This window comes from Halomonas sp. A3H3 (assembly GCF_000982975.1).
GTDB lineage: Bacteria > Pseudomonadota > Gammaproteobacteria > Pseudomonadales > Halomonadaceae > Vreelandella > Vreelandella titanicae.
On sequence record NZ_HG423343.1, the window covers coordinates 3,419,616 to 3,476,079 of the forward strand.

The following is a 56,464-nucleotide window of genomic DNA, read 5'->3' on the forward strand; positions in this document are numbered from 1 at the left end:
GCGAGGGCTAGGCCTAGACGGGCACCGCGCCTGGAAATCGGCGGGGAACGGTCGAGGCCCCTGGTGGAATGCCGGGGCTTCGCACATGAATCAGGCCCTGCCGAGGAAATGGTTTTATGACCAGGGACTGATCTCGGTACTGGATACGGTAAGATGGCTTAAACGTTCTGCATGAACCGCCGTGGTACGGAACCGTATGCCCGGTGGTGTGAGAGGACAGGGGAGGCGACTCCCCTTCCTACTCGATTCTGTATAATTAAGGCAATCCTTATGCTTTCCTCACACCTCACACCTCACACCTCACACCTCACACCTAATATTCCATTTTGATCTTTAAATGTTTCTAAAAATAACTTTTTAGAATATGCGATTGGCTTCACAATACCGCCATGCTTATTTGTTAAGGATGTCGTGGTTATGTCGCTGGATGCTTGGATAGCGGTCGGGGTGGTGCTCACCATCTTCCCGTTGATGGCCTTTTCACGCCTGGGGCCGGACATTATCTTGTTGGGCGCGGTTATTGTGCTAATGACGCTGGGGGTGATTGATCCCCAGCAGGCGCTAGGGGGCTTCTCCAATAGCGGCCTGTTTACCGTGGCGTTTATGTATGTGCTGGTGGCCAGCATTCGTGAAACCGGCGGCATCGACCTGATCATTCGCTATGTGCTCAAACGGCCCAAGAGCGAGCGGGGCGCGCTGGTTCGCCTGTTGCTGCCGGTGGCTTCGCTTAGCGGCTTTGTCAATAATACCCCCGTCGTTGCTACCTATATTCCCGCGGTCCTGAGCTGGAGCCGTCGGCTACGTTTGTCTCCCCAGCGGTTGCTGATGCCGCTCAGCTTCGCATCTATCCTCGGCGGCACCATCACGCTCTTTGGTACCAGCACGAACTTGGTGGTGCACGGGCTATTGCTGGAGCGTTACCCAAAACTCGGTATGGGCCTGTTGGATTTGGCCTGGGTCGGTGTTCCCGTCGCCGTCGTAGGGCTTGGCTATCTTATTTTGCTCGGGCCGCGGTTGTTGCCTGCCAGGGAAGGGCTGGCCAATGCGTTTGCCAACCCACGCGAATTCACTATCGAAATGGAAGTCGACCCGTCAGGCGTGTTGGTGGATCGCACTGTCGAAGAGGCGGGACTACGCCACCTGCAGGAGTTGTTTCTGGTTGAGATTGAGCGCGCAGGCAACGTGGTTAGTGTTGTTGGGCCTGGCGAGCAGCTAAAAGGTGGCGATCGGCTGGTGTTTGCAGGTACCTCTGATGCGGCGGTGGAGTTGCAGCAAATTCGCGGCTTAATCCCTTCCCGTGATGGTACTTCCAGTTTGGAGAAAGAGTTTAAAGAGCGTCGATTGGTCGAAGCGGTGGTCTCAAATCAGTGCCAGTTTATTGGCCAGCGTATTCGCGATGGTCACTTTAGAACCCTTTATGGGGCAGCAGTGCTGGCGATCTGCCGTGGCGGTGAACGGGTTAAGGGTAATCTTGGCCAAGTGCGGCTGCAGCCTGCCGATGTGCTGCTGCTGGAGGCGCGGCCGCCTTTTATTGAGCGGCACCGCCAGTCGCGGGATTTTTTGCTGATTAGTGAGTTGAATGGCGCGGCGCGGCCGATCCATGAGAAAGCGCCGCTAGCGTGGGGAGTGCTGTTAGGCGCCGTGCTGCTCGCCGCCTTCGGGGTGCTGAGTATGCTCAACGCTGCCATGTTGGGGGCGGCATTGGCGCTACTCACGGGCTGCTGTTCGGTGGGCGCCGCCAAGCGTGGCTTGGATACCCAGGTGTTGCTCACCATTGCCGCGTCGTTTGGGGTGGGGGCCGCGCTGCAAAGCTCTGGTGCTGCCGAGGTAATGGCCGGCGGAGTGCTCACCTTAGTGGCCGGGAACCCTTTGCTACTGTTAGTAGGCACTTACTGCGTGGTGGCGCTACTCACCGAGCTGGTGACCAACAATGCAGCGGCAGTGATTATTTTTCCGGTGGTGATGAGCGCAGCCGAAAGCTTGGGCGCGAGCCCGATGCCCTATGTGGTGGCGGTAATGTTTGCCGCCTCAGCGAGCTTTCTAACCCCCATCGGCTACCAAACCAACCTGATGGTATATGGCCCGGGTGGTTACCGGGTGAGTGATTTTCTACGGTTGGGCGGTGGATTAAATATACTGACGGGTGCCATAGCGCTCGTTTTGATTCCCCTCGTGTGGCCCTTTTAAGCGTGGCGTGACCTTTTTAAGCATGCCATGGCTCGCTGTTAACGCGGGTTTGCGCTAGGGTGGCCCTTTTTGAATAAGGAATACGATGTCATGACTGCTCCTGGCGAACTGATTATTGAGCCGAAAGATGGTCAACCCGCCGATGCCTGTGTGTTTATTATTCACGGCTTAGGCGCGGATGGGCACGATTTTGAACCCTTGGTGCCCGCGTTAGCGCTGCCTAAAGATTCCCACGTACGCTTTATCATGCCCCATGCGCCACGGCTGCCGGTGACGATTAATGGCGGTATGGTGATGCCCGCTTGGTACGATATTTTGGCCATGGATTTGGGGCGTCGGGTCGATGAGATCCAGCTCAAGAAATCTGCTGAGCGAATCCAAACACTGATTCAAGAGCAGATCGACCAGGGTATCGATAGCCAACGTATTATTGTGGCGGGCTTTTCGCAGGGTGGTGCTGTTGCCTACCACGCCGCGCTGACTTTCCCAGCGCCGCTAGGGGGCTTATTGGCCATGTCGACCTACTTCGCGACCGCGGACAATATCGACCTGGCGGAAGCCAATCGTCAAATCCCTATAGAAGTGCAGCACGGTAACTTTGACCCCATTGTGCCTGAAAGCCTGGGTCGTAGCGGAGCCGACCGCTTGAAAGAGATGGGTTACGCGGTCAACTACCGTCAATACCCCATGGCCCATGCGCTCTGCCCCCAGCAAGTGAATGATATCGGCAAGTGGCTGAGTTCTCGCCTACACTAAGCGCCTATTCGTGACCGATGCAAGGATGTAGCGAAAACGAATGACAGCCTCCTTAGATGCAATAGAATCTTTTGACGCAATAGAAGTGCTGCTGGCGCTGTTCCTCACGGCATCAGCGCTAGTATGCCTGTTTGACCGCCACCTGGTGCGCGCCTGCTACTTTTTTGTGGCTTTTACGGCCGCAATGACTGCGGCCTGGTGGCAGCTCGGTGCCCCCTGGCTGGCGGCTGTCGAGCTGGTGCTAGGGGTAGGGTTAACCGGGCCCTGCTTTTTTTATGCCCTGGGCCATGTCTTACCCGGCGCTTCCTCACCTTTAGAGCGCGATAAATTCAGCGAGCCTTGGTCGCGGGTGGCGATGCGGGTGTTGTTGGCACTGGCTTGGTTTGTCATGGTCGGCGCCGCGATTCGCTATGTCGTCGCCGATATGGCGTATGCACCTTCAGAGCATCCGCTGCTTGTTGCTGGAGTAGTGATTGCCGCTACCGCCTTAGGGGCGTTTGCGCTACACCGTCATCTGCTGCGTCGGCTGCTGGCGTTTAATCTGCTCGGCTCGGCGGTATTTATACTACTGGCTGGCGTGGCAGGCACCTCGGCGACTGCTCAGGCGTTAATTAGTGTAGGGCTGCTAGTCGCCTGGCTGGGGTCAATGCTGGGTGCGCTGTTGATTCGGCAGCTTTTGCATATCGAAGGGGTCGAGGCTTTGGGGCGTGACGGTCGAACTGAAGAGGGCGCCACATGATTTGGCGCTTTGGCCTTTTCGATAGCACCTTTGAACCCCTTCTCCCTACCCACTGGGCGCTGTTAGTTGCGCTTGGCTTACCCCTGCTGCTGGGCATGCTGGCGGCACTATTCCCCCCTAAGCGGGCATGGCCCGTGGTGCTGGCGAGTGTTCCGGTGTTGGCTTCTGGGCTAATGCTGCTATCTGCTTACGATCAAGCGGGACTACTGCGCTGGCATTGGGACATAGCAGGCGTTCAGCTGTCGCTGCGCTTAAACGGGCTGAGCGCGCTGTTGCTATTAATGACTCAGATGATTGGCGTTGCGGCAGCGATCTATACGCCAGGGTATCTGCGCTTAAGCGAAACCGGGCCGTTGGCACGCTGGCTGTGGCCGCTGATGGGCGTAGTGCTGAGTGCGCTTTCGTTAATTTGGTTGGCCACTGACCTGTTGACCCTCTATGCCGGGCTGGAGCTGTTGGGCCTTGCGGCGGTCGGCATGCTGATGCTATCGGGCAAGGTAGCCGCGTTGGTGGCGGGAATGCGCTATTTGCTCTTGGCCCTGATGGGCTCGTTAACCTATTTACTCGGGGTCGCGCTGATTTTGGGCCACTGGGGGCGGTTGGATTTGCAGGGCTTGGCTGAGGTCGTCGAGCCTGGGCCGGTGGCGTGGTTTGCCGCCGCATTGATAGGCGCCGGGCTGGCCTTGAAAGCCGCGCTGTTTCCACTGCATGCCTGGCTGACTCCTGTCCACGAGAATGCCTGGACACCGGTGAGCGCGCTGCATGCGGCGCTGGTGATCAAGGCGTCGCTGTTTATATTGCTGCAGCTGTGGAGCATTCTGCTCCCCGATACGTTCTACGCCCCGCGTGTTATCGCTTGGTTAGGCATGCTGGCGATTGTATGGGGCGGGTTACTGGCGTGGCGTACCGATTCACTTAAAACCCTGGTCGCTTCTTCTACCGTAGGTCAGCTGGGTTACCTGATGGTGGCTTTTCCGCTACTACTGGGGCCGGATATTGCCCCGCTACCCCGCGCTTTGGCTTGGGAAGGGTTCTGGCTGCAGCTAATGGGCCATGCCTTTGCTAAAGCAGCCATGTTCATGGCTGCAGGTAACCTGATATTGGCCACCGGGGAGAGCACGCTCAAAGGCCTGGCCGGTACCAGCCGCCGTTTGCCGCTTTCACTATTAGTGTTTGGTATTGCCTCCATTACTTTGATGGGGCTGCCGCCCAGCTCTGGGTTTACCGCCAAGTGGCTGCTGCTACAAGCGATGGTGCTATCCCAGCAGTGGTGGGCGGTGGCCGCGCTATTAACTGGTACGCTATTAACCGCGGCCTATATATTTCGCCTGTTTCGCTACTGTTTTGATGAGACGGCCCCCCGCCATCGCTATCAACCCCTTGCGCCGGGCATGGATCTGATCGCCCTAACGCTTGCTCTAATTGCGTTCGCTCTAGGGCTATTGGCGCATTTCCCGCTGGAATTGATGCATGGAGGTAGCCCATGAATGCCGCCTGGTTACCGCTAACTGCTCTGGCCACTTCGCTATTGGTAGTGGTGATTATCTTTGCGTTGCCGGAAGATGCCCGCCGGCTGCGCACGACGATCAACCTTATGGCAGCGGTGGTTAAGATTATTCTGGTTATTCTTATGGTCAGGCGGGTCGCCGCGGGACATGAGGATATTTTTAGCTTTCAAGTGATCGGTGGCGTTGATTTTGTGCTGCGCAGCGATGCGCTGGGGGTGATGTTCGCCGGACTATCGTCACTACTGTGGTTATGCACCACCATCTACGCCATTGGCTACTTGGAAGGTTCAGCTAATCGGAAGCGCTTTTTTGGCTTTTTTAGCCTCTGCGTTGCGAGCACGATCGGTATTGCGCTGGCTGATAACCTGTTTACCTTCCTGATTTTCTACGAAATGTTGACGCTCTCCACCTACCCCTTGGTGGTTCACAACGGTACCCGGCAAGCACTCGATGCGGGACGTGTCTATTTGCGCTACACCTTAAGCGCCGGTGTGGTACTGCTGCTTGGCACCGTGTTGCTATATAGCCTAACCGGAGATCAGTCATTCTCCTCAGAAGAGGGGTTGGGCGACTATTTAAACGATCATCGCGGTTTGCTAACGCTAATATTCGCTCTGCTAGTGGGTGGGCTGGCGGTAAAAACGGCCATGGTACCGCTGCATGGGTGGCTACCCAGGGCGATGGTTGCCCCCGCGCCGGTGAGTGCGCTGCTACACGCGGTAGCAGTGGTGAAGGCGGGGGCTTTCGGGATTCTGCGGGTCGTTTACGACCTGTTTGGCATTGAACTTAGCGTGGAGCTCGGCGTTATTACCCTGCTAGCGGTAGCTGCCTCATTTACGATTATTTATGGTTCATTAAGAGCCATTGCCCAAGAGGAGCTCAAGCCCCGCCTAGCGTTCTCCACCGTCAGTCAGGTCTCCTATGTCATTCTCGGTATAGGCCTGTTTGGCCCTTTCGGCACCGTCGGTGCTTTAGCGCACTTGCTGCATCAGGGCCTAATGAAAGTCACGCTATTCTTCTGTGCGGGCAACTATGCCGAAGAGCTGGGGATTCATCGTATTGATGAAATGGACGGCGCCGGTAAACGTATGCCGTTGACCAGCATCGCGTTTACTATCGGCGCGTTTGGCATGATTGGCCTTCCGCCCGTGGCGGGGTTTATTACCAAGTGGTACCTCGGCGTTGGCGCGATTCAGGCCGAGATGTATTGGGTTGTCGCCGTGCTAGTGGCGAGCAGTACCCTCAATGCTATGTACTTTTTGCCCATTGTGCACCGCTTATGGTTCCGTTCAGGGCCTGCCCATGGCAAAGGCAGTTGGCCCAAAGAGCAGCGTCTAGGCCGTTTTGAAACTCATAGTTGGCTGCTGTTACCGATGGTGTTTACCGCCTTGGTGAGTTTGGGGGCCGGGCTGTTTGCCGGGCTCCCCTTTAGCCCCTTGGATTGGGCGGCTCGGGTAGCCAACGGGGAGTATCTGCCATGATGACCATGCTGCTTGCCCTGGCGCTACTTTGGCCGCTGGTCGTCATTGGCTGGACGCTATGGAGCGCCTACCGCGCTCCGGCTGCTTATCAGAGCTATTTTTCAGCACTATGGCTAAGCGCCGCTTGGCCAGCGCTGCTGCTAGCCTACGGCGGTGAAGCGCAGTGGACGATGGATGCCTGGATGCTGGGCGGTGAATGGGCGCTTAACTCGTTAAGCCGCCCCTGGCTTGCGTTTACCGCGCTGCTCTGGGGGGTGGCAGCCATCCACGCGAGGGGCTATTTTGCGACGGAACAGGCGAAGGCCCAGGAGGGGGATCAGGATACTCAGCGACGCCTGTTGCGCTTAGCGCTGCTTTGGCCGCTGACACTGCTGGGCAACGTACTACTGATTATTGCCCAGGATATCGCCAGTTTTTATCTAGGCTTTGCGCTGATGACCTTCGCCGCCTACGCACTGGTAGTGCATAGCGGTACCGCAGAGGCGCGGCTGGGGGCCAAGGTCTATTTGATGTTAGCCGTGGTGGGTGAAGGGCTTATTATAGGCGGCTTTCTATGGGCAGCCGGTGAAGCTGACACATTAACGTTGCAAGGCCTGCGTGAAGGCATTTTAGTCGCAGAGCAAGGCGCATGGATGGCCGCCTTGTTGTGCTTGGGCTTTGGCGTGAAAGCAGGGGCTATTGGCTTACACGTATGGCTACCGTTAGCTCACCCGGTGGCACCGGCCCCTGCCAGCGCGGTGCTTAGCGGAGCGATGATTAAAGCAGGGCTGCTGGGCTGGATTAGTGTGCTGCCGTTAGGTGATGAGCAGATTTCAGCTTCCTTAGCCCAGTTTGGCAACATCATGTTAATGGCAGGGCTGGCGGCAGCGTTTGGCGCCGCGCTGTATGGCGTTTTTCAGCGTCATCCTAAAGCTGTTTTAGCCTACTCCAGTATCAGCCAGATGGGCATGATGACTGCTTTGGTGGCCATGGGATTAGTCGCGCCAGAGGTGTGGCCGTTGCTGTGGCCAGGCTTGGTGCTGTTTGCTGCCCACCACGCGCTGGCCAAAGGCTCACTGTTTATGGGCACCAGTATCAGTGAGCATCTACCCCGGTGGCCGCTGCCGTTGGTCTGGGGTTTGCTGGCACTGCCGGGTATCTCGCTGGCGGGTGCCATTGGGGCGGGCATGATCAGCAAGTGGGGGGTGAAGAGTCCACTCTACGAAATGCACCATGAATCGTTAATCAAACTGCTCAGCTGGGCGGCTGTTGGCACGGCGGCTCTGGTAAGCGTTGCTTTATGGCGTCAGTGGCAGCAGCACCATAAAGGAGGCAGTAACCGAGAGCAGTGGGGCGCCTGGTTAGTTGCCATAGCGGCAGCGCTGTTAACGCCATTTTGGCTTCCCCTCCCTGCGGGGAGTATCGAGATGCCGCCGCTTAAAGAGTGGTTGGGGATTATGTGGCCATTCCCGGTGGGGGTACTTTTCGCTGCGGTGGGCTGGCTATTAACACGCCCGCTTAAGGGTAAATCCCTCCCCGCGGGAGATCTATGGTGGCTCTATGCGGGGATGGTCGGCGCTGCATTGGTGCCAATACGGCGGCTTGGGCACTACTGCGCCAAGCTTAAAGCGACGAGTGTGGCAAGCGCACAAAAAACTGAAGAGATATTAATGGGCCATTTAACTCGCCTGTTGTCGACGGAGTCCTGGTTGCGTCACCATGTCAGTGGGCTGATGATGTTGCTTGCCGTGCTGCTTGCGGCGCTAATGATGTGGGAAGGTCAGCGATGAGACGACTGTGTGGACTGTACTTGTCAGGAGCCTGCTATGGGTAAGCTCCCTCGCGGTCGCCGCGAGCAGGTACCTGGTGATATACCCCAACGGGGGTGGCACGATATTGCCTGGCGGGTAGTGCGCGCCGCGCGCCGTAACCGCCTTACTATGCTGGCCGCCGGTGTGGCTTTCTACGCCTTACTGGCGCTGTTCCCCACCATTGCGGCGGTCATTTCACTCTGGGGATTACTGTTTGACCCTTATGAAGCTGGCCAGCAGCTGTACGAAATCAGTCGTTTTATGCCACCGGATGCTGCCGAATTAATCGATAAGCAGGCCCAGCAGGTAGTTGAGAGTGCGGAGTCAGGTAGCTTTCTGGGTGCTCTAGCCGGGTTGCTGATTGCCATGTTTATCGCTTCCAAAGGGGTGGCGGTATTAGTCATAGGACTGAACGTGGTGTACGGCGAAAGCGAAAAACGCAGCCTGTTACACCGCAGTACGGTATTGGTATCACTGACCTTTGGCTTGATTTTTATGACCCTGGTGTCGCTGGCTTTCATTGCCATCGTGCCGGTGGTCGTCAACGCCCTGGCGATTGACCCACCGCTGAATAAGATCCTGCAGTGGCTGCGCTGGCCCGCATTATTGTTCATGATGAGTATGCTGATTGCGCTGCTGTACCGCTACGCGCCTTATCGGCGTTCGGCCCAGTGGAGTTGGTTAAGTTATGGGACGCTGCTGGCAACGGGGATGTGGCTGTTAGGTTCCGGTGGGCTTTCGCTCTACGTGCGCTATTTCTCTACCTTTAGCGAGCTTTATGGCTCACTGGGGGCAGTGGTGGCGCTAATGCTATGGTTTTGGCTCTCTGCCTTTGTGGTGCTGTTTGGTGCGGAAGTCAACTGTGAGATGGAGCGGCAAACCTTCACTGACACCACCATTGGCGAGGCGCGCCCGTTAGGTGAACGCGAGGCGTTTGCCGCGGATACCATTGGTGCCCCCCGGCCGTGGAAGGACATTGAGGAGAGTAACGATACCTGAGGGTGTGGAGAAGCACCTCCCACCAGCGGTGGGAGGCAGTTGGTTTTAAAAAAAGCAGGTTTAAAGAAGAAAGCTTAAAGCAGTTCTTCCGCCGCCAGGGCCAGGCGCGAGCGTTCAACACTTTTCAGCGTAATATGCCCGGCATGGGGCCAATCACGGAAGCGCTCCACCACTGCGGCCATGCCGCAGGTGTTGGCGGTAAGGTAGGGGGTGTCAATCTGCCCGACATTGCCCAGGCAGACGATTTTGGTATTGCGCCCCGCCCGTGTTACTAGCGATTTAAGCTGTTTGGGGGTGAAGTTTTGCGCCTCATCAATGATTAAAAAGGTGTCGTTTAGGGTACGACCGCGCATAAAGCTCGGCGAGCGGATTTGTACCCGTGAACCAATCAACTGCCGCGTGGCGCCGTTATCCCAACTGGTTTCTCCCTCCTCGTTGCGCAGCAGGTTATCCATATTGTCGTGGAAGGCACCCATCCACGGTGACATCTTCTCCTCCTCGGTGCCGGGTAGAAAGCCAATGTCTTCCCCCATGGGGATCGGCGCGCGGGTAAACACAATACGCTCAAACAGCTTGGCATCCAGGGTTTGCTGAAAGGCGGCGGCCAGGGTCATAAAAGTTTTACCCGTACCGGCATTACCCGCAATGGTAACCAGATCAATATCGGGATCCATGAGTAGATTTAATGTGAAGTTTTGCCGACTGTCGTGGGCGTGAACGCCCCAAACGCCCGCGTGGTGGCGATAGTTCGTCAGCAATTGCAGGCGCGCCGAAGAGGGCCCCAGTTCACGAACGATTGCTTCGAACTCCGCTCCGTTTTCGCTATCCGAGACCAGCATGCCCACGTGCCAGTGGCGGGGCATAGTGCCGGTGAGTTGGTAGAAAGTGTGGTGATCGAGTCGTTCCACTGTGACATCAACATTCAACGCTTCCCACAGTGAAGCGCCATGCTGGCCAGCGGAGGCGTAGACCTGGGCGCCCTCAATCATGGCGTCGCTGTCGGAGAAGGCGCGATCGTTGAGGTAATCCTCAACGGGCACTTTCAGCGCGGCGGCTTTAACGCGGAGGTTGATATCTTTGGTAATCAGGATGACCGAGGCGTCGGGGCGTTCTTCGCGAAGGCGGCAGGTCTCTGCCAGTATGCGGTTATCGGGGCTATCGTCGAGGGCGTCAAAGAGCTTTAAATCGTTGTAGCATAAAAAGTGCAGGCGTCCTGTGTCGCCGCTGATACGGGGAATCGGGATACCGCGTTGGATCTCATCAAAGGTGACTTGGCTGGTAAGGTCGGAGAGCGTACGGCTGATTTGGCGAGCCGTGCGGGCAATTTCACGTACACCATTTTTGTGCTTATCAAGTTCCTCCAGGACGGTCATGGGGATAACAACGTCGTGCTCATCGAAGTGGTAGAGCGCGGTGGGGTCATGAATGAGGACATTGGTGTCCAACACATACAGCCGAGTGGCTTTCTTATCGAGTCGTACCATCGTTGGAATCACTCCTTGGTTGACGGCAACATCGACACTGGCAGGTGCGTATTACGCCCAGATGACACTTGCCAGTGTTCCTCACGTGGCGTGTCCTGGCGGCTCCTTATTTAGCTCTTTGTAATAGCGTGGAAGGCTTTGGTGTTTTTTTCCATAAAAAGATTTCAACGATATGTCAGCAAGTCCTGAGTGTTAGCCTGGTATTCGCCCAGGGCTCAGTTCTGGGAAGCTAAGAAGTGCGCCACTTTGTTTAACAAGGCGGTGGCCACCACGCCGCGGTTATCGCTCTCCACATAGCGGTAATAGTGGCTGTCTAGCACTAGATCGTGATTTAGCGTGCAGAGCGTGCCTGCCTCTAGGGCGCCTTTAACCAGCGGGTAAGGCAGCAGCGCCCAGCCGGTCGCGTTGATGACGGCATCGCGGATCACCTCAAACATGGTTAAACCCAGATAATTACCTGAAAACAGCGCCTCGCTGATCAGCTTGTCATCCTGTACGTAGGTCAAACACACTTGGGTGTACTGGGCCAAGTCGTCGCGGTTAACGCTAGGGAGGCGACTTAAAGGGTGATGGGGCGCTGCCACTAAACGCATGCTGACGGGAGCAAGGTTGGCCGCGTTGGTATCAATGCCTTCAGCGGTATACAGACCGAAGGCAATATCCACCGTTTGGCGCTGCACAAACTGGGTGTGTTCCTGGGGTGGCACTAGGTACACTGAAATCGCGGTTAGCGGAAACTGCTGTTTTAAATCATGCATTACCTGACGCCAAAACACCTCGGGCAGGGCGTCATCACGGGCGATGCCGAGTTGGCTTTCAACGCCCTGCAAATGCTGGTGGCAGTGTTTTTTGATTCGGCTTGCGCTGGTCAGCAGGCGGTAGCAGTCAGGAAGCACGCTATCGCCCACGGCGGTGAGCGTTAGGCTATTGCCCGAACGCTCAAATAGCGCCACACCCAGGCTATCCTCAAGCGCATTGACGGCGGCACTCAGTGTGCTCCGTTTAAGGCCGGTATGTCTTGCTGCTGCGGCAAAGGAGCCATGCTCGGTGACATCAATAAAGGCCTGTACCTGTTCTGCACGCATAGTCGCCTCGTTTAACGCCTTGAGCGCCAGTTAACTTGGCGCTGAGCGATTCGTGATTGTCATAACTCTTCTCTATTATGGCGCATAATTCGCTTAAAGTGATGGAGTTATCCGCGTGACCCCCTTTGTTGCCGAGCGCCGTGCGCTAAGATTTTCAGCCATTTCAGCCAGCCTATTTGCGTTTACCGGGCTTACGCTAGGGCTAACCAGCAGTTCTATAACGATTCTTTTTGACAGCGGCTACTCGCTGCTGAGCCTTGTGCTGGCATCGTTGTCTCTGTTTGCACTTCAGCAGGCGCGTAAACCTGCGGATGAACACTACCCCTTTGGGCGGCTGACGGTAGAGCCGCTTGCAGTGCTGCTCAAAGGCGTAGTGATCGCGATGGTGTGTATCGTGTCATTGGTCTCCGCGCTATGGAGCCTGCTCGATGGTGGGCGGTTGGTCACGCTGGATTTGGCGCTGATGTTTGGCGTGGTCAACGTCACGGGTTGTTTATTAACTTGGTGGTGGCTGGCGCGCTACGCCGGTGTAGCGCGCTCTTCGCTGTTGACCGCCGAGCTACGTCAGTGGCAGATGGATACCTGGCTAAGTGCCGCTGTCATGTTGGGGTTTGGGCTTACCTGGCTGTTAACCCAGTCGCCATGGGCCAGCTACGCGCGCTTTGCCGACCCGGTGATGGTGCTGATCATTGCAGGCTACTTCTTGCCCATGCCGGTTCGCATGGTGAAGGGAGCACTGCGTGAGCTGATGTTTGGCGGTTCATGCAGCAGCGTGCGACGTGATGTGGTGGAGGATATAGCTGACTTTGATGTCACTGCCGACGATGTGCGTCTGGCCCAGGTGGGCAGCTTTTTAATGGTCGATATCCAGCTCGACAAGCAGCAGTTCGACGACGCTCAAGAGATAGTGGAGAGTGTAGAGAAGCGCTGTAAACGGCTAAACCTGCGCCCTATTACCAGTCTTACCTTAGTCGCTGGCTGAGAAGGGTGAAAAAAGATTGACGTTCTGTTACAGGCAGTGCTATTTAGCGCTACCGACAATAGGTGTCGGCTTAATAGTGCTACGTTGAGGGTTGTAAAAACATGCCACTGCGCCGCTGTTTACCCGTACTGCTACTGACCGCACTGGTCGCTGGCTGTGCAAGTTCTACCATTGCGCCAAGTTATACCACCGACAATCCTGATGTTATGCGGATTGGCGGTGAGCGCCCGGCTAATCGCGATGCGAGCGTTGAAAGCGCTGGATCGTTCTGCCTGGAAACCGCCGAACGCTGGAATGAGCATGGCCGTACGCCGGATGGCCAAACGCTATGGGCAAAAGACACCCTGCGTAAAGTGGTGCCTTGCAAGCAGTAGTCGTTAGCAAAACCAAAACCGCCAGCTTCGATAAGCTGGCGGTTTTATATCAAAGAGGATAGTTAATCCTGTTTCTTTTCCGGTTTGCCTTTGCGCTGTGTACTCGCGAAATCTTCTAGCTCCTCCTCGCTCATGGAGTCATACATCTCTTTAGACGAACCATAAAGTTCACTGGGCTTGGTTTCTCCGCGCTTAGCGGATAGTGCCGCGCCCGCCGCTTTCTGTTGCGCCTTGGAGGTTGCTGGCATTGTTGAACTCCTTTCATTTAGCTTCCGTTTACCTACTGCACTATTGAGCATTGCATCTTTAAGCATAGTCACTGGTGCTCAGCTTTCCATTCATAGCGTACTAGGCTTTGTACGAAAACTGACTGCGCTCGACAATACTGCGTTAAAAGTCGCCTCGTGCGCGAGTCCGATCGAAATGCTCATTTACACTCCGTAAACTCCGCTTTCTCGTTGATTTTTGCCTTGTCTAGTCTTCGCTCGCCGACTTTTCGTACAAACCCTAACATTCATGCCCAGCCACCGGTTGACTTCCATTTGCCTGTCGCGCTATTAACCTATCGGGCGAAGTGTGCCATTCAGTAAAATCATCGTATCAACGCTATTAATGAAGAGAACGCCATGACACCGGCTATCAATAGTGCAAAACACGCAGGCATTGCCTTTCAAATCCATGAGTACGATCACGACGCCACCGCGCACTCCTATGGATTGGAGGCGGCGGAAAAACTGGGCGTCGCGGTGGAGCAGGTTTTTAAAACCTTAGTGGTCAAGCTGGATGGCAAACAGCTGGCGGTAGGCATTGTGCCGGTGAATGGCCAACTAGGGTTAAAGCAGATCGCTAAAGCCGCCGGCGCAAAGAAAGCGACCATGGCGGAACCGTCGGAAGTAGAGCGCACAACCGGTTATGTGCTGGGCGGTGTTAGCCCGCTGGGTCAGAAAAAGCGCTTGGCCACTTTTATTGATCACTCTGCCGAAAGCTTTGCCAGTATCTATGTAAGCGCCGGGCGTCGTGGACTTGAAATCGAGCTGGCCCCGGGGGATTTAGCCACGCTGAGTCAGGCTACCTTTGTGCCCCTGGCAACCTGATGTCACTGTGATGGCGGCGCAGCCCCGGGCACTTTCTGGTATGGTGCGGTAATATTTGCGCGTGTAGTTTGTCTTTTAGGCTGCGTGTGCTGTTTTCCGATGGCCATCTACCTGTGGCCCAAGCAAGGTAATATCGTGTCTGACTCCTCTTTCTCCTCGTTAGCGTTGCCAAAAGCTCTGCTGAGCAACCTTGCGTCCCTTGGCTATCACGAAATGTCGCCGGTGCAGGCGGAAAGCCTGCCGCCGATGCTGGCCGGGCGCGATGTGCTGGCGCAGGCGAAAACTGGCTCAGGCAAAACGGCGGCGTTTGGTTTGGCACTGCTGGCTAAATTGAAAGTAGACAGCTTTGCGGTGCAAGGCCTGGTGCTGTGCCCCACCCGGGAGCTCGCTGACCAGGTGGCTGAAGAGCTGCGCCGTTTAGCCCGCGGCATGGCCAATGTAAAAATACTGACTCTCTGCGGCGGTGCACCCTTTGGCCCGCAGCTCGGCTCTTTAGAGCACGGCGCGCACATTGTCGTAGGCACACCAGGGCGTATTGACGAGCACTTGCGCAAAGGCTCGCTCACTCTGGAATCCCTCGCGATGCTGGTGTTAGATGAAGCGGATCGCATGCTGGATATGGGCTTCCAGGCAACCATTGATGACATCATTGCCGAGACCCCAACTGACCGTCAAACGCTGCTGTTCAGCGCGACCTTCCCTGACGAGCAGACATCGGGCGGTCTAACCGAGATGACCCGTGGCGTCATGCGTGAACCGGTGATGGTGAAAATCGCCGAGGTGCACGACGCCACGACGATTCAACAGCACTTTTACAGTGTCGCCAATGAAGAGGCGCGATTTGACGCCCTGCGCCAACTGCTGCTGGTCTATCGGCCCGCGACCAGCGTGGTATTCTGCAACACTAAACGCGAAACCCAGGCAGTGGCTGAGCAACTGACCGATGCTGGTTTTAGCGCCGTGGCGCTCAATGGCGATTTAGAGCAGAAGGATCGTGATCGCATTCTGATTCTGTTCTCTAACCAGAGCGCGTCTATTCTGGTGGCCACGGACGTTGCCGCCCGCGGCCTTGATATTGCCCAGCTGGACGCCGTGTTTAACTACCAAATTGCCCGCGAGCTTGATGTTCACGTGCACCGGGTAGGTCGCACCGGTCGTGCCGGGGCCAGTGGCATTGCCTGTACGCTGGTAACCCCTAAAGAGAGTTACCGGCTGGAGCGACTGGAAGGGTTGCTGGAGCAGGCGATTAAAACTGAGCCCTTGCCTAAACCGAAGCACTCGGTGCCGTTCGAGCCGCTAATGGCGACATTGCAGTTAGCCGGTGGCAAAAAAGACAAGCTGCGCCCCGGCGATATTCTTGGCGCACTGACCAGTGAAGGCGGCTTGCGCGGCGATCAAGTGGGTAAAATTAAAGTGCTCGCCCGCAGCGCCTATGTGGCCGTTGAGCGCGATGTGATTCAGCAGGCTCAGGCCAAACTCGAGCGTGATAAATTAAAAGGGCGGGCTTTCCGTGTTCGCCGTATCCGTTATTGAACGCGTACCAAAGAGGAGCCGACGCAGCTAACCATGAAAATCCCTAAGCGATTACAACCCCTGGTCGATGATGGAATGATCGACGAGGTGTTGGTGCAGTTAATGAGTGGCAAGGAAGCGCAGGTCTACGTGGTGCGCTGCGGTGAAGAAGTGCGCTGTGCCAAGGTATTTAAGGAGGCCAAACAGCGTAGCTTTAAACAGGCCGTTCAATATCAAGAGGGGCGTAAAGAGCGCAATAGCCGCCGTTCACGGGCGATGGCTAAAAAAACCCGTTACGGTCAGAAAGAGCAGGAGCAGGCGTGGCTGAATGCCGAAGTCGACGCGCTCTACCGTCTTGCCTCGGCGGGTGTGCGGGTACCTGAGCCTCATGGCTTTGTGGACGGCGTACTGTTGATGGAGATGATCAGCGACGCCGAAGGCAACGTCGCGCCGCGCTTGGACGAAGTCACGCTTACCCCAGAGCAGGCCGAGACCTACTACGCCAAGGTTATTCAAGACGTGGTTAATATGCTGTGCGCGGGCCTGATTCACGGCGATTTGTCGGAATTTAACGTGCTGGTCGATGCCTCTGGCCCGGTGATTATCGATCTGCCCCAGGCCGTTGACGCTGCCGGTAATAACAGCGCGGCCGCGATGCTGTATCGCGATGTGGATAACATGCGCAATTACTTCGGCCAGTTCGCGCCAGAGCTTCTGAATACCGAATATGGCAGAGAGATGTGGGCGCTGTATGAAACCGGTGAACTGCATCCGGATAGCAAGCTCACCGGCCACTTCGATGCCGATACCCATATTGCTAACGTCGATGAGTTGATGGAAGTCATCGACGATGCCAAAGAGGAAGAGGCGGAACGCCAGGCGCGTATGCGCGACGATGATGACGACGGCGAGATTCCGCAGCCTTACTGAACAGCCTCAATAAAGCTGGCTCCTCTCGTTTTACAGCAAAGTGAGGAGCCAGGTTCGAGCTTTTGCCTGCTTTTAAGATTTAACCCAGTAGTTCATTCGCTTGCTTGGCCACATTGTCGACGGTAAAGCCGAAGTGCTTGAACAGATCCCCCGCCGGGGCGGATTCGCCGTAGGTGGTCATGCCGATCACGCGGCCGTCAAGACCCACATACTTGTACCAGTAGTCGGCATGGGCGGCTTCGATGGCGATACGCTTGGTGACCGCCTTAGGCAGTACGCTCTCACGGTACTCGGCGTCCTGGCCGTTAAAGCGATAGGCCGAAGGCATGGAGACCACGCGTACCGCTTTGCCCTGCTGCTCGAGCTTGGCGGCGGCGTCCATGGCCAGGCCGACTTCAGAACCGGTGGCAATCAGAATCAACTCCGGCTTTTTGGGCGTGCCTTCGCTATCTTTCAGAACCGGGTCTTTAAGAACATAAGCCCCGTTTTGAATCGCTGCCAACTGCGCCTTCGTGCGCTGCTGGTGAGGCAGGTTCTGGCGTGACAGTACGAGCGCCGTGGGGCCGGAGTGACGCTTAATCGCCGCATCCCAGGCGGCGGCGGTTTCCACCGCATCACAGGGGCGCCAGGTGTTTAGATTCGGCGTGGTGCGCAGGCTGGTGAGCTGCTCAATGGGCTGGTGAGTCGGGCCATCTTCACCCAGGCCGATGGAGTCGTGGGTAAACACGTAAATCACCTGCTGGCCCATCAGCGACGCCATGCGAATCGAGTTACGCATGTACTCCATAAAGATCAGGAAGGTTGCACCGTAAGGTACCAGACCGCCGTGCAGGGCGATGCCGTTCATGACCGCCCCCATGCCAAACTCACGGACACCGTAGTGCAGGTAGTTGCCGCTGGCGTCTTCCGGGGTGATCGCTTTGGCGCCTTTCCAGAAGGTCAGGTTAGACGGCGCCAGGTCGGCACTGCCGCCCAGCATTTCCGGCATTTGCGGGCCGATCACATTGAGTGCTTCAAACGAGGCTTTGCGTGACGCAATGGTCTCGCCGCGCTCTTGGGCCTGCTCGATCAAGGCTTCGGTGGGCAGTTCCGCGGGCAACTGACGTTTCATCCGGCGGGTGAACTCCCGCGCTTCTGTGGGGAAGGCTTCCGCGTAGCGGGCAAACCGCGCGTCCCACGCCTGCTGAGCCGCTTTGCCCGCTGCACGGGCATCCCAGGCGGAGTAGATCGGCTCGGGAATATGGAAGGGCGCATGGGGCCAGTCGAGCTGAGTGCGCGCCAGAGCCACTTCGTCATCGCCTAAGGGGGCGCCGTGGGCGTCTTCCTTGCCCTGCTTGTTGGGGGCACCAAAGCCAATGATGGTCTTGCAGATAATCAGGCTCGGCTTATCGTCGTGGCTCTTGGCCAGCTCAATAGCGGCTTTAACCTCTTCAGGCTTGTGGCCATCCACATTGGGCACCACGTGCCAGCCGTAAGCTTCAAAACGCTTGGCGGTATCGTCGGTGAACCAGCCTTCCACTTCGCCATCGATAGAGATGCCGTTGTCGTCATAAAGGGCGATCAATTTACCCAACTGCTGGGTACCGGCCAGCGAGGCCGCTTCGTGGGAGATACCTTCCATTAAGCAGCCGTCACCCAGGAAACACCAGGTGTGGTGATCGACGATGGTGTGACCGGGACGGTTAAACTGCGCCGCCAGGTTTTTTTCCGCGATGGCAAAACCCACGGCGTTAGCAAAGCCCTGACCCAGCGGGCCAGTGGTGGTCTCAATGCCCGGCGCGTAGCCGAATTCCGGGTGTCCGGCAGTAGGCGAGTGCAACTGGCGGAAATTCTGCAGCTGTTCCAGGCTCAGCTCGTAGCCGCTGAGGTGGAGCAGCGAGTAAAGCAGCATGGAGCCGTGGCCATTGGAGAGCACAAAGCGGTCACGATCGGCCCACTTGGGGTCTTCGGGGTTGTGCTTGAGGTAGTCATTCCATAGCACCTCGGCGATATCAGCCATACCCATGGGGGCGCCCGGGTGGCCGGATTTGGCCTTCTGAACGGCATCCATGGACAGGGCGCGAATGGCATTGGCCAGCTCAAAACGGTTATTCATAGCAGTGATACCTTAGTTGTTATATTGAGTAGCGTGTCGTTAGGCGCGAGCAGTCAAGCGTTGAGCAATCAGCGACTCTAATGTTTGTTGGTCGCTGGCGAAGCGTCGGATCCCGTCAGCCAGCATCTCGTTGGCCATTGCATCTTGGTTATGCTGCCAACGAAAGCCAGCTTCTGATAGCGGTGTGAATGCTTTACGAGTGACGGTTTTCTGCTGGATTTTTGAGGCCACCTCTCCTTCCATGCTATCAAGCTGTTCTAGCAGTGCGGGAGAGATGGTTAGGCGATGGCAGCCCGCCAACGCTAATACTTGATCGGTGGTACGAAAACTTGCCCCCATGACGACAGTGTCATAATGACCAGCGGCAGCCCTCTCGCAAATCCCCTTTACAAATAGCACGCCAGGGTCTTCTTCTGGTGTGAACTGTTCACCTGTTGTCTTTTGGTACCAATCGCTAACGCGGCCAACGAAGGGCGATATCAGGTACACCCCTGCATCAAAGCAGGCCTGGGCCTGGGCATCGCTGAACAAGAGCGTTAAGTTGCAGTTGATGCCTTCACGCTCTAATTGCTGAGCCGCACGGATCCCTTCCCAGGTAGACGCGAGCTTGATCAGCACACGGCTGCGGTTAATACCCATTTTTTCGTAGCGCTCAATCAGTTCGTAGGCCTTGTGAATACTGGCTTGGGTATTAAAAGAGAGGTGTGCGGACACTTCTGTCGATATTCGTCCAGGTACCACATTGGCAATTTGCCCGCCAATCGCAACCGAAAGTTGGTCAACTATTCGGCTCAGGTCGCTCTCATCACGACATAATTCAGCAAGCACCTTGTCGATCAACTCTTGATAACGAGGCAGTTCGAAGGCCTTGAGAATCAATGAGGGGTTAGTGGTAGCGTCCTGCGGTTGATAGCGCTTTATGGCATCCAAGTCGCCCGTGTCGGCCACGACCAGTGAGTGTTCGCGTAATCCATCCAGAAGCGACATTGCCTACTCTCCTTAAAAATGAACATGCTGTGTTCAAATGATTGTCCATTTAGACCGATTTAGTCAAATCAGCGTGCCACTGAAATCGATTTTAAGGTCATTGAACAAAAGTATAGTGCTTGGTAGATAATGCTTTATATCCATATAATTCTTTTATTATCAATATATTATTGATTGTTTCTTGGTTTTTATCCTGAATCCTCCAAAAAAATACAACTAGATCTTATGATCGGTGTGTTTACAAATGCTCGGTTAGTGATAGATTGAATAGCGTCAGTAGACGGCTGGCAACTGCGTGGTGGTTTTCATCGTTGTTAGTCGTCCGCGTTTCTATTTCCTAGAAAGGGAGAGCATGAATGTCTAGTGCGACGTCTTCTCTCAGAGTCGCCATTGGCGGTGATGAGGCCGCTTACGACTTGAAAGAGATTCTCATTGGTTATATCCGAGAGTTAGGCTACGAGGTTGAAGATTTTGGCACTTTTAATGCCCAGCCGGTGCTGTACCCCGATGTTGCCTTTGAGGTGGCTACGGCGATTAAGGAGGGGCGCTTCGATCGTGCAGTACTGGTATGCGGCACGGGAATCGGAGTGGCTATTTCTGCCAATAAGGTGCCCGGTATCCGCGCTGCGCAGGCGCACGATACTTACTCAGCAGCAAAGGCGCGCACCAGTAATAATGCACAGATTGTCACGCTGGGATCCAGAGTGATTGGGCCAGAGTTGGCTAAATCAATAGTGGCAACCTTTTTGGGCAGCAACTTTTCGGGTGGAAATTCCGAATTAAAAATAGCAAAGATTGACGAATATGAGTCTCGATTGAATACTCCGTAACCGTGGTATCGCTCATATTCGTCGACGCTGATTAATAACAACAGCATGCAAGCTGTGATCACGCAGTTTGGCCTCACTCCAGAGGATATAATAATGACACGCCTATTTAATGATCCAAATGATTTCCCTGAAGAAGCTCGTTTAGGTTTAGTAGCTGCTCATCGCGATAAGCTGATGGCTGTGCCGGGAGGTGTCGTACGCAGTACGCGCAGCCAGCCAGATAGTGTTGCGGTCGTGGTTGGCGGTGGTAGTGGCCATTACCCCACCTTTGCGGGGTTGGTCGGGCAAGGGTTGGCCCATGGGGCGGTCATGGGAAATCTGTTTTGCTCGCCTTCTGCACAGCAAGTTTATTCCGTCGCCAAAGCCGCCAACAACGGCGGTGGTGTGCTGCTCTCTTTTGGGAATTATGCGGGGGACGTGCTGCATTTTGGTGAGGCGCGCGAGCGTTTGATTGCGGACGGTATTCCCTGTGAAATCGTGCTGGTCACTGATGATGTCGCCAGTGCACCCTTGGCGGAGCTTGATAAGCGCCGGGGCATCGCAGGTGATCTAACCGTTTTCAAGGCCGCCGCCGCTGCAGCAGAAAAGGGATTATCACTGGAAGAAGTAGTTCAAGTGGCGAAAGAGGCAAATCGCTGCACGCGCTCTTTTGGAGTGGCGTTTGAGGGATGCACGTTACCGGGTGCAGCCGATTCGCTCTTTCATGTGCCCGAAGGCAGGATGGCCATAGGGCTGGGGATTCACGGCGAGCCGGGTATTAGTGAGACGGATATTCCTTCCGCAGATGGCTTGGCAGAAATCCTCGTTGCCCGATTATTGGAAGAAGTTCCTGACGGTATCAGACTCCAAGGAGCGCGGGTGGCACCGATACTCAATGGCCTGGGTACTATTAAGTATGAAGAGCTGTTCGTTATTTATCGCAAGGTTGACGAGTTGCTGCAGGAAGCTGGATTAAGCATTGTGGAGCCTGATGTGGGCGAGCTGGTGACCAGTCTTGATATGGCCGGGGTTTCGCTGACGTTGTTCTGGCTTGATAAAGACATGGAGCCGCTGTGGACCGCCGCTGCGGATGCGCCGGGCTATCGAAAAGGCAGCGTGACGCCAGCGCAGGCGCTGGATCCTGCCGAGGTAGAGGTGGTTACGCAAGATGAGATTCCCGAGGCTAGCGATGCCTCGCGAAAATTAGCGTGCGGCGTCGTTGAATCGCTCGAAGTGCTCGCAAATACGGTCAATGAAAACTGCGAGATGCTGGGCCAGATTGATGCTGTGGCTGGGGATGGTGATCACGGTATTGGTATGCAGCGGGGCAGCAGGGCTGCGCTTGAAGCGGCCAAAGAGGCTCTTGATGGCGGCGCGGGCGCGGAGACAGTGCTGCAGTGGGCTGGGCAGCGCTGGTCAGACGAAGCGGGCGGTACCTCTGGTGCTATCTGGCGGGTAATCTTAAAAGCGATGGGGGAGTCGCTTGGTAATGAGAAGCCGTTATCAGGACAGCGTCTTGCTGCTGGCGTGGTCAATGCCCGTCAGCAAGTAATGGCATTTGGTAAAGCTGAATTGGGCGATAAGACCCTTGTCGACGTGCTGGTGCCTTTTGCCGATGCCCTGTCGTGGGAGGCTGAGAAAGGCCAGGGAGCTTTGGCTTGCTGGGAATCCGCTGCACGCATAGCGAGTGAGGCTGCTGAGGCTACCAGGCAATTAATTCCCCGTGTTGGCCGCGCACGCCCATTGGCTGAAAAAAGCGTGGGTACGCCTGATGCCGGCTCTGTTTCATTGGCGCTGATTATTCAGGCGCTGATTCCTGTGTTGAAAAAGTGTCAAGCAAGCTGACATGATACATGCCCTTCAATAACCCCTGGATGCCGAGGATGAATGGTCAAGACGCTGCAGATATAGACTTAATGACAGAGATTTCAACGCTCTACTATGTGCAGGGGGAGACGCAGGAAGCGATCGCAAATAGGCTCGGGCATTCGCGTGTGCGAATAGGGCGGCTGCTCAAGCGTGCCCAGGCAGAAGGAATTGTCGATGTCCGAGTGCGCCTGCATCCCGCCGTTAGTGTTGAGATTGAGCAGGAGCTCAAACGGCGCTTTGGCCTGAAGCGAGCGTTGATTGCTCTGGATAATGCCGACCCGGATGTGCAGCGCTCGTCAGTCGCTAGTCTAGTGGCAGACCATCTGTCGCGTAGTTTGACCGATGGCCAGATCGTAGCCGTTGGCATGGGTCGTAACGTGGCCGCCGTGGCGGATAACGTTTTCCTGGCGGAGTCGTTGAAGGTTTCATTTGTGTGCGCAATTGGTGGCTCGCTGCGCGCAGGCGAGCATATGAATCCCGATCATATTTGTCGACGTTTGGCGAGTAGGTTTGGCGGTGATAGTGAGACGCTTTATGCCCCTGCGCTGGTACAGAGCGGTGAACTTAGGGATGCATTGTATGAAAACTCTACCGTGCGCCAGACGCTAGACCGGGCTCGCCGTGCGGATACCGCTTTGATTGGCGTGGGTGACGTAAGTGAAGACAGTAATATGGTGCGTATGGGGTGGTTTTCGGCCCAGGAAATTGCAGAAGCACGGCTCTCTGGAACCGTGGGCGATATGATGGGCTATGACTTTATCGATATCCATGGGAAGCCTTCCGCAACGCAGATGCAGGGGCGTGTGGTGGGACTTAATATACAGGATCTCACGCGTATTCCAGACGTTATTGCTATCGCCAGTGAAAATACTAAAGCGGTTGGGATACTGGGGGCGCTGCGTACCGGGGTTATCGATACCTTGGCGACTAGTGTCACTAACGCGCACACCATTCTGCGTCTCGATGAAGCGACTACCGGGTAAGTGCGCTCTTGATTTGTATTCAAAACCTAAGGTTTCTCGGCATCTTACGCTTAGGTCGGCCCAACTTTCTCTGTTGCATTTATTGGCTTTTCTTGGGCATGTGGGCACTCTTTGGCATGCTTGGTTTCCCCCTTGTCCCTCGCTCCGATGTCAGTGATATTTGGCGGGCGCTTGTACATTTGTACGATGCTGGAACATATAGCATGGCTTTAAGTGATGCTTTCGCATGGCCGTAATAATAAATAGTTTCCATTTTTAAAATTTAAATATAAAAAACAAACAATTATGTTATTGGTCTAAAGTATAAGATTAGAAAATTCCATTATGGATTGACTCAGCTATGCTTAAAGCAGTTAATTCATATGTACACAACAAGATCTTTTGTAAAGCGTGCGCCGCTAGCCAAGCAATACAAGATATATTAGGAGTGAGTAATGCATAACACCGATAACAACAATCACACCGAACTGCCTCTGACCATGCAAGCCGTCGTAGCCTACGCGCCTGGTGATTATCGTCTTGAAGAGGTGGGCGTGCCGAAGGTGGGAGAGGGTGAAGTCCTGATAAAGGTTGAAGCGTGCGGAATCTGCGCAGGCGATCTCAAAGCCTATGAAGGCGCCCCCAGTTTTTGGGGAGACGAAACCCAGCCCGCTTATATCAAAGCACCGATGATTCCAGGCCATGAGTTTATTGGTCATGTGATGGCTTTAGGAGAGGGCGTTAAAAACCTTGAGGTCGGTGATCGCGTTATTTCCGAGCAAATCGTGCCTTGCTGGGAGTGCCGTTTCTGTAACCGTGGGCAGTACTGGATGTGCGAAAAGCACGATGTGTATGGATTTCAGCACAACGTAAATGGCGGTATGGCTGAATATATGGTCTTTCCTAAAGAAGCCATTAATCACAAGTTGCCAGATGAGATTCCAATGGAGAAAGCGGTTCTTATTGAACCCTATGCTTGTTCGTTACATGCCGTTAAGCGTGCGCAGATTGAACTGGGAGATGTGGTTGTCCTCTCCGGGGCAGGCACCTTAGGGCTAGGAATGATCGGTGCGATCAAAAAGTCCGGGCCTTCCAAGCTGGTCGTACTGGATCTCAATAACAAGCGCTTAGAACTTGCTAAACAGTTTGGTGCTGACATTGTCCTGAATCCCGCTGAAGTTGATGTTATTGACTACGTTAAAGGCATAACGGAAGGCTATGGTTGCGATATCTATATTGAGGCGAGCGGTGCGGTACAGTCGGTAGAGCAAGGTCTTTATATGATCCGTAAATTGGGTCGCTTTGTCGAATTTAGTGTATTCAAAGAGCCAGTGACTGTTGATTGGAGCATTATTAGCGATCGTAAAGAGCTGGATGTGCTGGGTGCGCATCTAGGCCCTTATTGTTACCCACCTGTCATTGAAGGCATTGGTAATGGTGATTTCCCAACGAATCATGTGGTGACCCATAAGCTGCCGTTAGCCGAATTCCATCAAGGGCTAGATCTAATGCGCAATGACCCTAACGCATTAAAGGTTGTGCTTATACCTGACGGGAAGTAGGTAGTGGAAGTTTCTTATTTATAACTTTTTTATAACTACAATGATAACCGGAGTGATTATGTCGGCGACATTAAATTCGGTGCCCGGTGATAAGCGTATAAAGGTCTATGTGGCAGCTGCTTTTGCGTTAGTGCTGTTTGCACTCATGGCGCTCGATACTAAAGTCATTAGTCTTACTGAACTTGAGAGCGCGGTGGGGTTTTCACCACAGCAATTTGCTCAGGAAACATTTCCAGAGATCCAAGCGTATGTCGAGAATAACGCTGTAAATGCATCGGTATTGGCGCCAGAGGTTCTCCAGGATGCCGGAGCGGCAGGTGAGAAATACGGCGTCGCTGCCGGCATTGGCCATATTGTGCCGGTCTCTTTATCCGGAGTTGCTGTAGAAAGCCGGGGGGGCGTTTACACCCTAGAGGTTGCCGATGTGCCTTCAGATATCGTCATTCGTGTGCAAACAGGCCCAGCCATTAATGGCACTACGCTGAGAGATACAACCGGCAATATTCAATTTGGCGACTTTACCAATCAGATTGAGTACCAAGATGTCGGCGCAGCGCTCAATGATGAAATGAAGCGTCAAGTGCTTGCGGATATTTCCGGGCAAGAGTTAACCGGAAAAACGTTAGAAGTAGTCGGCTCCTTTACCATGATAAATCCCAAAAACTGGCTAATTACTCCTGTGAGTATAGTGACCATTGAGTGAGGGGCGGCTATGAATATCGATAGATCAACAGCGGAAGTGGCTCCACCCGAGGTGATTCTTTCTGCACGCAATATCGAAAAGCGTTTCGGTGCCGTGCAAGCCCTCAAAGAAGTGAACTTCGATATATATCGAGGACAGGTGACAACGCTGTTTGGCGAAAATGGAGCTGGTAAATCTACGCTGATGAAAATTTTGTCTGGTGTCATTGCTCAGACGGCTGGGGAGATTGTATTGGAAGGAGAGAGCGTCAGCTTTTCGTCGCCGTCGGATGCTGAAGCGCTGGGGATTACCATTATTCATCAGGAGTTAAGCTTGGCCCCTAACCTGAATGTGCGCGACAACATTTTTATGGGGCGTGAGCTGACTAAAGGAAGAGGCAGCGTCGACTATAAAGAGGAGGCGCGTCAGGCTGAATTGTTAATGGAGGAGCTGGATGAACCGATCCACCCTCTTACCCTGGTCGAAGATCTACGGGTTGGGCAGCAACAAATCGTTGAAATCGCGAGAGCGCTGTCCAAGAACTCTCGCATTTTGATTATGGATGAACCGACTTCCGCATTGAGTGCCACGGAAGTCGAGACGTTATTTAAAGTCGTCCAGGATCTCAAAAACAAGGGTGTCTCGATTGTTTATATTTCTCACCATTTGGAAGAGGCGCTACAGATTACCGATCATGCCGTTGTTCTCCGCGATGGGGTCATGACTGCTTACGCTCCACGTAGTGATATCGACCTGCAGTGGATCGTCAGGCATATGGTAGGAGAGAGTTTCGATCTTGGCTCACCGCCCACAGGGTATGAGCAGGGCTCCACCGCGCTCTCTATCCAGAACCTTTACATAAGCGACGATAAAGTGGCAGGTCGCTATGTTGTTGAGGATCTTTCTCTTGATGTGCGCGCAGGCGAGATTGTCTGCATTTATGGGCTAATGGGCGCTGGCAGAACTGAGTTATTGGAGTGTGTGGCAGGGCGAACCCGGCAGTCCAAGGGAGATATCTTGCTCAACTCAACTGACGTATCCCATTACAACATTGCACAGCGAATCGAGAGAGGGTTGGTGTTAGTGCCTGAGGATCGCCAGCGTGATGGGTTAGTACCCACCCTGTCAGTCGGTAGAAATCTGTCGTTAGCCAGTATCCATGCGTTTACTCGCAAGGGGCTTACTTCTTCCAGCTTGGAGGCAGAAATGATTAATTCAGCTATCGATAAGGTGCACATTAAAACAGACGGCGGGGAGGCTTCCATTGGTTCATTGTCTGGCGGTAACCAGCAAAAAGTGGTGATCGGTAAGATGTTGGCTACCCATCCAGACGTCATCATACTTGATGAGCCAAGCCGTGGTATCGACGTGGGCGCCAAGGCCGAAGTGTTCAAGTTATTGAGCCAAGGGGCTCGGCGGGGGTTGGCGGTTGTCTTTACAACATCTGAAGTAAGCGAGTGCTTGAGTATTCCACACAGAGTGCTGGTGATGAGCAAAGGACGGATCTCCGCTGAATTCAAACCGGGTGTAACGAAAGATGAAATTATGGCTGCTTCGGGCGAATCAGTTGCTGCATGATTATTCAATCGGATAGGTAATGACTATGTCTCATCACAACAATAACGCGTTACAAGATGAAAAAGGCAGTATCGATATCGTCAAGATTTTGCTGGAAGGTAGGGCTTTTTTTGCATTAATCGTGATCATTATTGTCTTTTCCATGCTCTCGCCTGTTTATTTTTCAACGGGTAATTTTTTAACCATGTCTTCGCATGTGGCTGTTTTTGGCTTGCTAGGCATCGGCATGCTGTTTGTCATTCTGACTGGCGGTATCGATTTATCGGTTGGCTCTACGTTGGCACTTTGCGGAGTGTTCGCGGGTATGTTGTTAGAAGGGGTGGAGATTGAAGCGTTTAATTTGGCTTTCTATCCTTCAGTGTGGGTCGTCGTGGTACTTACTTGCTTACTGGGCGGCCTCGTGGGGGCTATCAATGGCGTATTAGTTGCCTACTTCAAAGTGCCTGCTTTCGTGGCCACACTGGGCATGTTGTATGTCGCGCGCGGAGCCGCACTGCTGCTAACCGATGGATTAACGTTCAATAGTTTAAGTGGTGACCCTACATTAGGTAATACTGGGTTTGAATGGCTTGGGTTTAATAAACTATTCGGTATTCCTGTAGGTGTTTTGATTCTCTTTTGTGCTGCGGTTATTTGCATGTTGGCGCTCAGTCGTACGCCGTTTGGCCGGTGGATTTACTCTACCGGTGGCAATGCGCGTGCTGCAGAGCTATCTGGGGTGCCCGTCAATCGCGTTAAGCTCTCCGTCTACATTATTTCCGGCGTGTGCGCAGCCCTGGCTGGGATTGTACTTGCCTCACAGTTGACCTCTGCTGGGCCAACGGCAGGTACTACCTATGAGCTGACAGCGATTGCTGCTGTTGTTATCGGTGGCGCCTCACTGATGGGGGGACGTGGCACGGTTCGAAATACTTTATTGGGCGCATTTGTAATTGGCTTTCTCGCCGACGGTCTGGTCATCATCGGTGTGTCTGCTTATTGGCAAATGGTCTTCACGGGTAGCGTGATTGTCTTTGCTGTCATGTTAAATAATGTCCAATACAGTGCTAAACACAAGTCCTCTCAACAAGCCGAGAAAACGACAGAAAGTAAGCGTGAAGGTTCTAGAGCAAGTGCTACTTAACGTAGCATTGCTTAGAAGTGTGGCCTGCTCAGGTCTACCGATTCAAAGACCAACAATCATAACTATGAGGTAATAATCATGCTTCCAAAAAGTAAAAAAGTGCTTTTTACAGCTCTCGCCAGTGTCTCGATGCTCTTTAGTAGCTCTATAGTTGCTCAGGACAAGGGACTGATCTCAATTATTGTCAATGATATGTCAAACCCCTATTGGCAAACGGAAGGAACAATTGCTGAGCGTACAGCAGAAGAATTGGGCTATGATGCAAATGTAAGTTCCCATGTGGGTGACACCAACACTGAAAGCAATCAGGTCGATACGGCAATTACCAATGGGGCTAAAGCAATCATTCTCGACCCTGCTAATGCGGACGGTTCCATTGGCGCTGTGCGAAGAGCAATCGAGGCGGGAATTCCGGTATTTATTATTAACGCTGAGATTAACCAGCAGGGATTGGCCAAAGCGCAACTGGTTTCCAATAATGCGCAAGGAGCCGCGTTAGGAGCGCAACAGTGGGCAATGCAACTAGATGGCGAGGGATCCTATATAGAGTTAAAGGGACCCCCTTCTGATAATAATGCTGCGACAAGATCCAATGGCTATGAGACGGTGCTTAGCCAATACCCCGATCTTAGCCTTGCTGCGTCTGACATCGCTAACTGGGATCGGACGGAAGGGCGCAATAAAATGCAGAGTATGCTCCGTTCTCATCCTGATATTCGAGGCGTCATTAGTGGTAACGACGAAATGGCTTTAGGCGCCATTGTGGCTCTAAAGCAGGAGGGGCGGCTAGACGATGTAATAGTAGGTGGTTTTGACGGTTCACCAGATGCTGTTGATGCGGTTCGCTCGGGTGAACTGGCCTATACCGTTCTACAGCCGGTGGCCGTATTTGCAGAACATGCAGTAAAAATTGCTGATCATTACATTAATACCGGAGAAACAGGGTTGGATAGTGAAAAACAGCTTTATGACTGTTTCCTTATTACTCAAGATAATGTAGATAGCTATACCTCCCCCTTTGTGTTGGAATAATAGGTTTTAGAAGAGTAAGCGTTAGAAGAGTAGGTGTTAGAGGAACTTGCCTAGAGGCCAGTCAGCTTTAAAGCTGGCTGGCTTTTTGAATAAGAGGGGGTGTCAATGATCTTTAATTTTGGTTCCATCAATATCGATTATACTTACCGTGTACCCTATTTTGTCCGCCCTGGCGAAACCTTGGAAAGCGGTGATTATAATATTGGGTTAGGTGGAAAAGGCGTCAATCAGTCACTGGCAATAGCGCGCGCCAAAGGAAGGGTGAGTCACTGGGGGCGAGTTTCATCGCTAGATGCCTGGGTGACCAGTGAGCTTGAGTCTGCGGGTGTTGGTGTGAAAGATGTCGAATTGACCCCAGAGCCAAGTGGGCATGCCATTATTCAAATTGACGCACTGGGTGAAAACGCTATTCTTTTGTTCTCTGGCGCCAATCATGGTTTTACGCAGGAGAAAATGACGGCTCTTATTGCGCAAACCGCTCCTGGCGACACAATACTTATTCAGAACGAATGTAACGGGCTTGATCAGCTTATTCCATTAGCAGTGAGCCACGGCTGCAAGGTGATATTTAACCCAGCACCAATGACCTCGAAGGTATCATCACTCCCTCTAGACCAATGTGAACTGCTTTTTTTTAACCGTACAGAGGCCGCCGCTTTATTAGAGATGCCGGTAGAGTCGAGCGCCGCAGATTTGCTAAGGCGTTGTAAAGAATCGCTTGGCGATGTCGAGGTGGTTCTTACCCTAGGTAGCGAGGGGGCTTGGTATCAGCGCAGCAGTGAGACTCTTTTTCAATCGGCTTTAAAGGTAAAGGCCATCGATACAACGGCCGCAGGCGATACCTTTGTGGGTTACTTCCTTGCCGCTAGGCAAGCTGGCCTAAAGCCTTCACAGTGTTTGCAAAGGGCAACAGCGGCGGCTGCCCTGGCGGTTCAAAAACGCGGCGCTGCCAGTAGTATTCCAATGGCGGAAGAGGTTGATAGATTGATGTGTCAACAAGAAGCGCTATAGAGTGCGGCAGCGATTTGTTTTCAGCATTATCTTGGTCACTTTCACTTTATCTTAGCGTCTTCAGAAGGCCGGTGGCAGTGACGCCCCGGCCACTAAGAACCATATCCGAATCAGGACCCTCCGAAATCAGCGGATTGCTCACGCCATAGTGCCGCCTCGTGGCGTAGGGTGCTGGCGAGCAGTGCGATGTCGTTGGGGCCGGCCACGAAGCGGTAGCCACTATTGGTCAGAGTGGTGACATCGCGACCGGGCCCGGTGATGGTGCCCATCCAGCGCCCGCTATTGGCGATGCGGCGCTCAAGATCCTCAATCAGACTGCGTACCTCGGGTGCCTCGAGACGTTCGAGCAAGCCCATTGAGCCCGCCAGGTCGTTGGGGCCGATGAACAGCATGTCTATACCATCAACCTCGGCGATCGCCTCGACGTTATCTGCCCCTTCAGTATGCTCGATTTGGGTGATCAACAGCAGGTCATCGTTGGCTTGACTGGCGTAATCACTGAAAGCGCCGTAGCCTGAGGCGCGTACGATAGGAGCCGCATAGCCACGCTGTCCATGAGGAGGGTAGCGGCAGGCATCGACGATAGCTTGAGCCTGTGCAGCGCTATTGACCATCGGCACCATGATCGAGCGTACCCCCATATCCAGGATCTTCTTCAGGTAGGTGGGGTCGTTGGCGGGAATGCGTAAAACCGCTTCACCACCTGCTGCTTCGATGGCGCGAACTAGATGCGCGGTATGCTCAAGGCTGGAGACACCGTGCTCGTTGTCGATCAGAATGGTTTTCCAACCTGCCCAAACGGCAATTTCGGCTAGTTCGGGGCTGGCGCTTTCCAACCACAGGGCGCTAATGGCTCGACCCTGCTTAAGGGCGAGTTTGGTACGGTTGCGATGGTTCATGGATAGGTTTCCGTTTCCGAAGAGGGGCTAGGGTGGCGACGACGCTGAACACTCTCATAGATACCGCGAGTCAGCAGCAACGCCCAGAGCAGCAGGGTGAGTGTGCCTAGCGCCGCCGCCCAGGGGCGATCGAAGAAGGCCAGCAAGTCGCCTTGGGCCTTCATCATCGATGTCATGAAGTTTTCCTCGACGATTGTGCCGAGAACGATACCCAGTATGGCGGGCGCCAGAGGAAAGCCATTGGCCTCCATGGCGTAACCCAGAACACCCAGCGCCAATACTGTCCAGATGGCAATGATCGAGTTGGTAATGGCGTAAGCTCCCACCAACGAGAACAGTAGTACACAGGGCATGAGTACCCGACGCGGGATACGTATCACCTGACTGGAAGCCATGATCACCAACAGGCCAGCAGGGATCATCGCGAGATTGCTTAGTGCGAAGGCGCCGTAAAGGGTATGTACCAGTTCCGGTGACTCGGTAAATATCTGCGGCCCAGGTGACATCCCGTTGAGTAGCAGGATGCCGATGGCAATAGCCGTGACGCTATCGCCGGGGATACCGAACACCAATGCTGGCGTCCAGGCGCCACCGATAGCAGCATTGTTGGCGGAGCCACCATCGGTTACGCCCTCAATGTACCCCGTACCGTAGCGTTCGGGATGGCGCGAGAAGCGCCGTGAAATCGCATAACAGATCCAAGCGGCGATATCTGCCCCGGCGCCGGGCAGCGCGCCGATCAGGGTGCCAAGTACGCTGGAGCGGGCGATGTTGCGCTTGAAGCGGCGCAGTACGAGCGCTGCCTCATGCAGCGCTTTGGAAAATGACTCTTGTGCTGCATTGGCAGGTTGGTCGCGATGTCCTATCTGTGCACTGCGCAGAATCTCGCTGAGCGCAAACAGGCCGATGATGGCGGGAATAAAGCTAATGCCATCGAACAGTTCGTAATTGCCGAAGGTGAAGCGTGGATGGCCGACGGCGACATCGATGCCGATAGTGGCGATAAATAGGCCGAGGAAGAGGCTGGAAAAGCTCTTGGCGACGCTACCGTTACTAGTTAGTACCGCGCAACTCAGTCCTAGGCAGGCCAGCCAGAAGGTTTCGAAGCTGGAAAACTGCACTGCGACACGGGCCAACTGAGGGGCAATGAGCGCTAGAAGGGCGACACCCACCAGGCCTCCAATGCAGGCGGCGAACAATGACACCATCAGCGTCGAGCGGGAGCGTCCTGCGCGTGACAGGCGGTAAGCGTCCTCGACGTAGGCCGCGGAGGCGGGCGTGCCGGGGATACGCATCAAGGTGCCGGGCACGTCGCCAGCGAAAATCGCTGTGGTAGTTGTGGCGACAATGGCGCTGATGGCGATCAACGGATCCATGAAGTAGGTAAAGGGCACCAGAAGGGCCACCGCCATGGTAGCGGTTAGGCCCGGCATGGCGCCGATAAAAGTGCCGTAGAGCGTGCAGGCGAGGATGACCGCTAAGGACGTTGGGCTGAACAGGGCGGCGAGAGTAGAGGCGCTCATACAATCACCATGCCATTGGCGTCAGCAGGCCCCAGGGGAGCGGGACGCGCAGCAGTGAATAGAACAGCAGATGCACGCCGATCACCAGAGGGAGTGCTAGCAGCACTGCGCCCCCAGCACGCATCCCGAAGATCAGGGCTGTGGCGGAGACTGCCATGAAGGAAGCAATATGAAAGCCCAGGAGATCGAGCAATAGGCCATAGCCGAGTATCACGATCAGCAGGGCCATGGGGCGTGCTGCCATCCTCCAGCCTGTTTGCCGAGGTGGCATTGTCGAAGTGCTCGGCGCCTTCCGTCGTCCCCGCGACCCAAAGCCGATTAGCGCTCCGCAAACTATCAGGCCAATCGCCGCGATAGAGGGAAACAGGCCGGGGCCGTACTCCAGCCCGGCCAGGGACGGGAAGGTTGAGGCGCGCCAGAGCACCAGTGCGCCGAAGAGAACCAGTAGGCTCCCCGACAATCGATCATTGCACATGAACACCTCCTGCTTATCAATCGGCCTCGCTTATTTGGCGAGGCCGATCGCTTCGACCACTTCGCCCAATTGACGATCAGCCTCAGCGAGGAGTTGAGCGGTCTCGTGACGATTTTCGAACACTACCTGAGTGCCACTGCTGCGCTTGAACTCGGCCCAGGCTTCACTGTTGATAGCTGTCTCGATTGCTTGCTCGTAGGTGCAGGCGATCTCGTCCGGTAGACCGTCAGGGCCGCTGACCGTCACAAAGGCACTTAGTGTCCATCCACTCTCCAGTGTGTCAGCTGTCAAAGGGACTTCAGGCATCTGTTCCATCGGAGTATCGCTCATGTAGCCCAGCGCCTTTAGTTCCCCCTGTTCGATCAGGTTGCGGGCCTCAGCGAGTGAAGGTGTCGCAACATCAATGCCCCCTGCCATCAGTTCCTTGAGTGCAGGCCCAGCACCTTGGCTGGGGATCCAGCGAATGGCGTCGGGAGCCAGTCCTTCGGCCTTGAGCATACCGGCTAGGGCGAGATGCCAGATGCCGCCCTGGGCAGTTCCCGAAGCGGTCAATTCTCCGGGGTTCTGGCGTGCCTCGTCGAGTAGATCCTCAAGCGTTTCGTAGGGTGAATTATTTTGTACCACTACCCCAGGCGAGCTGCGGTTAATCAATGCGATGGGCGTGATGTCCTGGTAGGTCAGCGGTGTTAGGCCGAGCCAGTGCATGGTGTCGATCTCGACAGTGGCGGCACCAATGGTATAGCCGTCAGGTTTGCCTCGCGCGAGTGAGGTGTGGCCTACAACGCCGTTTCCACCGGTACGGTTGACGACGTTGAAGGGCACGCCCATTTCTTCTTCGAGCAGGCTGGCCAACCGACGTGCATTGGCGTCGGTGCCGCCACCGGTACCCCAGGGAACGATGAAGGTAACGGCTCGTTCGGGCTGCCAGTGACAGGTTTCAGGGTTATCGGCTGAGGCGGAAGTAGCTGCCAACGAGGCCCATAGGGCCAGTGAGATAGTCATTATTGTTGTCGAATTTGTGCTCATCATGCTGCGTGCTCCTGGCAGTGGCGAGGGATCTTGGCGGCGTTTTTGATAGTTGTTGGGATGCCTTCGTTGTCATTTTTTACACAGTTCAATCGATTGAATAAATACAACTTTGGTCGTTATGAAATTGGAATTACGTGCTTATGAGGCTTGCGATATCACTAAAAAATTCGCTATGAGAGTATGTTACTCATAATTCCAAAAAGAGGCTGGCGCACTAGATCGCGTTCCGTCGCCTATAAATCATGGGAGTTGAGATTTTTATATGGCAAGTCGTCCGACACTTAAAACTATCGCCGATCAGGTAGGCGTCACCGTTTCCGCAGTATCATTAGCCCTGCGTAATGATCTGCGAATTTCCCAAGCGACGCGGGAGCGTATCCAACAGGCTGCGAAGGAACTGGGTTACGTCTATAACCGGCATGCGGCGGGGTTGCGGAGAGGCGATAGCGGCACTGTAGCGGTATGCCTTAATGATCTGAGCAACCCCTTTTTCACCGAATTCCTGGGGCACATGGAAGCGTGCTTCCGCGAGGCGGATCGCATGATGCTGTTCTGCCATGCCCATGAAACACCATCGATTCAGGCGCGCTTCATTCGTCAGATGGCCGAGCATGGTGCCGCGGGGCTGATTTTAGTGCCTGTCGCCGGTACCACCCGAGAAGATCTTGATGGGCCGCAGGTAAGGCATCTACAGGATTTTCCGCTGGTGCTGATTTCCCGGGATGTCGCTGATACAAGTTTCGATCGAGTCATCAACGACGATGTGCTAGGCATCCGTCTTTTATTCGAACACTTATATGAAGCAGGGCATAGGCGCTTTGCTTGGTTGGGTGGTGGCGGTGATACGTCCACTGCCCGTGATCGAGAATGCTCCTTCCGGCAGCAGATGGATGCTGCCGGTTTGCCTGTCACCAGTGATTCGGTTCACCACGGGCCAACGACACTGGAATTCGGTGACGCCATGCTAAAGCGGCTGCTTGCGATGCCGGAACCACCGACCGCAATTATGTGTTTTTCGGACATTATCGCCTTTGGTGTGCTGGCGGCGTGCTACCGGCATGGGGTGCGCCCAGGTGTGGATATTTCTGTCACCGGTTTCGATGATATGGCTGCGGCCGCCTACTCGGCACCAGCATTGACCAGTGTGCGGGTGCGCACTGACCTAATTGGCCAGTGTGCCAGTGAGTTGCTGCTTTCTCGTATGGCGGGGGAGCAATTTCCGCCGGTTCGGAAGGTAATACCGCCCGAGCTGGTGGTGCGGGCGAGTACCGGGCCGGTAGCATGAGTTTCGCACTCACCTGACCTCTGCTATGGCGAAGATAGCGGTGATGGTAACTGAACGTCCTGAAATGGACGCCTATCGATCCGATCCTGCGCTACCCAACCCAACCCAACCCAACCCAACCCAGCCCAACCTACCTAAACCTACACCCATGATGCCCACGTTATCAGCGTTAGGGCGTCACTTTGGATCAGCCTCATGAGTTGAAAAGGCTTGAGTTACTTTGCAGCAAAGAGCCTAAACGGCTATTTAAGCGTCAAACGTCTATGAATTGACTCAGGTAGCGAGCTTACATTCAGATTGCCCGCTACCTAAGCATCTCCACAACTTTGGCAGTGGTTTATCTTAGTCCTTGAATCCGTCGATGGTTTTCCAAAGTCATTACCAACGCTTCAGCCGCTTCCTTGCCTTTGGCACGGAAATGGTCATAGAAAAAATCATGATGCGTGCTGTGTTCATGGAAATGATGCGGCGTCAGCACGACAGAAAGTATGGGAATTTCTGTTTCCAGTTGCACCTGCATCATGCCTTCAACCACTGCTTGAGCCACGAAGTCGTGGCGATAGATGCCTCCATCAATAACAAAGCCCGCACCCACAATGGCGCTGTAACGACCTGTTTTGGCTAGCAACTTAGCTTGAAGAGGCACTTCATAAGCCCCCGCAACTTGGAATATTTCTATTTGATCAGCGGAAAAGCCATGCTCGCTGGCAAGTTGAGCAATAAATGCTTCTCTGGCTTGGGCAACAATATCGTGATGCCAAGACGCTTCGATAAAGGCAACGCGAGGGAATGAAGAAAGTTGGGTCTGATTCATGGTCATCCTAAGGGGATTGGTTACCAGAACCAGGGCATGAGGCATCCAATAGCACAGCACCCGCATGCGTTGGAACGCTACGGGTAATATCACTAGGAAACCTTCTCTTTTATCCGGACTATTACCGTCGGCTTCGGAATCTCACCGAATCTGCTGTCCTCAACCGTTAGGTGACACCTCTGGTTGAGCGCTCGTGGGCTTATCCGCATCAATAAAGATATGGCATCACCACCGGTGGGGACTTACACCCCGCCCTGAGAAAGTTCGCCATTACTGGCGGAAGACATTATACGCTGGCTGGCCGGGAGATACAGATAGCATGACCAAAAAATTAAGATGATGGATGACGTCTTGAAAGGTGAGCTTAGCAACCAAAACCATATATCTTCGCCATCATTGAAGCCCAAGCCGCTGGTTCAGTGCTAAACTATTGGATGTAATTAGCAGGTTAATTATTGCGTCAGTAGGGACAGATTTTAAGATTTAGGGAGTCGATGTGAAGGGCGTCGTGTTGAATGCAGGGAGCGCAAAAGCGCTGACAATATCACTAACCGTTGGCGCCGTTGGCGGTACGCTGTTTCAACTGTCCGGTCTGCCCCTTGCATGGATGCTTGGCCCTCTTATTGCCAACCTCGTGGTCTCTTCACAAGGTGTGAAGGTCGAAGTGCCTGAGCCACTGCGTAACGTATTTCTAGCCGTCATGGGGTTGGTGTTGGGTAGCCAGGTGACGCCGCAGCTGGCTCATCGCGTACTGGATTGGCCGGTTTCTGCTGCTCTCTTGCTGCTGGGAGTAGCCGCCTCCACCGCCGTAGCCGCTGCCTGGTACCGGCGCTGTGGTTTCGACCCCGTCAGTGCCTGGTTTGGTGCCTCGCCCGGCGCGATGACGGCGATGATTCTGTTGGGCGAAAAGTGCGGTGGCGACCCCCAGCGTATTGCAGTCGCGCAGTCGCTGCGCATCATTTTAGTGATTCTTTTTTTGCCGCCGCTATTTTGGGCCTATGAGGGCGGAGGCGAGGGCATCGGCCCTGTTCATAGCAGTTTTGAACACGGCTGGATGCTACTGATGATCCCGCTGCTGTTGCCGCTAGGACGCTGGCTGCGAATTCCCAGCCCTGCACTGCTGGCACCACTGCTAGCCGCTGCTCTATTATCCGGTGTTGATATTGCCAGTTTCGCTCTCCCGGAATGGGGGATGAACCTGATGCTGTGGGTGCTGAGCAGTGCCATTGGTTCGCGCTTTCAGGGCATGACGCGAAAGCTTTTTGGCCGCTATTTATGGCAGTCTGGTGTGGCGACGCTGTTAGCGTTGCTGGTACTGGCACTCTTTGCTGAGCTGATTCACCAACTGTTAGGGGTAGGGCGCGATGTGGCGCTGTTGGCGCTGGCGCCGGGGGGCATTGGCGAAATGGCTATTTTGGCCGTCGCGCTCAATATCGACCCGGTGTTTGTTGCCTTTCATCACCTGCTGCGCATGGTCACGCTGATGATCATTGCGCCTTTTTGGGCGCGTTGGCTGCTGCGCCACGCTCCTTCTTAAATCTTAAACAATCAAACTGTTACATAAATAAGTTAACGTCTGTCACATCAACCTCAGACACACCAACGCCAGTCACGTAAGGAAGCCTCATGCTATCGCGTGTTTTACAGCCGCTATTTCGTTACTTCGAAACGCGGGTAAACCCTTATCCGGAAGGCGAGGTTAAAACGCCGCCTAAGGGCTTAATGCCGTTTATTGTGCACTTTTCCCGTCCGATGCTGCCGCTGTTGCTGCTAATGACGCTGTTCACGGCGCTGGTCTCGGCGGCTGAAGTGGTTTTCTTTAGCTACATGGGGCAACTGGTCGATTGGCTGGGCAACGTTGAACGTGCAGGCTTTTGGGCTGAAAACGGCCTGTGGCTTGCTGGTCTGGGGCTATTGCTGCTGATCGGTTTGCCGCTATTGGTGCTGATGCAGTCATTGGTCACCCATCAGAGTATTTTCGGTAACTACCCGATGATCGGCCGCTGGCTATCCCACCGCCATATGCTTAGCCAGAGCCTGGCATTTTATCAGGACGAATTTGCCGGGCGGGTGTCGCAAAAGGTGATGCAAACGGCGCTAGCGATCCGCGAGACCGTCACCAAGGTGATGGATCTATTGGTCTACGCCATCGTCTATTTCACTGGTGCGGCCTACCTGCTGGGCCGGGCGGATCTTTTGCTGCTGATCCCACTGGGCCTGTGGCTGGTGGGCTACCTGTCGATCATGCGCTACTTCGTACCGCGCCTGCGCGATGTCTCCATGGCGCAGGCAGACGCCCGTGCCCAAATGACCGGGCGCGTGGTGGACAGCTATAGCAATATCCAGACCATCAAGCTGTTTGCCGACACCGAGCGCGAGCAGCGCTATGCCAAAGACGCTATGGAAGGCTTTATGGTCACCGTTCACCGCCAGATGCGCTTGGTGACGATCATGAGCGTGGGTTTGACGCTGCTCAACACGGCGCTGTTGGTGGGCACTGCGGCCATGGCGATCAGCGCCTGGTACACGGAGGCGATTTCCCTGGGCGTTTTGGCGATTGCCATCGCGCTGGTCATGCGTATCCGTTTTATGTCTGACTGGATATTGTGGGAAGTCGCCGGGTTGTTTGAAAATATCGGCACGGTTCAAGATGGCATGAACACCATCGCTCAGAAGCCCACGATCAACGATGCGCCCAATGCTAAAGCGCTTCAGGTTCCCCATGGCGAAATTGTGTTTGATGCGCTGCGCTTTCAATACGCCCAGGCGAAAGGGGAGAGTAAAAACGTCTTTGATGGACTCAGCCTGACCATCAAGCCCGGCGAGAAAATCGGCCTGATCGGCCGTTCCGGGGCGGGTAAATCCACCCTGGCCAATCTGCTGCTGCGTTTTTATGACTTGCAAGGTGGGCAGATATTGATCGATGGGCAAAACATTGCCGAGGTGACTCAAACCTCTTTGCGCCACCAGATTGGCATGGTCACCCAGGACACCTCGCTGCTGCACCGCTCGCTGCGTGACAACATCCGTTACGGCAGCCCCCACGCCAGTGACGAAGACGTTTGGAATGCGGTGTGCCGCGCCCATGCGGATACCTTTATCAATGATCTGGTCGACCCGAAAGGGCGTCGTGGCCTGGATGCCCATGTGGGCGAGCGCGGAGTGAAGCTTTCCGGTGGGCAGCGCCAGCGGATCGCGATCGCCCGGGTGCTGCTCAAAAATGCCCCTATTCTGGTTCTGGACGAGGCCACCTCGGCGCTGGACTCGGAAGTGGAGGCCGCCATTCAAGAGCAGCTGGATACGCTGATGGAAGGCAAAACGGTGATTGCCATCGCGCATCGGCTGTCGACCATTGCCATGCTCGACCGGTTAATTGTGGTGGATGAAGGGCGCATGGTGGAAAGTGGCACGCATCAGGAGCTGCTTGCACGCAACGGCATTTATGCCAGCCTGTGGCAGCGCCAGTCAGGTGGCTTCCTGGGCCTTGATATCGACGGCAACGGCCCCAACCAACAGTAGATACATACATCAATGTACATATTCGAACTGTACATACTGAGGTAACGATGAAAGCGATCAAGCTGAATCAGCCCGGCGGTTTGGACAAGCTGGACGTTGTCGACATGGAAGCGCCTGGGGAGCCGGGCCCTGGTGAAATCCGAGTACGTCTACACGCCAGTTCTCTGAATTTTCACGACTACGCCGTGGTCGCTGGGATGATTCCCACCGACGATGGGCGTATTCCCATGTCTGACGGCGCGGGCGTTGTCGAAGCCGTGGGCGATGGTGTCAGTGAGTTCGCGGTGGGCGACCACGTGGTATCGACCTTCTTTCCCCACTGGTTGGAAGGCCCGGCGCGTGTCGGTGATTTTCGCACCACGCCAGGTGACGGCGTGGATGGCTACGCTCGTGAGCAGGTTGTACGCCCGGCTGAGTGGTTTACCCATCAGCCCAAGGGCTATAGCCATGCGGAATCCGCTACCTTAACCACCGCTGGCTTAACCGCTTGGCGGGCACTGGTCGTCGATGGGGGGATTAAAGCGGGGGATAGCGTGCTGGTGATGGGCACCGGTGGGGTATCCATTTTTGCCCTGCAGTTTGCCCGATTAATGGGCGCGTGGGTAATCGCCACTTCTTCATCTAACGAAAAGCTGGCGCGGCTGCGTGAGATGGGCGCCGAGCACACCATCAACTATAAAGAGACGCCTGATTGGGGTAAGCGGGTGAAAGAGCTGACCAACGGCGAAGGCGTTGATCATATCGTCGAAGTGGGCGGGCCAGGTACGCTGCCGCAATCCTTTGATGCAATCAAAATCGGTGGGCATATCGCCTTGATTGGTATCCTCACTGGGCGTGAGGGTGAAATACCGACGGCTAAATTAATGGCCAAACAGGCGAGTTTGAAAGGCTTGATTGTGGGCAGTCGTCGCCACCAGATCGAGATGATTCGTGCGCTGGAAACATTCGATATGCACCCGATCATTGACCGCGAATTCCCGCTTGCCGAGATCGCCGACGCTTTCCGCCACCAGGAATCTGGCCAGCACTTCGGCAAGATCTGCCTGACGTTTTAAAACAGGTGGCTTACTTTCGAGGAAGTGAGTCATAGACAAACAGTTTGCACGCCTTGCGCACTTGCCGGGCGTGCAAGTGCAGACTAATCTGGCAAGCGGCTGTAGACCACGCCTTTTACTTCAAGCTCCAATATCTCATCGTAGGGCACCATCACGCCTTCAACGTCACCCGGTGTGCGATGGCTGTTCTTAATCTCGGTTTCAGGTATCACCTTTACGCCCATTAGCCCAACGTGCTGGATTCTGGCGCTAAAGCGATTGCCCTCATGCTCAATCAGTAGCCGCTCACCGGCAATACACTTCTCGAGCTTGGCGTGGAGTTCTGCTTCGCTAACGTGGACAACACTCATTGCTTTCTCCTTTAGCTTTTGCCATTGCTCTCGCAATAAAATAATAATCCGTTATGTGCGCTAACGACTGTCTATCAAGACTTTATTTTAGACCATAAGTTCGTCTATGAGGTTAGAAGCTGCGCGCACCGTGCTAAAGTGAACGCTTATTGCTAACCATAGGGACAAGGTCATGGGGGAGCATTCATCATCAGCCGACACGCCGCTGTGGGCGGTCGTCGAGCTCGATCAGTTTCGTACCCCTGAGCAGACCCAGGCAAGCCAATGGCGACGTTCGTTGCGTTCGGCTTCGACGTGGCTGGTAGGCAAAAACAGCGCTGAGCAGCAGGTAAAAGAAGAGCATGAACTGCGTGCGTTGCCCGAGGTTAAGCTAGAGCATTTAGTGCCGCCCATCGATTGGGCGCCCGCCGCAAGGGCTTTGGCGCAGCAGCTAAAAGGCCAGCAAGCGCCGGTTACGTTTTTTATTACCCCGCCGCACAGCGGCCATGTTTCTGTGGTGAGTCAGTGGGCGGAACAGCACCACTTTGCCTGTTTGCCGCCACCCACGCTCAGCGAGCTTGCCGAAGGCGACACTCAGTGGGTAGAGCGTTGTGCCAATCAACGCGAGTGGGCTGTTCCCGCATTAGAACGCTACTTTTTACGCCACACTCAGGGTATTCAGGGCGTACGTGAATTTCTTGAGCGCGCCTTAAGTGGCCGCTTGGGGCAGGGTGTGATTGGCTGTGACAGCTGGGCGTATGCCTACCTACAAGAAGTGGTCGGTATCGAGGGCGCGCCGGTATTTACCCTTCAAGCCATGGAGGGCGAACAGCTGTCGCAGTACTTTGCGAAGATTGCGACCCATGAGGGACAGTCTCCGTTGGTCTACAGCACGCGAACCGGTAAGCCAGTATTGACTGAATCAGCAACCCAGCATGGCGACAAAGCCCCTAACAAAGAGCTACAGCGCTTAGCTGCTCACTGTCGTGGTCATATAGGTCTTGCTTGGCACTACTGGCGCGAGCGGCTGCGTGAGCCAACAGCAGACGATGAAGAGGCGCTGTGGCTGGTCGATGCCCTCGCCGAGGCAGAACTCTCCACAGATACCGGGGATATCGCCACGCTGGTGCTGCATGCGTTATTGGTTCATGGCGGTCTGGATGACCACTCCCTCGGGCAGGTGTTGCCGTTTTCACACCACGAGGCACTCAATGCCCGGTTAGCTTTGCAGCGCAAAGGGATTGTTTCAAGCAGCGAAGGGCGTTGGCAGATCACACCGTTAAGCTACGCAAGCGTTCGCCAGCTATTGGAATCGCGCAATTATCTGGTTGATCCCCTTTAAGTCGCCGCGCTAACAGCGACAGGCCTGCGGAGGGCACCCATGGACGAACAACAAAAGTACGCACGATTGTTTAACGATATTGATAGCCAAGCGATGATTACCCTTGGGGTGGTGCTGCTATCGACCATTGTGCTGATTATTGTCAGCCAGCGGGGGCTTAACTGGCTGGCCACTCGGTTACACGGGCAAGTGCGTTTCCGCATTTTTGCCTTGGTGCCTCTAACGCGCCTACTGATTTTGATTACTGCACTGGCCATCATCGTACCGATTATTATCGAGCCATCGCTACGTAATATGGTCACGTTGCTGGGAGCACTGGGCTTAGCCATTGGTTTTGCCATGAAGGATTACGTAAGCAGCTTGATTGCGGGTGTTGTTTCGGCGATTGAACTGCCTTATCGCCCAGGGGACTGGGTTAATATTGAAGGCACTTACGGCGAGGTTAAGCACGTCGGTTTGCGCACGGTAGATATTCAGACGCCCGACGATGATTTAGTCGCCGTGCCGCACTTAAAGTTGTGGGATCACGCCGTTTACAACGCTAATAATGGCGGTACCAGCCTGCAGTGCGTGGCGAGTTTTTACCTTCACCCCGAGCACGAAGCAGGCTGGGTACGTAAAGCGCTGCGCGATGTGGCGTTAACCAGCGCCTATCTGAAGTTCGATAAGCCAATTATTGTGGTGGCCGAAGAGAAACCCTGGGGCACCCACTACCGCATACGCGCTTACCCGGTGGATCCGCGCCAGCAGTTTTTGTTTATTACCGATCTAACTGTGCGCGGTAAAACAGTGCTGAGTGCCGCAGGCGTGCAGTCAGCGATGTTGCCACCGGATGCTGCCCTGGATGCACGCAACGCGGCAGAATCTTCTTACTAACAGGCCTTAGGCGTCTGTAGACTCGGGCAGCTCACCGCTGTGATAGACGTTTTGCACATCGTCCAGTTCGTTGAGCATGCCTAGGAATTTTTCGAACATCGCTACATCATCGCCTTCCACCGGGGTGGTGGTTTGCGGCAGGAACTGAATCTCGTCTGCCTCAAAGTCAATCTCACCGAAGGCATCTAATAATGCCTGTTTGGCTTTGGCGTAGTCGGTATGTGGGGCAAAAACGGTGATCCTCTCACCCTCTTGCTCAATATCGGTGACATCCACATCGGCTTCCATCAGCGCTTCAAGCACGGCTTCTTCATCGCTTCCGGCGAAGGAGAAGATAGCGCAGTGGTCAAACATATGGCTGACGCTACCGGGAGTGCCGATTTTGCTCTTGGTTTTGGTGAAGCAGCCGCGCACATCGCCAAAGGTGCGGTTGGGGTTGTCGGTAAGGCAGTCGACAATCACCATCACATTGCCAGGGCCGAAGCCTTCGTAGCGTGCGGGCGAGAAATCCTCGCCACCGGCACCGCTGGCTTTGTCGAGCGCTTTATCAATAACGTGAGAGGGCACCTGATCTTTTTTGGCCCGCTCCATTAAGCCGCGCAGCGCCAGATTGCCATTAGGGTCGGTGCCGCCCGCTTTAGCGCAAACGTAAATCTCGCGTCCATATTTGCTGTAGACCTTGGTCTTTGCATCGGCCGTTTTGGCCATGGATTCCTTACGGTTCTGAAAAGCCCTACCCATGTTGCCGTCCTATGTTTTCTAGACCTATGTTCTCTATATGCCCCGCGCAATGAGCGGCGGGGCGGATGTTTTCAAAAGAGCGAATAAATCGCATAGAGCAAAAGATTAAATTTTACCCAACAGCGTACCATGCTAACAGCGTTATTTAAGACGCTTACCGAAGTGTTGCTTGGCTTGGCGTATACTGGCCATCATTGCTCATATTTTGATTTTGACCCCTCAAGGAGGAAAAGACATGCCGTTAACACTCTGGCTATCGCTCGCCGCGATTTGTGCCATGGGCGCTATGTCGCCGGGGCCGAGCTTGGCACTGGTGCTGCGCCATACGTTAGGCGGCGGGCGTTTTACTGGAGTGACCGCGGCAGTTTTCCATGCCTTTGGTGTAGGCTTTTATGCGCTCCTTACCGTTTGGGGGCTAGGCGCGATAATCGCCGGTTTTCCGCTGCTGTTCCAGCTGATTACCTGGTTCGGCGCGGCTTATTTGGCGTGGCTAGGGGTTAAAGCGCTGCGTGCCGGGAAAGCCGGTGCCTTAGAGCCTAATGCGATTGTCACTAGCCGAGGGCAGGCGGCCAAAGAGGGCGTGCTGGTGGCATTAGGCAACCCGAAGCTGATTCTGTTTTTTGTTGCGTTACTGAGCCAGTTTGTGACCCCGGAAATGAGTGGGGTAGCTAAAGCTATCATTGTGTTAACGGCGATGATTATTGATGGCGGTTGGTACGTGTTGGTGGCGGTGGTGCTTTCCCACTCGCAGATTTTGCCCTGGCTACAGCGGCGTGCCCATTGGATTAACCGCATCACGGGCGTACTGTTAATCGCGCTGGCGCTACGAGTGGTCGCCGGACCGCTGGTGTAAAAAGCATAGCCGTGGCATGGTGATACCCATGCCGTTTGGGGTTTTGTGGGGCTGATTGATGCAAATATACGACCAAGACTGCTATACCCACCAAGGGCTGCCGTTCAATTTACGTGCGCTACGCGGCCAAGTGCTGCTGGTGGTTAACGTTGCCAGCCAGTGTGGCTTTACCCCGCAGCTAAGCGAACTCGAAACCCTTTTTCAGCGCTACCGGGATCGTGGCTTCACTGTGCTCGGTTTCCCGTGTAATCAGTTTGGCCGCCAGTCGCCGGAAAGTGCTCAAGCGTTTTGCCAGTTTGGCGAGCAGCAGTTTGGAGTCAGTTTTCCGCTACTGGAAAAGGTCAATGTCAATGGGAGTGATGCCCATCCACTGTTTGTGCTGCTCAAGCGCGAGGCGCCTGGAATCCTAGGCACACAGCTGATCAAATGGAATTTTACCAAGTTCCTGGTGGGCCGTGATGGCAAGGTGATTGCCCGCTTTGGACCGCGCTATCACGGGCGTCCATTGCGTCTGGCGCTGGAAGAAGCCTTGGATCAAACATACCCATAGCCCCACAGGGCACTATCCCTCTATACCTGCTCGCCCCGCGCGACTGCTACACGATTCATGAGTGCGTTCCAGCGGTGACGCACCATCATGGTCGTTAAGCCTGAAAACAGCGCCCAGCTTTTGCGTCGCCAGCCCTTCAAGCGCATATTGTGATTGACCAACTGCTTCATCAGCTTATAGTCGTCAAATTGTCGCCATTCGCTGGCGATTGAAAGCTGATGGCGAGACATCACCGGTGCCATTTCCAGGCGAAACATCCATTCGAGCTCGTTAAGCGTCATATCATAGCGCTCTATGACCTCGATCATACGCGCGTAATCGCGTTCACTGGGTTCACGGTCCAGCCACAGCGGGGCTAGCGCTAGCCATAGATCGCCGCGTTCATCTACTAGCTGCTGTGCATTCATGATCGCCTCGTGGGAAGTCGTTGCTGATATAAGTACTTTGGCAGCTATCGTGACGCGAATGCGCCCCGAGCTCAAGGGCGGGCAGGAGCTCAAGGATGGAGAGTCGCTCATGGGAGGACGATAGCTCAGGAGCGGACAGAGCGCACGGAGACAGCTAGAATAGCCTCTATGAGTCATGACACTGCTATGCCAAAAGCTATGCCACAAACTATGCCAAAAGCTATGGCAAAACGGTGTCGCTAGTTATGATGTTGCCAGTTACGATATTAAAAGCTAAATCAATCCGATAAAGAGGTTCTCTGTGATTATTAAACCCAAAGTACGCGGCTTTATTTGTACCACTACTCATCCCATCGGCTGCGAGCAGAACGTTCGCGAACAGATTGAAGCGACCCGTGCTCGCGGTTTGGATAAGCAGGCTGGCCCAAAAAAAGTACTCGTCATTGGGGCTTCAAGTGGCTATGGGTTGGCAGCACGTATTACCGCAGCGTTTGGCTACGGCGCCGACACCTTGGGCGTTTTCTTTGAAAAGCCTGCCACCGATAAGAAACCCGGCACCGCAGGCTGGTATAACAGTGCCGCCTTCGATAAGTTTGCCAAGCAGGAAGGGCTGTATAGCAAGTCGATTAACGGCGATGCGTTTTCCCATGAAGCGCGGGAAAAAGCCATTGAACTGATCAAGCAGGACATGGGCGAGATCGATCTGGTGGTGTACTCGCTGGCATCACCCGTTCGCAAGCTGCCGGATAGCGGCGAGCTTAAGCGTTCGAGCCTCAAACCAATTGGCGAAACTTACCGCGCCACTGCTATCGATACCAATAAAGACGCGATTATCGAAGCAGAAGTAGAGCCAGCCACCCAGCAGGAAATCGACGACACCATTACGGTAATGGGTGGCGAAGATTGGGAACTGTGGATGGAAGCACTTGACCAAGCAGGTGTGCTGGCAAAAGGTGCGCGTAGCGTGGCGTTTAGCTATATCGGCACTGAAATCACCTGGCCGATCTACTGGCACGGTGCGCTGGGTAAAGCCAAGGAAGACCTTGACCGCGCAGCAGCGGCTATCGACGCCAAGCTGAAAGAGACCGGTGGCGGTGCCAATGTGGCGGTACTCAAGTCGGTGGTCACCCAGGCGAGCGCGGCCATTCCGGTAATGCCGCTGTATATCGCCATGGTTTACCGCATCATGAAAGAGCAGGGTCTGCACGAAGGCACGATCGATCAATTGAACCGTCTATTCGGCGAGCAGCTCTACTCAGCCCAAGGCAAGCGCGGTGAAATGGTCACTGATGAGGTAGGGCGCCTGCGTTTGGATGACTGGGAACTGCGCGATGACGTTCAGCAAGCGTGCCAGGATCTGTGGCCTGAAGTGACGACCGAAAACTTATTCGAGATTACCGACTATGCTGGTTATAAGCACGAATTCTTGAAGCTGTTTGGCTTTGAGCGTGACGATGTTGATTACGATGCCGACGTCAATCCAGAGGTTACGTTTGATGTCGTGAATCTGTAAGCCATTCACAGAGGCGGTAGCGCCGCCCAATTCGACCGGAACGCTGGAGGTGTTTATGGACACTAGGGAAAGCAAAACCCCGGAAGAAGAGAAGCAGCATATTATCAATGAGCGAATACCTGAGGATTATGAAACCTCAAAACCGCATCTACAGCCTGAAGCCAAGAAGCGGCCAGGCGGGCTGTATAAGTTACTCCCGATAGTGGTGATCATTGTCGGCGTGATTGTGGTTAGTATCGTCGTGTTAGGCATTATTAACCGCGGTAATTAGTACTTAACCATTCTCTCTTTTTTGCCGGGCCTTGCGCCCGGCAATTTGCATTCATGCGTCACGTTTTTGTTGCAGTGGTCATAACGCTGCCATCCTCTACGCAATTGGGTAAGATGATCGTTTACCTATGTCGATGGCGGTCTTTCATGCATCTTTTCATGCAACTCAATCAGTTATCATGCAGCCCAACCCGTTAGCCTCACAGGCAGCGCTACCGCGTCGGCGGGTGGCCTTTCTGCTGCTACCAGGTTTTTCGTTATTGACCCACGCCAGCGCGCTGGAGCCGCTACAAATGGCTAACCAGCTGAGTGGGCAGATGCTTTACCACACCGTCACATTAAGTCTCAATGACGAGCCCGTGCGCAGCGGTGCTCAGCTTTCTCTCATTGCTCAGCACGCCTTAAGTACCGCATTAGGCCCGCTTGACCTGCTGTTAATATGCGCCCCGACGCCGCTGCCCTATACGCTGCCTGCAAAGCTGAATGAGTGGCTGCGCGGGCACCAGGGGCGCGGTGTGGCGCTAGGTGGGTTGGCCGGGGGCACTGAGGTATTGGCGCGCTGTGGGTTGCTTGAAGGCTATCGTGCGACGCTGCCCTGGCAGCGTTTTGAGGCTTTTTCTCAAGCCTATCCGCAAGTGACGCTTTCTCAACAGCTGTTTGAAATTGATCGCGACAGGCTGACCTGCGCGGGCGGTACCGCGGCCATGGATTTGATGCTCACGCTGATTGGCCAGCACCACGGTGCCCGCTTGGCTGAGCAGGTGTCTGAGCAGTTTATCTGCGACCGTATTCGTTTGGCAGATGAGCGCCAACACGTGCCCCTGCGTAGCCGCTTGGGCCATGCGCCGCAAAGCCTGGTGGATGCTGTTACGCTCATGGAAGCCAATATTGAAGAGCCGCTCTCGACCCTGGAGCTTGCCGAACATCTAGGCATTTCCCGGCGTCAGTTGGAGCGGCTATTTAAAAAGTATCTTCAGGCGGTGCCCAGCCGCTACTACCTGGATTTACGCTTGCAGGAAGCACGTAAACAGCTGCGCGATAGTGACCGGCCGGTAGGCGATATTGCGTTTGCCACGGGGTTTTCCTCAGGCGCCCACTTCTCTACCGCCTACCGTCACCATTTCGGCATGACACCGAGAGAAGAGCGTTTAGGTTAACGTATCCACAATGCCGCCTTCCACGCGCAGTGCCGCCCCGGTGGTGGCGCTGGCTTGGGGAGAGGCAGCGTAGATGCTCATGCTCGCGACCTCTTCGGGTGTCGCTAAGCGCTGGATAATTGAAGAGGGGCGGTTCTCTTTAACAAAGCGTTCTTCCACCTCTTGCTGAGAGATGCCCTCTTTCTCCGCCATTTCGCCAATCATCTTGAGCACGCCTTCTGAACGGGTCGGCCCAGGTAGAATGGCATTCACGGTGACCTGGGTGCCGCTGAGCACTTTGGCCAGCCCGCGAGAGACGGAGAGCAGCGCCGATTTGGTCATGCCGTAATGCACCATCTCGCTGGGGATGTTGATCCCCGACTCGCTGGAGATGAACTGTATGCGGCCCCAGTCGCGCTCGCGCATGCCCTGGGCGTAGTGGCGGGAAAGGCGTACGGCGCTCATCACATTGACATCAAAAAATTGTTGCCAGGTAGCGTCATCTACATCGAAAAAGTCCTGGGGCGCAAAAATACCCACGTTATTGATCAGGATATCCGTGCTGGGCTGCTGCTTGATAAGCGTTTGGCATCCTTCAGCGGTGCCGAGATCAGCCGCCACGCCTTCTACCTTGGCATTGGGGGTGTCTTTTTTAAGTGCGGTGATAGCGCCATCAACACGTGCTTGGGTACGCCCTGTTATGACCACGTCAGCGCCTGCCTTGGCGAGCCCTTGAGCAATTGCAAAACCGATGCCCGCTGTGGAACCTGTAATAATGGCGTGTTTGCCGCTTAGATCAATCTGCATACGCTGGTCTCCTCTCATCCTGAGTGTCGGTGCTCATCACTATGCAGCGAAGCTCAGCGAATAACCGCATAGCTTGCTAATAAGTATGGGGCTCTTTTAGAGTTCTTCAAGGCGGTTCAGTGATACGCAAAGACGCCGCTATTCATAATTTGCCGTCCCATTGCTGAAAGCGCTTGGTCTATTTGCCACCTTATACTGTTGTTACTACTTTCCTCCACTGGAGCTAGCGTCCCATGAGTCATACCCCAAGCCGTCAAGATTACGACCACTACATGACGCCCAACTACTCACCGCAGCAGGTCATTCCCGTGCGTGGTGAAGGTAGCCGCTTGTGGGATCAACAGGGCCGTGAATATATCGATTTTGCCGGGGGCATCGCGGTTAACTCTCTTGGCCACTGCCATCCTGTGCTGGTCAATGCGCTTAAAGAGCAGGGCGAAAAGCTGTGGCACCTCTCCAACGTGTATACCAACGAGCCAGCGCTGAACTTAGCCAAGACGCTGGTCGAGCGTACCTTCGCCGATAAGGTGTTCTTATGCTCCTCCGGCGGTGAAGCCAACGAAGCTGCGCTTAAGCTGGCGCGCCGCTGGGCGGTGGATAATCACGGTGAGCATAAAGATAAAATCATCTCGTTCTACCAATCTTTTCATGGCCGCACCTTCTTTACCGTCAGCGTGGGTGGCCAGCCCAAATACTCCCAGGGCTTTGGGCCGGTGCCGGGCGGAATTCTGCACGCTAATTACAATGACCTGGATAGCGTTCGCAAGCTGGTTGGCGACGACACCTGCGCAATTATGGTTGAACCCATGCAGGGCGAGGGCGGTATCGTGCCCGGCACGCAAGAATTCCTCCAAGGGCTGCGCGATCTCTGCGACGAGCACAATGCGCTGCTGATTTTTGATGAGGTGCAAACCGGCGTTGGTCGTAGCGGCGAACTCTACGCTTATAAGAACTACGGCATTACGCCGGATATTCTTACCAGTGCCAAATCCTTGGGCGGCGGTTTCCCCATTGGCGCCATGCTGGCTATCGACTCGGTGGCTAAATCGCTGGTTGTTGGCACCCACGGTTCTACTTACGGCGGCAATGCGCTGGCATCTGCCGTTGCCCTGGCTGCGGTGGAGCTTATCGATACGCCCGAGGTGCTCGAAGGCGTTAAGCATCGCCACGATCTGTTCCGCGAGCATTTAGAAACTATCAACCGCAAGCATGGCGTGTTTAAAGAGATTCGCGGTATGGGCTTATTAATAGGTGCCCAGATGTCGGATGCCTATGAAGGCCGCGCCAAAGACATTCTGCCACTTGCGATTGAAGAGGGCTTGATGGCGCTGATCGCCGGGCCGAACGTGCTGCGGATGGCGCCTTCTCTGGTCATTCCTGAAGCGGATATCGCCGAGGGCATGGCGCGCTTAGAGCGTGCGATTGAGCGGTTAGTTGCGGCAGGATGAGTGAGCAACAGGCTGCGTCAGTCGTGTTAACTGAAGAGGGGGCGTCGAGGATGCTGGTAGTTCGACCCGTTAAAGCGTCTGATCTCACGGCGCTTGAGCAATTAGCCGAGCATGCAGTACCTAAGTTGACCAACTTGCCTGCTAACCGTGAGCGGCTTCAGGAGCGCATTGCGCGCTCTCAAGACGCCTTTAACGGCGATGTCGAGTTTCCAGAAAACGAGCACTATACGTTTGTTCTCGCCGATGACACACGCGAGGAAGTGCTCGGTACCGCCACCATACGTGCCCAGGCGGGTGCCAATGAGGCCTACTACACCTACCGCCAGGAAACGCTGATTCACGCCTCCCAGCAGTTGAACGTACGTCGTGAAGTGCAGACGCTAGCGCTCTCCCATGAAGTTTCTGACGCTACCCTGCTGTGCGCCTTTTCGCTTAACCCGCGTTATAAAGGCACCAGCGCGGAGAGCCTGCTGCGCCGGGCGCGGTTGATGTTTATCGCCCAGTACCCCGAGCGGTTTTCGCGTATTCTGGCGGTGGCGTTTCCCGGCTACTTGGATGCTCACAATGAGTCGCCGTTCTGGGAAAGCGTGGGGCGGCACTTTTTCGCCCGCAGTTTCCAGGATATTAACCACATTGCCGGGGTGCGCTCGAAAAGCTTTATCGCCGAAGTAATGCCCCAGTTCCCGCTCTATTTGCCGCTGCTAACACCCCAGGCGCGGGCGGCGATAGGTCGTGAGCACCCTGCTCATGAAGAGGCGTTGGAGGAGATGCTGGCGGAGGGCTTCGTGCGTTCGCGCCATGTGGATATTTTCGACGCCGGGCCGATTGTCAAAGCCGAGCGCGAGCGGTTGGAAACCTTCCGCAGTGCTGCCTGGCACCCGGTGCGTATTCGCCCTGAACACGCTTTGCCGGATGCTGAACCCGCGCTGGTTGCCAATCAAAAGCTGGGCGAGTTTCGTTGCATCGTCGCCCGCTACGCGCTGTCACCCACGGGCCAGTTGATGCTCTCAGCGGAGCATGCTGAGCGGCTGGGTGTCACGGAAGGGCGAGCGGTGCTTGCTGCGCCGCTGACGCTACCCACCGTGGTAGACGCGCTCGATGAAGGAGAAATGTAATGCGCATTCGACCCATTGCCCGTGATGATCTGGATGGGCTTCAGGCGCTTGCGCAGCAGGCGGGCGTTGGCTTTACCTCGCTGCCGGATAATCGCGAGTTTCTAGCCGGTAAGATTGAAGCGGCTGCCAGTGCCTTTGAAGAGCGCACTCCGGTGGATGATCGGCTTTATTTCTTTGTGCTAGAGGATGAAGTAAGCGGCGAGTTGGCGGGCTGCTGTGCCATTGAGGGCCAAGTCGGGCGCGAAGTGCCGTTCTATAACTATCGGCTGGGAACCCTTGCGCACTCATCCATTCAGCTGGATCTTCACCGCACTATCGACACGCTGTTTTTAAGCTCCGACCACACCGGCGATGCCGAAGTATGCTCGCTGTTTCTGCGTCCTGAGTATCGCGGCGAAGCCAACAAACATTTGCGCAACGGCGCGCTGCTCTCCAAAGCACGCTGGCTGTTTATTGCCCAGTTTCGCGACCGTTTCCCCGACAAAGTATTAGCGGAAATGCGCGGTGTGTTCGACGAGAACAACACCAGTCCTTTCTGGGAGAGCCTGGGCAAACACTTCTTCCCTATGGATTTCAGCGAAGCTGACCGCCTAACCGGCCTGGGGCAGAAGAGCTTTATTGGCGAGCTGATGCCCAAGTTCCCCATTTACACCACTTTTATGGCCGAAGAGGCGCGGGCCTGTATTGGTCAGGTGCATCGCCATACCCGCCCGGCGCTGGAGATGCTTAAGAAAGAGGGGCTGCGCTGGGAAGGCTATATCGATATTTTCGACGGTGGCCCGACGGTGGAGGCGTACATTGATGACGTGCGTGCCATTCGCAACTCACGGCTCTGCCAGGTGGAGGTCTCTGCCGCTGCCAGTGAAGAGAGTGTCAGCCGCTGGCTGGCGGCCACCACCCAGATGCTGCACTTTACCGCCAGTTGGGTAGGCCGCGCGCCTGCTGATGACAACACCGTCGTGCTGAGCGAACAAGAAGCGCAGCGCTTAGGCGTTGCCACCGGCGATACCCTAAGGCTACTCGAGACCTAGGCGACGTTTACAGGAGAGTTTTATGCACGCCCAACAGCAGCAACTGATCAATGGCGCCTGGGTTGCAGGCGACGCCGAGCCGTTGAGCAAGCTCGACCCCGTTTCTGGCAAGTCGCTATGGCAAGCAGCGACGGCTAGCTCAGAACAGGTCACGGCCGCTGTGAAAGCCGCCCGCGGTGCCTTTCCCGGCTGGGCGCGCACACCCTTTGCCGAGCGCCAGGCGCTTGTCGAGCGATTTGCCGAGGTGCTAAAAACACGTGGTGAAGACCTGGCCGTGGCGATTGCCTCTGAAACCGGTAAACCGCTCTGGGAAGCGCGCACCGAAGCGGGTGCCATGGTGGGTAAGGTGGCGCTTTCGGTTAAGGCGTATAACGAGCGCACCAGTGAACGGGAAAAAGCGGTGGGCAGTGCAAACGCTGTGCTGCGCCATCGTCCTCATGGCGTGATGGCGGTGTTTGGCCCTTACAACTTCCCTGGCCACCTGCCCAACGGCCATATGGTGCCGGCGCTATTGGCGGGTAACTGTGTGGTCTTCAAGCCCAGCGACCAAACTCCATTTACCGCGGATTTGACCCTGCAGTGCTGGCTAGAGGCCGGGCTTCCGGCAGGCGTCATTAACCTGGTGCAGGGCGGTGTGCCGGTAGGCCAGGCGCTGGTAGGTAACCCCGATATTGATGGCCTGCTGTTTACCGGTAGCGCCAAAGTGGGCGGTATGTTGCACCAACAGTTTGCCGGACAACTGGATAAAATTCTGGCGCTGGAACTAGGCGGCAATAACCCCCTGGTAGTGAAGGATATCGACGACGAGCGTGCCGCGGTATTGACCATTCTGCAGTCGGCGTACCTCTCCGGCGGCCAGCGCTGCACCTGCGCGCGGCGCTTAATGGTGCCGGAGGGTGCAGTAGGCGATCGCTTGATCGATGCGCTTTCAGAGGCGATTACCAAGCTACACGTGGCGGGGCAGTTCGAGGAAAATCCTGCGCCGTTCTATGGCGGTTTGGTCAGCGTAGCGGCGGCGGACGGCCTGCTCAAGGCTCAAGATGAGCTGGAGGCCATGGGGGGCATAGTGATCAATCGCATGCAGCGCCTGAAAGAGAACACCAGCCTGTTAAGTCCCGCGCTGATTGATGTGACCGGACTTGCCGTGCCGGATGAGGAGCATTTCGGCCCGCTGCTGAAAATCCACCGCTATCGCGATTGGGATGAAGCGCTACAGCTTGCCAACAATACCCGTTACGGGCTTTCTGCCGGGCTGATTGGGGGCGAACAAGCCGATTGGGATGACTTCCTGCTGCGTATTCGTGCCGGAATCGTCAACTGGAACCGCCAAACCACCGGTGCCTCCGGCGATGCACCTTTTGGTGGTGTGGGTGACAGCGGCAACCACCGTCCCAGCGCGTTTTATGCGGCGGACTACTGCGCCTACCCGGTGGCCTCCATGGAAGCCGACAGCCTGGAGATGCCCGAGACCCTGCCGCCGGGAGTGAGCCTATGAGTGCCGCCGACATCAGCAGCGCCAGGGAAGTCAATTTTGATGGCTTAGTCGGCCCAACCCATAACTACTCCGGGCTGGCGGTAGGTAATGTGGCGTCTATGAGCCACGGCGGCCTGGTCTCCAACCCCAAAGAGGGCGCGTTGCAGGGTCTTCTCAAGATGAAGTCGTTGATGGACGCGGGCTATGCCCAAGGGGTGCTGCCACCCCAGCAGCGCCCCGATATTGGCGCACTGCGTGATTTAGGCTTTAGCGGCAGCAATAGCGACGTTCTGGCCCGCGCCGCCAAAGAGGCCCCTCAACTACTGCGAGCAGTCTGCTCGGCGTCCAGTATGTGGACGGCTAACGCGGGCACGATGACGCCCAGCATGGATGTACCGGATAGTCGGGTACATTTCACGCCAGCGAATCTACAGTCCAGCTTTCACCGCTATTTAGAACCGCAAACCACCGGTCACGTGCTGCAGGCAATTTTCCGCGACGAACAGCACTTCGCCCACCACCCGGTGCTGCCTGCAACGCCTGCCTTTTCTGACGAAGGGGCGGCTAATCACACCCGTTTATGTGGTGAGTACGGCGAGCCGGGCGTTCACCTGTTCGTATATGGCCGCCAAACGTTTGGTGACGTGCATAGCGGCGATCGCGAACCCCAGCGCTACCCCGCCCGGCAAACCCTGGAAGCCAGCCAGGCGGTGGCCCGCCAGCACGGGTTAACACAGGAGCAGACGGTATTTGCCCAGCAGCACCCGGATGCTATCGACGCGGGCGTCTTCCATAACGATGTCATTGCAGTGGGCAACGGCCCTGTGCTGCTCTACCACGAAATGGCCTTTCTGGACGAAGAGGGCACCCTGGATGCGCTGCGTGCTAAAATGAGTACGCCACTTATTCCGGTGCGGGTGCCCCTTGAGGCAGTGAGCCTGGAAGATGCGGTAGCCTCGTACCTGTTCAACTCGCAGCTGCTCTCCAATCCGGATGGCACCATGACGCTTGTGGTCCCCGGCGAATGCCAGGAGCGCGAAGCAGTATGGAACACCATCCAAAATCACCTGCTAGCAGGCAATAACCCCATCAGCGAAGTGATCGTTAAAGACGTTAAGCAGAGCATGCGCAACGGCGGCGGCCCCGCTTGCCTGCGCCTGCGCGTGGTTCTTTCCGAGGCAGAGCGAGCAGCGCTAACCGGCCGCGTGCTGCTCACTGATGCGCTTTACGATGACCTCACCGCCTGGGTGGAGCGCCACTACCGCGACCGCCTCGCCCCGGATGATTTGGCCGACCCGCAGCTGGCAGAAGAGTCCCTCACCGCGCTGGATGAACTGACGCA

General features: G+C 55.1%; 51 protein-coding genes and 1 riboswitch (1 of these 52 running past the window's edge). Of the genes, 37 read left to right on the forward strand and 14 right to left on the reverse strand.

Going from position 1 to position 56,464, the window contains the following annotated elements:
- Positions 1-417: 417 nt before the first annotated feature.
- From HALA3H3_RS15220 to HALA3H3_RS15250, 7 genes are all read left to right on the forward strand, one after another.
- Positions 418-2,187, forward strand: coding sequence for an SLC13 family permease (locus tag HALA3H3_RS15220; RefSeq protein ID WP_022522450.1), 1,770 nt, complete (start codon positions 418-420; stop codon positions 2,185-2,187).
- A 90-nt stretch (positions 2,188-2,277) separates the two neighbouring features.
- Positions 2,278-2,943 carry an alpha/beta hydrolase gene (locus HALA3H3_RS15225; RefSeq protein ID WP_022522451.1) on the forward strand — a complete coding sequence of 222 codons (666 nt, stop codon included), beginning with the start codon at positions 2,278-2,280 and terminating at the stop codon, positions 2,941-2,943.
- A gap of 40 nt (positions 2,944-2,983) precedes the next feature.
- A complete protein-coding gene (locus HALA3H3_RS15230) occupies positions 2,984-3,682 on the forward strand; it encodes a hypothetical protein (protein ID WP_022522452.1) in 699 nt (232 codons plus the stop codon).
- On the forward strand, positions 3,679-5,169 hold the full coding sequence (locus HALA3H3_RS15235; protein ID WP_022522453.1) for a complex I subunit 5 family protein: 1,491 nt from the start codon (positions 3,679-3,681) through the stop codon (positions 5,167-5,169). The genes HALA3H3_RS15230 and HALA3H3_RS15235 overlap by 4 nt, the downstream gene beginning before the upstream one ends.
- Positions 5,166-6,671: a complex I subunit 5 family protein gene (locus HALA3H3_RS15240; RefSeq protein WP_022522454.1), complete on the forward strand. Its 1,506-nt coding sequence runs from the start codon at positions 5,166-5,168 to the stop codon at positions 6,669-6,671. Before HALA3H3_RS15235 ends, HALA3H3_RS15240 begins: the two co-directional genes overlap by 4 nt.
- Positions 6,668-8,440: a complex I subunit 5 family protein gene (locus HALA3H3_RS15245; RefSeq protein WP_022522455.1), complete on the forward strand. Its 1,773-nt coding sequence runs from the start codon at positions 6,668-6,670 to the stop codon at positions 8,438-8,440. Before HALA3H3_RS15240 ends, HALA3H3_RS15245 begins: the two co-directional genes overlap by 4 nt.
- Before the next feature lie 36 nt (positions 8,441-8,476).
- A complete protein-coding gene (locus HALA3H3_RS15250) occupies positions 8,477-9,460 on the forward strand; it encodes a YihY/virulence factor BrkB family protein (RefSeq protein ID WP_022522456.1) in 984 nt (327 codons plus the stop codon).
- A 74-nt stretch (positions 9,461-9,534) separates the two neighbouring features.
- Here the strand turns inward: HALA3H3_RS15250 and HALA3H3_RS15255 are convergent, their stop codons facing one another.
- Together HALA3H3_RS15255 and HALA3H3_RS15260 are read right to left on the reverse strand one after the other, a co-directional pair.
- On the reverse strand, positions 9,535-10,944 hold the full coding sequence (locus HALA3H3_RS15255) for a PhoH family protein (RefSeq protein WP_022522457.1): 1,410 nt from the start codon (positions 10,942-10,944) through the stop codon (positions 9,535-9,537).
- A gap of 215 nt (positions 10,945-11,159) precedes the next feature.
- The gene (locus tag HALA3H3_RS15260; protein WP_009288327.1) at positions 11,160-12,029 is read right to left on the reverse strand and encodes a LysR family transcriptional regulator; all 870 of its coding nucleotides are present in this window, start codon (positions 12,027-12,029) and stop codon (positions 11,160-11,162) included.
- A 115-nt stretch (positions 12,030-12,144) separates the two neighbouring features.
- Here HALA3H3_RS15260 and HALA3H3_RS15265 point away from each other — a divergent pair, with 115 nt between their 5' ends.
- Together HALA3H3_RS15265 and HALA3H3_RS15270 are read left to right on the forward strand one after the other, a co-directional pair.
- Positions 12,145-13,011: a cation diffusion facilitator family transporter gene (locus HALA3H3_RS15265; RefSeq protein ID WP_022522458.1), complete on the forward strand. Its 867-nt coding sequence runs from the start codon at positions 12,145-12,147 to the stop codon at positions 13,009-13,011.
- A gap of 101 nt (positions 13,012-13,112) precedes the next feature.
- On the forward strand, positions 13,113-13,385 hold the full coding sequence (locus HALA3H3_RS15270; protein ID WP_022522459.1) for a hypothetical protein: 273 nt from the start codon (positions 13,113-13,115) through the stop codon (positions 13,383-13,385).
- Between the two features lie 62 nt (positions 13,386-13,447).
- On the opposite strand, the gene HALA3H3_RS15275 is transcribed toward HALA3H3_RS15270, so the two are convergent.
- Positions 13,448-13,633 carry a DUF3008 family protein gene (locus tag HALA3H3_RS15275; RefSeq protein ID WP_022522460.1) on the reverse strand — a complete coding sequence of 62 codons (186 nt, stop codon included), beginning with the start codon at positions 13,631-13,633 and terminating at the stop codon, positions 13,448-13,450.
- Between the two features lie 378 nt (positions 13,634-14,011).
- Between HALA3H3_RS15275 and ybaK the strand changes: the two genes are divergently transcribed.
- From ybaK to HALA3H3_RS15290, 3 genes are all read left to right on the forward strand, one after another.
- Positions 14,012-14,479 carry a Cys-tRNA(Pro) deacylase gene (ybaK, locus tag HALA3H3_RS15280; protein ID WP_022522462.1) on the forward strand — a complete coding sequence of 156 codons (468 nt, stop codon included), beginning with the start codon at positions 14,012-14,014 and terminating at the stop codon, positions 14,477-14,479.
- 99 nt (positions 14,480-14,578) lie between these two features.
- Positions 14,579-16,012 carry an ATP-dependent RNA helicase DbpA gene (dbpA, locus tag HALA3H3_RS15285; RefSeq protein WP_022522463.1) on the forward strand — a complete coding sequence of 478 codons (1,434 nt, stop codon included), beginning with the start codon at positions 14,579-14,581 and terminating at the stop codon, positions 16,010-16,012.
- Positions 16,013-16,045: 33 nt separating this feature from the next.
- On the forward strand, positions 16,046-16,921 hold the full coding sequence (locus tag HALA3H3_RS15290) for a PA4780 family RIO1-like protein kinase (RefSeq protein WP_022522464.1): 876 nt from the start codon (positions 16,046-16,048) through the stop codon (positions 16,919-16,921).
- A gap of 79 nt (positions 16,922-17,000) precedes the next feature.
- On the opposite strand, the gene tkt is transcribed toward HALA3H3_RS15290, so the two are convergent.
- Together tkt and tal are read right to left on the reverse strand one after the other, a co-directional pair.
- Positions 17,001-19,016: a transketolase gene (gene tkt / locus HALA3H3_RS15295; protein ID WP_022522465.1), complete on the reverse strand. Its 2,016-nt coding sequence runs from the start codon at positions 19,014-19,016 to the stop codon at positions 17,001-17,003.
- 39 nt (positions 19,017-19,055) lie between these two features.
- Entirely contained in the window at positions 19,056-20,003 is a 948-nt protein-coding gene (tal, locus tag HALA3H3_RS15300) for a transaldolase (RefSeq protein ID WP_022522466.1), read from the reverse strand.
- A gap of 356 nt (positions 20,004-20,359) precedes the next feature.
- On the opposite strand from tal, the gene HALA3H3_RS15305 reads away from it, so the two are divergent.
- The 9 genes from HALA3H3_RS15305 to HALA3H3_RS15345 all read left to right on the forward strand — a co-directional run bounded on the left by HALA3H3_RS15305 (position 20,360) and on the right by HALA3H3_RS15345 (position 30,631).
- The gene (locus tag HALA3H3_RS15305) at positions 20,360-20,833 is read left to right on the forward strand and encodes an RpiB/LacA/LacB family sugar-phosphate isomerase (protein ID WP_022522467.1); all 474 of its coding nucleotides are present in this window, start codon (positions 20,360-20,362) and stop codon (positions 20,831-20,833) included.
- A 93-nt stretch (positions 20,834-20,926) separates the two neighbouring features.
- A complete protein-coding gene (locus HALA3H3_RS15310) occupies positions 20,927-22,657 on the forward strand; it encodes a dihydroxyacetone kinase family protein (protein WP_022522468.1) in 1,731 nt (576 codons plus the stop codon).
- Between the two features lie 71 nt (positions 22,658-22,728).
- The gene (locus HALA3H3_RS15315; protein ID WP_233974185.1) at positions 22,729-23,664 is read left to right on the forward strand and encodes a sugar-binding transcriptional regulator; all 936 of its coding nucleotides are present in this window, start codon (positions 22,729-22,731) and stop codon (positions 23,662-23,664) included.
- Positions 23,665-24,098: 434 nt separating this feature from the next.
- On the forward strand, positions 24,099-25,205 hold the full coding sequence (locus tag HALA3H3_RS15320; RefSeq protein WP_022522470.1) for an MDR/zinc-dependent alcohol dehydrogenase-like family protein: 1,107 nt from the start codon (positions 24,099-24,101) through the stop codon (positions 25,203-25,205).
- Between the two features lie 58 nt (positions 25,206-25,263).
- Positions 25,264-25,908, forward strand: a complete 645-nt coding sequence (locus HALA3H3_RS15325) for a DUF2291 family protein (RefSeq protein WP_022522471.1) — start codon at positions 25,264-25,266, stop codon at positions 25,906-25,908.
- A 9-nt stretch (positions 25,909-25,917) separates the two neighbouring features.
- Positions 25,918-27,465, forward strand: coding sequence for a sugar ABC transporter ATP-binding protein (locus HALA3H3_RS15330; RefSeq protein WP_022522472.1), 1,548 nt, complete (start codon positions 25,918-25,920; stop codon positions 27,463-27,465).
- Between the two features lie 25 nt (positions 27,466-27,490).
- Positions 27,491-28,588 carry an ABC transporter permease gene (locus HALA3H3_RS15335; RefSeq protein ID WP_022522473.1) on the forward strand — a complete coding sequence of 366 codons (1,098 nt, stop codon included), beginning with the start codon at positions 27,491-27,493 and terminating at the stop codon, positions 28,586-28,588.
- Between the two features lie 78 nt (positions 28,589-28,666).
- Positions 28,667-29,620: a D-ribose ABC transporter substrate-binding protein gene (locus tag HALA3H3_RS15340; RefSeq protein WP_009288677.1), complete on the forward strand. Its 954-nt coding sequence runs from the start codon at positions 28,667-28,669 to the stop codon at positions 29,618-29,620.
- A gap of 105 nt (positions 29,621-29,725) precedes the next feature.
- Entirely contained in the window at positions 29,726-30,631 is a 906-nt protein-coding gene (locus HALA3H3_RS15345) for a ribokinase (protein ID WP_022522474.1), read from the forward strand.
- A gap of 110 nt (positions 30,632-30,741) precedes the next feature.
- Here HALA3H3_RS15345 and HALA3H3_RS15350 read toward each other — a convergent pair whose 3' ends face one another.
- From HALA3H3_RS15350 to HALA3H3_RS15365, 4 genes are read right to left on the reverse strand one after another with little or no spacing between them, the layout of a single operon-like run.
- The gene (locus HALA3H3_RS15350; RefSeq protein ID WP_022522475.1) at positions 30,742-31,530 is read right to left on the reverse strand and encodes an HpcH/HpaI aldolase family protein; all 789 of its coding nucleotides are present in this window, start codon (positions 31,528-31,530) and stop codon (positions 30,742-30,744) included.
- Positions 31,527-33,053 carry a tripartite tricarboxylate transporter permease gene (locus HALA3H3_RS15355; protein WP_022522476.1) on the reverse strand — a complete coding sequence of 509 codons (1,527 nt, stop codon included), beginning with the start codon at positions 33,051-33,053 and terminating at the stop codon, positions 31,527-31,529. Before HALA3H3_RS15355 ends, HALA3H3_RS15350 begins: the two co-directional genes overlap by 4 nt.
- Positions 33,054-33,057: 4 nt before the next feature.
- The gene (locus HALA3H3_RS15360; protein WP_022522477.1) at positions 33,058-33,528 is read right to left on the reverse strand and encodes a tripartite tricarboxylate transporter TctB family protein; all 471 of its coding nucleotides are present in this window, start codon (positions 33,526-33,528) and stop codon (positions 33,058-33,060) included.
- 30 nt (positions 33,529-33,558) lie between these two features.
- Complete coding sequence (locus HALA3H3_RS15365; RefSeq protein ID WP_022522478.1) at positions 33,559-34,557, reverse strand: tripartite tricarboxylate transporter substrate binding protein; 999 nt, start codon at positions 34,555-34,557, stop codon at positions 33,559-33,561.
- Between the two features lie 262 nt (positions 34,558-34,819).
- Between HALA3H3_RS15365 and HALA3H3_RS15370 the strand changes: the two genes are divergently transcribed.
- Positions 34,820-35,842, forward strand: coding sequence for a LacI family DNA-binding transcriptional regulator (locus HALA3H3_RS15370; protein WP_022522479.1), 1,023 nt, complete (start codon positions 34,820-34,822; stop codon positions 35,840-35,842).
- Between the two features lie 337 nt (positions 35,843-36,179).
- Here the strand turns inward: HALA3H3_RS15370 and HALA3H3_RS15375 are convergent, their stop codons facing one another.
- The gene (locus tag HALA3H3_RS15375; protein WP_053857005.1) at positions 36,180-36,656 is read right to left on the reverse strand and encodes a 6,7-dimethyl-8-ribityllumazine synthase; all 477 of its coding nucleotides are present in this window, start codon (positions 36,654-36,656) and stop codon (positions 36,180-36,182) included.
- 97 nt (positions 36,657-36,753) lie between these two features.
- Positions 36,754-36,922, reverse strand: a riboswitch (FMN riboswitch).
- 230 nt (positions 36,923-37,152) lie between these two features.
- Between HALA3H3_RS15375 and HALA3H3_RS15380 the strand changes: the two genes are divergently transcribed.
- The 3 genes from HALA3H3_RS15380 to HALA3H3_RS15390 all read left to right on the forward strand — a co-directional run bounded on the left by HALA3H3_RS15380 (position 37,153) and on the right by HALA3H3_RS15390 (position 41,230).
- Entirely contained in the window at positions 37,153-38,193 is a 1,041-nt protein-coding gene (locus HALA3H3_RS15380) for an AbrB family transcriptional regulator (protein ID WP_022522482.1), read from the forward strand.
- 89 nt (positions 38,194-38,282) lie between these two features.
- Positions 38,283-40,175 carry an ABC transporter ATP-binding protein gene (locus HALA3H3_RS15385; protein ID WP_009288174.1) on the forward strand — a complete coding sequence of 631 codons (1,893 nt, stop codon included), beginning with the start codon at positions 38,283-38,285 and terminating at the stop codon, positions 40,173-40,175.
- Between the two features lie 47 nt (positions 40,176-40,222).
- Complete coding sequence (locus tag HALA3H3_RS15390) at positions 40,223-41,230, forward strand: zinc-dependent alcohol dehydrogenase family protein (RefSeq protein ID WP_022522483.1); 1,008 nt, start codon at positions 40,223-40,225, stop codon at positions 41,228-41,230.
- Positions 41,231-41,313: 83 nt separating this feature from the next.
- On the opposite strand, the gene HALA3H3_RS15395 is transcribed toward HALA3H3_RS15390, so the two are convergent.
- Positions 41,314-41,580 carry a hypothetical protein gene (locus tag HALA3H3_RS15395; protein ID WP_022522484.1) on the reverse strand — a complete coding sequence of 89 codons (267 nt, stop codon included), beginning with the start codon at positions 41,578-41,580 and terminating at the stop codon, positions 41,314-41,316.
- Between the two features lie 172 nt (positions 41,581-41,752).
- Between HALA3H3_RS15395 and HALA3H3_RS15400 the strand changes: the two genes are divergently transcribed.
- The gene (locus tag HALA3H3_RS15400) at positions 41,753-42,901 is read left to right on the forward strand and encodes a hypothetical protein (RefSeq protein WP_022522485.1); all 1,149 of its coding nucleotides are present in this window, start codon (positions 41,753-41,755) and stop codon (positions 42,899-42,901) included.
- Positions 42,902-42,940: 39 nt separating this feature from the next.
- Positions 42,941-43,777, forward strand: a complete 837-nt coding sequence (locus tag HALA3H3_RS15405) for a mechanosensitive ion channel family protein (RefSeq protein WP_009288177.1) — start codon at positions 42,941-42,943, stop codon at positions 43,775-43,777.
- Between the two features lie 6 nt (positions 43,778-43,783).
- Here the strand turns inward: HALA3H3_RS15405 and HALA3H3_RS15410 are convergent, their stop codons facing one another.
- Positions 43,784-44,518 (reverse strand): YebC/PmpR family DNA-binding transcriptional regulator, encoded by a 735-nt coding sequence (locus tag HALA3H3_RS15410; protein ID WP_022522486.1) that lies wholly within the window; start codon positions 44,516-44,518, stop codon positions 43,784-43,786.
- A gap of 235 nt (positions 44,519-44,753) precedes the next feature.
- Between HALA3H3_RS15410 and HALA3H3_RS15415 the strand changes: the two genes are divergently transcribed.
- Positions 44,754-45,371 carry a LysE family translocator gene (locus tag HALA3H3_RS15415; protein ID WP_022522487.1) on the forward strand — a complete coding sequence of 206 codons (618 nt, stop codon included), beginning with the start codon at positions 44,754-44,756 and terminating at the stop codon, positions 45,369-45,371.
- Between the two features lie 58 nt (positions 45,372-45,429).
- Positions 45,430-45,921, forward strand: coding sequence for a glutathione peroxidase (locus HALA3H3_RS15420; RefSeq protein ID WP_022522488.1), 492 nt, complete (start codon positions 45,430-45,432; stop codon positions 45,919-45,921).
- 20 nt (positions 45,922-45,941) lie between these two features.
- Here HALA3H3_RS15420 and HALA3H3_RS15425 read toward each other — a convergent pair whose 3' ends face one another.
- On the reverse strand, positions 45,942-46,328 hold the full coding sequence (locus tag HALA3H3_RS15425; protein ID WP_022522489.1) for a DUF7079 family protein: 387 nt from the start codon (positions 46,326-46,328) through the stop codon (positions 45,942-45,944).
- Positions 46,329-46,629: 301 nt separating this feature from the next.
- On the opposite strand from HALA3H3_RS15425, the gene fabV reads away from it, so the two are divergent.
- The 3 genes from fabV to HALA3H3_RS15440 all read left to right on the forward strand — a co-directional run bounded on the left by fabV (position 46,630) and on the right by HALA3H3_RS15440 (position 49,268).
- Complete coding sequence (fabV, locus tag HALA3H3_RS15430) at positions 46,630-47,841, forward strand: enoyl-ACP reductase FabV (protein WP_009288181.1); 1,212 nt, start codon at positions 46,630-46,632, stop codon at positions 47,839-47,841.
- 55 nt (positions 47,842-47,896) lie between these two features.
- Positions 47,897-48,112: a hypothetical protein gene (locus HALA3H3_RS15435; RefSeq protein WP_022522490.1), complete on the forward strand. Its 216-nt coding sequence runs from the start codon at positions 47,897-47,899 to the stop codon at positions 48,110-48,112.
- A gap of 178 nt (positions 48,113-48,290) precedes the next feature.
- On the forward strand, positions 48,291-49,268 hold the full coding sequence (locus HALA3H3_RS15440; protein ID WP_022522491.1) for a GlxA family transcriptional regulator: 978 nt from the start codon (positions 48,291-48,293) through the stop codon (positions 49,266-49,268).
- Here HALA3H3_RS15440 and HALA3H3_RS15445 read toward each other — a convergent pair.
- Positions 49,260-50,054: an SDR family NAD(P)-dependent oxidoreductase gene (locus HALA3H3_RS15445; RefSeq protein WP_022522492.1), complete on the reverse strand. Its 795-nt coding sequence runs from the start codon at positions 50,052-50,054 to the stop codon at positions 49,260-49,262. The two genes, HALA3H3_RS15440 and HALA3H3_RS15445, sit on opposite strands and share 9 nt — an antisense overlap.
- A 233-nt stretch (positions 50,055-50,287) precedes the next feature.
- On the opposite strand from HALA3H3_RS15445, the gene HALA3H3_RS15450 reads away from it, so the two are divergent.
- The 5 genes in view from HALA3H3_RS15450 to astB are tightly spaced (at most 50 nt apart) and all read left to right on the forward strand, a layout consistent with a single transcriptional unit that may run on beyond the window.
- On the forward strand, positions 50,288-51,502 hold the full coding sequence (locus tag HALA3H3_RS15450) for an aspartate aminotransferase family protein (RefSeq protein ID WP_022522493.1): 1,215 nt from the start codon (positions 50,288-50,290) through the stop codon (positions 51,500-51,502).
- A 50-nt stretch (positions 51,503-51,552) separates the two neighbouring features.
- The gene (locus tag HALA3H3_RS15455; RefSeq protein WP_053857006.1) at positions 51,553-52,617 is read left to right on the forward strand and encodes an arginine N-succinyltransferase; all 1,065 of its coding nucleotides are present in this window, start codon (positions 51,553-51,555) and stop codon (positions 52,615-52,617) included.
- Positions 52,617-53,648, forward strand: a complete 1,032-nt coding sequence (gene astA / locus HALA3H3_RS15460; RefSeq protein ID WP_022522495.1) for an arginine N-succinyltransferase — start codon at positions 52,617-52,619, stop codon at positions 53,646-53,648. Before HALA3H3_RS15455 ends, astA begins: the two co-directional genes overlap by 1 nt.
- Positions 53,649-53,670: 22 nt before the next feature.
- Positions 53,671-55,143, forward strand: coding sequence for a succinylglutamate-semialdehyde dehydrogenase (gene astD / locus HALA3H3_RS15465; RefSeq protein ID WP_022522496.1), 1,473 nt, complete (start codon positions 53,671-53,673; stop codon positions 55,141-55,143).
- A protein-coding gene (gene astB / locus HALA3H3_RS15470) for an N-succinylarginine dihydrolase (protein ID WP_022522497.1) crosses the window boundary here: on the forward strand, positions 55,140-56,464 show its 5' portion. It continues 43 nt past the right edge of the window; only the first 1,325 of its 1,368 coding nucleotides appear in the window; the start codon lies at positions 55,140-55,142; the stop codon falls past the right edge of the window. The genes astD and astB overlap by 4 nt, the downstream gene beginning before the upstream one ends.

Excerpts from the sequence above, each read along its gene's own strand:
- HALA3H3_RS15220 (WP_022522450.1), top strand. The coding sequence starts at position 418 with ATGTCGCTGGATGCTTGGATAGCGGTCGGGGTGGTGCTCACCATCTTC.
- HALA3H3_RS15225 (WP_022522451.1), top strand. The coding sequence starts at position 2,278 with ATGACTGCTCCTGGCGAACTGATTATTGAGCCGAAAGATGGTCAACCC.
- HALA3H3_RS15230 (WP_022522452.1), top strand. The coding sequence starts at position 2,984 with ATGACAGCCTCCTTAGATGCAATAGAATCTTTTGACGCAATAGAAGTG.
- HALA3H3_RS15235 (WP_022522453.1), top strand. The coding sequence starts at position 3,679 with ATGATTTGGCGCTTTGGCCTTTTCGATAGCACCTTTGAACCCCTTCTC.
- HALA3H3_RS15240 (WP_022522454.1), top strand. The coding sequence starts at position 5,166 with ATGAATGCCGCCTGGTTACCGCTAACTGCTCTGGCCACTTCGCTATTG.
- HALA3H3_RS15245 (WP_022522455.1), top strand. The coding sequence starts at position 6,668 with ATGATGACCATGCTGCTTGCCCTGGCGCTACTTTGGCCGCTGGTCGTC.
- HALA3H3_RS15250 (WP_022522456.1), top strand. The coding sequence starts at position 8,477 with ATGGGTAAGCTCCCTCGCGGTCGCCGCGAGCAGGTACCTGGTGATATA.
- HALA3H3_RS15255 (WP_022522457.1), bottom strand. The coding sequence starts at position 10,944 with ATGGTACGACTCGATAAGAAAGCCACTCGGCTGTATGTGTTGGACACC.
- HALA3H3_RS15260 (WP_009288327.1), bottom strand. The coding sequence starts at position 12,029 with ATGCGTGCAGAACAGGTACAGGCCTTTATTGATGTCACCGAGCATGGC.
- HALA3H3_RS15270 (WP_022522459.1), top strand. The coding sequence starts at position 13,113 with ATGCCACTGCGCCGCTGTTTACCCGTACTGCTACTGACCGCACTGGTC.
- HALA3H3_RS15275 (WP_022522460.1), bottom strand. The coding sequence starts at position 13,633 with ATGCCAGCAACCTCCAAGGCGCAACAGAAAGCGGCGGGCGCGGCACTA.
- ybaK (WP_022522462.1), top strand. The coding sequence starts at position 14,012 with ATGACACCGGCTATCAATAGTGCAAAACACGCAGGCATTGCCTTTCAA.
- dbpA (WP_022522463.1), top strand. The coding sequence starts at position 14,579 with ATGGCCATCTACCTGTGGCCCAAGCAAGGTAATATCGTGTCTGACTCC.
- HALA3H3_RS15290 (WP_022522464.1), top strand. The coding sequence starts at position 16,046 with ATGAAAATCCCTAAGCGATTACAACCCCTGGTCGATGATGGAATGATC.
- tkt (WP_022522465.1), bottom strand. The coding sequence starts at position 19,016 with ATGAATAACCGTTTTGAGCTGGCCAATGCCATTCGCGCCCTGTCCATG.
- tal (WP_022522466.1), bottom strand. The coding sequence starts at position 20,003 with ATGTCGCTTCTGGATGGATTACGCGAACACTCACTGGTCGTGGCCGAC.
- HALA3H3_RS15305 (WP_022522467.1), top strand. The coding sequence starts at position 20,360 with ATGTCTAGTGCGACGTCTTCTCTCAGAGTCGCCATTGGCGGTGATGAG.
- HALA3H3_RS15310 (WP_022522468.1), top strand. The coding sequence starts at position 20,927 with ATGACACGCCTATTTAATGATCCAAATGATTTCCCTGAAGAAGCTCGT.
- HALA3H3_RS15315 (WP_233974185.1), top strand. The coding sequence starts at position 22,729 with ATGACAGAGATTTCAACGCTCTACTATGTGCAGGGGGAGACGCAGGAA.
- HALA3H3_RS15320 (WP_022522470.1), top strand. The coding sequence starts at position 24,099 with ATGCATAACACCGATAACAACAATCACACCGAACTGCCTCTGACCATG.
- HALA3H3_RS15325 (WP_022522471.1), top strand. The coding sequence starts at position 25,264 with ATGTCGGCGACATTAAATTCGGTGCCCGGTGATAAGCGTATAAAGGTC.
- HALA3H3_RS15330 (WP_022522472.1), top strand. The coding sequence starts at position 25,918 with ATGAATATCGATAGATCAACAGCGGAAGTGGCTCCACCCGAGGTGATT.
- HALA3H3_RS15335 (WP_022522473.1), top strand. The coding sequence starts at position 27,491 with ATGTCTCATCACAACAATAACGCGTTACAAGATGAAAAAGGCAGTATC.
- HALA3H3_RS15340 (WP_009288677.1), top strand. The coding sequence starts at position 28,667 with ATGCTTCCAAAAAGTAAAAAAGTGCTTTTTACAGCTCTCGCCAGTGTC.
- HALA3H3_RS15345 (WP_022522474.1), top strand. The coding sequence starts at position 29,726 with ATGATCTTTAATTTTGGTTCCATCAATATCGATTATACTTACCGTGTA.
- HALA3H3_RS15350 (WP_022522475.1), bottom strand. The coding sequence starts at position 31,530 with ATGAACCATCGCAACCGTACCAAACTCGCCCTTAAGCAGGGTCGAGCC.
- HALA3H3_RS15355 (WP_022522476.1), bottom strand. The coding sequence starts at position 33,053 with ATGAGCGCCTCTACTCTCGCCGCCCTGTTCAGCCCAACGTCCTTAGCG.
- HALA3H3_RS15360 (WP_022522477.1), bottom strand. The coding sequence starts at position 33,528 with ATGTGCAATGATCGATTGTCGGGGAGCCTACTGGTTCTCTTCGGCGCA.
- HALA3H3_RS15365 (WP_022522478.1), bottom strand. The coding sequence starts at position 34,557 with ATGATGAGCACAAATTCGACAACAATAATGACTATCTCACTGGCCCTA.
- HALA3H3_RS15370 (WP_022522479.1), top strand. The coding sequence starts at position 34,820 with ATGGCAAGTCGTCCGACACTTAAAACTATCGCCGATCAGGTAGGCGTC.
- HALA3H3_RS15375 (WP_053857005.1), bottom strand. The coding sequence starts at position 36,656 with ATGAATCAGACCCAACTTTCTTCATTCCCTCGCGTTGCCTTTATCGAA.
- HALA3H3_RS15385 (WP_009288174.1), top strand. The coding sequence starts at position 38,283 with ATGCTATCGCGTGTTTTACAGCCGCTATTTCGTTACTTCGAAACGCGG.
- HALA3H3_RS15390 (WP_022522483.1), top strand. The coding sequence starts at position 40,223 with ATGAAAGCGATCAAGCTGAATCAGCCCGGCGGTTTGGACAAGCTGGAC.
- HALA3H3_RS15395 (WP_022522484.1), bottom strand. The coding sequence starts at position 41,580 with ATGAGTGTTGTCCACGTTAGCGAAGCAGAACTCCACGCCAAGCTCGAG.
- HALA3H3_RS15400 (WP_022522485.1), top strand. The coding sequence starts at position 41,753 with ATGGGGGAGCATTCATCATCAGCCGACACGCCGCTGTGGGCGGTCGTC.
- HALA3H3_RS15405 (WP_009288177.1), top strand. The coding sequence starts at position 42,941 with ATGGACGAACAACAAAAGTACGCACGATTGTTTAACGATATTGATAGC.
- HALA3H3_RS15410 (WP_022522486.1), bottom strand. The coding sequence starts at position 44,518 with ATGGGTAGGGCTTTTCAGAACCGTAAGGAATCCATGGCCAAAACGGCC.
- HALA3H3_RS15415 (WP_022522487.1), top strand. The coding sequence starts at position 44,754 with ATGCCGTTAACACTCTGGCTATCGCTCGCCGCGATTTGTGCCATGGGC.
- HALA3H3_RS15420 (WP_022522488.1), top strand. The coding sequence starts at position 45,430 with ATGCAAATATACGACCAAGACTGCTATACCCACCAAGGGCTGCCGTTC.
- HALA3H3_RS15425 (WP_022522489.1), bottom strand. The coding sequence starts at position 46,328 with ATGAATGCACAGCAGCTAGTAGATGAACGCGGCGATCTATGGCTAGCG.
- HALA3H3_RS15435 (WP_022522490.1), top strand. The coding sequence starts at position 47,897 with ATGGACACTAGGGAAAGCAAAACCCCGGAAGAAGAGAAGCAGCATATT.
- HALA3H3_RS15440 (WP_022522491.1), top strand. The coding sequence starts at position 48,291 with ATGCAGCCCAACCCGTTAGCCTCACAGGCAGCGCTACCGCGTCGGCGG.
- HALA3H3_RS15445 (WP_022522492.1), bottom strand. The coding sequence starts at position 50,054 with ATGCAGATTGATCTAAGCGGCAAACACGCCATTATTACAGGTTCCACA.
- HALA3H3_RS15450 (WP_022522493.1), top strand. The coding sequence starts at position 50,288 with ATGAGTCATACCCCAAGCCGTCAAGATTACGACCACTACATGACGCCC.
- HALA3H3_RS15455 (WP_053857006.1), top strand. The coding sequence starts at position 51,553 with ATGCTGGTAGTTCGACCCGTTAAAGCGTCTGATCTCACGGCGCTTGAG.
- astA (WP_022522495.1), top strand. The coding sequence starts at position 52,617 with ATGCGCATTCGACCCATTGCCCGTGATGATCTGGATGGGCTTCAGGCG.
- astD (WP_022522496.1), top strand. The coding sequence starts at position 53,671 with ATGCACGCCCAACAGCAGCAACTGATCAATGGCGCCTGGGTTGCAGGC.